This is a genomic window from Flavobacterium soyae (genome assembly GCF_045348165.1).
In the GTDB taxonomy this organism is placed as follows: domain Bacteria; phylum Bacteroidota; class Bacteroidia; order Flavobacteriales; family Flavobacteriaceae; genus Flavobacterium; species Flavobacterium soyae.
Genome location: NZ_CP150845.1, coordinates 1 through 57671 on the forward strand (window position 1 = coordinate 1; position 57671 = coordinate 57671).

Sequence of the window (57671 nt, forward strand, 5' to 3'; positions counted from 1 at the left end):
ATGACTAAAACTGCTCAATCGGTATGGGAAAACTGTTTGTCTTTTATAAAGGACAATATTCAAGATCAAGCATACAAAACTTGGTTTGAACCAATCAAATCAGTTGAGCTAACCGACAACGCGTTATATATTCAAGTACCAAGTAAATTTTTCTACGAATGGCTCGAAGAGCATTACGTAAAATTATTGAAAGTTGCGCTTACCAAAGAACTGGGAAAAAACGCAAAGTTACTCTATAAAATTAAAATGGAGAACACTTATGGAAATAAACAGCCGTTTACCGAGCAGCTGCCAAGTTCTAACAGAGTTCCTATGAAACCGCAGGAAGTTGACGCTCCGTTTAAAAATTTAAATCCTGAACTTAAGAATCCGTTTGTAATTCCCGGTATCAGAAATTTAAAAATTGAATCTCAGTTAAATCCTAATTACAGCTTTGATAATTTCCTTGAAGGAGACTCAAACCGTTTAGCACGGTCTGCAGGTATGGCGGTTGCCAATAAGCCTGGAGGAACTTCATTTAATCCGTTATTGATTTTTGGAGGAGTTGGATTAGGAAAAACACACTTAGCGCATGCTATTGGGGTTGAAGTAAAAGACAAATATCCTGAAAAAACGGTTTTATATATTTCTGCCGAAATTTTCACACAACAATATATTGATTCGGTTAAAAAGAACAATCGTAACGATTTCATTCACTTTTACCAATTAATCGATGTTTTGATTATTGATGATGTTCAGTTTTTATCTGGAAAATCAGGAACTCAGGACGTATTTTTCCACATTTTCAACTATTTGCACCAAAACGGAAAACAGGTAATTTTAACTTCTGACAAAGCTCCTGTAGATATGCAGGATATTGAGCAGCGTTTGTTATCTCGTTTTAAATGGGGATTGTCTGCAGAATTGCACCAGCCTGATTATGAAACCCGTATCTCGATCTTAAAAAACATTTTATATCGTGATGGTGTTGATATGCCGGAAGATATTTTAGAATATGTAGCACGGAATATCAAATCTAACGTAAGAGAACTAGAAGGTGCCATTATTTCATTAATCGCCCAGTCTTCTTTCAACAAAAAAGAAGTTACGATTGAATTGGCGAAAAGCGTAGTTGAAAAATTTGTTAAAAACGTAAAAAGAGAAATCTCTATCGATTATATCCAAAAAATTGTGTCTGATTATTTTCAGCTGGATATTGAAACACTTCAATCTAAAACTAGAAAAAGACACGTTGTTCAGGCTAGACAATTGGCTATGTTTTTTGCAAAGAAATTCACGAAAGCTTCTTTGGCAAACATTGGTTCACAGATTGGAGACCGGGATCACGCTACCGTTTTACATGCTTGTAAAACTGTTGATAATTTAGTTTCTACAGACAAACAATTCAAGAAATTTGTCGAAGACATCAACAAAAAACTAACGCTATAAACGCGAATCATGCCAGTAAAAGTTTTAATGGTTTGTTTAGGAAATATCTGCAGATCTCCTTTAGCAGAAGGAATTTTAGCATCAAAATTACCTAAAGATAAATTTATTGTTGATTCTGCCGGAACAGGATCATGGCATATTGGTCACGCTCCAGACAAACGTTCGATTGCTGTTGCTCAAAAAAACGGTTTATGCATTGACGGTCAAAAAGGAAGACAATTTAAAACTTCAGATTTTGACGAATTCGATTATATCTACGTTATGGACAGCTCTAATTTGCGTGACGTTCTTCATCTTGCTAAAACTCCTGAACATAAAAACAAAGTTCGTCTTATTTTAAACGAATTATTTCCAGACGAAAATGTAGATGTTCCCGATCCTTATTACGGAGCAGTTAACGGATTTGATAATGTATATCAAATGCTGGATGAAGTCTCTGAAATTATTGCCCAAAAACTTATCGAAAAACATTCATAATTAAATTTGTATTTCAATTGCTGTTTATAGAATTGAAATACATTTTTGTTTTAATTTATAAAATATCACAAAATGAAACTTCTCGGAAAACTATACTTAATTCCAACCACAATGGGCGAAAGCGATCCGATGGATGTTTTACCACAAACCGTAAGAAGAGCAATAGAACTTATCGACCACTATATTGTTGAGAATGACAAAACAGCCAGAAAATCTATAAAAGCAGTTTATCCTGAAAAAAAACAATCAGAATTGGTACTTTTTACACTAAATAAAAGAACAGAACCAAGCGAACATTTAGATTTTATAAAGCCTTTATTAGAAGGAAAAAACATGGGATTAATGAGCGAAGCCGGATGTCCGGGCGTTGCTGACCCCGGCGCTGTGATTGTAAAACTGGCACATGAAAAAGGAATTCAGGTTGTACCTTTAGTTGGTCCTTCTTCTATCCTATTAGCTATGATGGCTTCTGGAATGAATGGTCAGAGTTTTACTTTCAACGGTTATTTACCAATTGATAAAGACGAGAAAAAATCGGCATTGAGGCATTTTGAGAAATTATCTCACGATAAAAATCAATCGCAGATTTTTATTGAAACACCTTACAGAAACAATAAATTAGTTGAAGATATTCTGCAAATTGTAAATCCTTCAACACATTTATGTATTGCAACTGATATTACGCTGCCAACAGAATTCATTAAAACAATGAAAATTTCGGATTGGAAAAAATTAAAAGTAGATTTACATAATCGACCGACGATTTTTATTATTCATAAAATGTAAACTAACTTTAAAACCATCATAATGAAAAAGTTTCTAATCCTGATTTTGATTTGTTACGTTCAAAATACGTTTTCACAATATAAAGAACCAATAATCAAAGTAGATCCTGATGCAGTAATTAATAAATCTGAAGAAATTCCTACCGTAGATACTACACCTGAATTTCCTGGAGGACCGGAAGCTTTACACAATGATTTTCTTAAGAAAAATTATAAGATGCCTAACGTAAGCAACTTAAAAGGTAAAGTTTATGTTACTTTCATGGTTGAGAAAGATGGAACATTAAGTAACATAAAAGTTTTGAGAGATATTGGATATGGTACTGGAGAAGAAGCTATAAGAATTCTTAAATTGTCTCCAAAATGGATTCCAGCAAAGAAAGATGGCAAACCTGTAAGATGGCAATATTCATTTCCTATAAATGTAACAGGCAATGAACCACCAAGCGCAGCCAAATTGAATAACTTTCCTCAAAATAGTTCAGTTATTCCTGTTATTGAAGAAGAAAATCAAGTTTACAACACCGCAGGTATAGAAGTAAGACCTGAATTCCCAGGAGGAGAAGAAGCTTTAAATAAATACTTAAAAGACAATTATAAAAATCCACAAAAAGATCTAAAAGGAAAGGTTTATGCCACTTTTATTATCGAAAAAGATGGGTCTTTAAGTGATATAAAAATTTTAAGAGACCTTGGATATGGAACGGGTACAGAAGCTATTAGAGTGTTAAAAAAATCTCCGAAATGGACACCTGGAAAACAAAATGATAAGGTTGTTAGAGTTTTATACTCTATACCAATAATTGTAAATTAATATCGTCTGCTTTCTCACACAAGTTTTCCCCTAATCAAACTTCAACATGAGTAAACTCCCAAACGTAACTACAAGCATTTTTACGGTAATGTCAAAAATGGCAGTCGAATATAATGCAATAAATCTTTCTCAAGGATTTCCAAATTTTCCTGTTGATGAACGATTGACTGATATTGTTGCAAGATTAGCAAAGGAAAATGTACATCAATATACACCGATGGCAGGTTATCCGCCATTGATGAATAAAATTGCGAAGTTAATTCAGGAATCTTATAGTAGAACAATCAATCCTGATTTAGAACTTTTGGTTACAGCGGGCGCAACGCAAGGGATTTTTACTACTATTTTAGCTTTGGTAAAAGAAAACGACGAAGTAATTATTCTCGATCCAAGTTATGATTCTTATGAATCTCCTGTTTTACTTTGCAAAGCAAAACCTGTTCGTGTAGCTTTAAATGACGATTATACGCCAAATTGGGAGACAATCGAAAAAGCTTGTTCGGAGAAAAGCCGAATGATTATCATCAATAATCCGCATAATCCAACTGGAAAAATATTAAATGAAACCGATTTTCTTCAATTAGAAAAAATACTTTCAAAATATCCAGACTTATTAGTTTTATCTGATGAAGTTTATGAATACATTACTTTTGAAGAAAAACATATTTCGGCACATACCAAAAACTTTCTTTTAGATCGCTGCATTATGGTTTCCTCTTTCGGAAAATCATTTCATATTACAGGCTGGAAAATTGGTTACACAATTGCTCCCGAATATTTAATGAAGGAAATCAAAAAAGTACATCAGTTTTTGGTTTTCAGCGTAAACAGTATTTCACAATTTGCGATCAGCGAATATTTAGATGTTGTTGATGTAAATTTACTTGGAAAATTCTATCAGGAAAAAAGAGATTATTTTCAAAAACTGCTTCAAAACAGTCGATTTGAATTGAAACCTTGCGAAGGAACTTATTTTCAGGTTGCTTCTTACGCCAGTATTTCAGATGAAGATGATGTAACATTCTGCAAAAATCTAATCATCAATCACGGAGTTGCTGCAATTCCTATTTCAACTTTTTACTCCGATCATAAAGATCAAAAATTAATACGTTTTTGCTTCGCTAAAGACGATTTTACTTTAGAATCTGCCGCAAAAAAACTATGTGATATATAAAGTTTATCAAAATTTTATAACAATATTATGCGCGCATCCTATTTTTTTAATTAATATTGTAAAAAAAGAAAAGTATGAGCTATACAGATAAAATGTTACGTGACGACGCTTTAAAAGGAAAAGTCATTGTAGTTACAGGCGGCGGAAGCGGTCTAGGAAAAGCAATGACTAAATATTTTCTTGAATTAGGCGCACAAGTTGCGATAACTTCAAGAGATTTAGAAAAGCTGAAAACCACTGCAGCAGAACTTGAAAGTGAAACTGGCGGAAAATGTTTACCGCTTCAATGTGACGTTCGTCATTATGAAGAAGTAGAAAATATGCTTCAGGAAACTTTAAAAGTTTTTGGAAAAGTAGATGTTCTTTTGAACAATGCAGCCGGAAATTTTATTTCTCCAACTGAACGTTTATCTGCAAATGCATTTGATACTGTTATAGATATCGTACTTAAAGGTTCAAAAAACTGTACGCTTGCCTTTGGAAAACACTGGATTGATACCAAGCAAACATCGGCAACGATTTTAAATATTGTAACAACTTATGCCTGGACAGGTTCTGCTTATGTGGTGCCAAGTGCGACTGCAAAAGCTGGAGTTTTAGCCATGACAAGAAGTCTTGCTGTAGAATGGGCAAAATACGGAATTCGTTCTAATGCGATTGCTCCGGGACCATTCCCTACTAAAGGTGCATGGGACAGATTATTGCCGGGAGATCTTTCAGAAAAGTTCGACATGGCAAAAAAAGTGCCTTTGAAACGTGTTGGAGATCATCAGGAATTAGCCAATTTAGCAGCTTATTTAGTGTCTGATTTCTCTGCTTATGTAAATGGTGATGTCATTACGATTGACGGCGGTGAATGGTTAAAAGGTGCCGGACAATTCAATTTATTAGAAGCAATTCCCGAAGAACTTTGGGATCAGCTTGAAATGATGATTAAAGCAAAGAAGAACAAATAATTACAAGTGCTTACTAAATTCAGAATATTTTATTAAAACTATACTGATTGCACCAAATCCCGAAGGTTTACTTTCGGGATTTTTTTTATGTTTTTCACCAAATAAGTAACAATCTTTTAACCATATAAGTAATATAAGTTCAGTTAAGTATTGTTTTACTTAAATATTTTGCTGCTTAAATTTACTTACATTACTTATATGGTTAAATTACATAATATGTTTAGCAATTCAGTTAAATTATTATTTTTGCCAAACAAATATCAAACAAAAATTTTATGCTCATTATTGGACTTGCAGGAGGAACAGGAAGTGGAAAAACAACGGTAGTACATCAAATCATGAACGAATTACCAGACACTGAAGTGGGTGTAATTTCTCAGGATTCGTACTATAAACAAACCGATAATTTATCATTTGACGAAAGAGCATTAATTAATTTTGATCATCCGCGTGCAATCGATTTTGAATTATTGGTAAGACATCTCAAAGCTTTAAAAGCGGGAGAAACTATCGATCAGCCAGTTTATTCTTTTATTCAGCATAACAGAACTGACGATACGGTTTCAACACATCCAAGAAAAGTAATGATTGTTGAAGGCATTTTAATTTTGACAAATCCGGAATTACGTGAACTTTTTGATATCAAAATTTTCGTTCATGCAGATTCAGATGAAAGATTAATTCGTCGTTTAAAAAGAGATATTTCAGAACGCGGACGTGATATCGACGAGGTTTTAAACCGTTATCAAAACACGTTAAAACCTATGCATGAGCAATTTATCGAACCATCAAAAGCATTTGCAGATATTATTATCCCAAATGATAAATACAATACTGTAGCAATTGATGTAGTTCGCGCTGTAATTAATCAGAGAATTTCATAATTTTTATCGTAAATTTAAACCATAATAATTAGGAGCTGATTCCCGCTATACGTTTCAATCTTTTGTGCCGAACCCCGGCACAAAAGGATTTTCACTACTATCGGGGCTAAAAAGACCAATCGAATTCAAAAGAAATAATAGGTTTATAAAAAAATGAAAATAAAAAATCCATATAAAGACAAAAAGTGGTTCAAATATCTAGGCAATAAATATGTCTGGGTTTTGCTGTTTTTTGTAATCTGGATGTTATTTTTAGACAACTACTCCTATTTTGATCATCGCTTTTTAGACGGACAGATCAATGAATTACAGGACAATAAAAAATATTATCAGGAAGAAATAAAAAAAGATCAGGAACAGATCAAACAACTTAAAAATCCTGAACAAATAGAAAAATATGCTCGCGAAAAGTACTTTATGAAAAAAGACAGCGAAGATATTTACATCATCCAGTTTGAAGGAGATACCATTCAAGATAAAGAATAAACACAAAAAACACTAAATGGCCACTAACCTATTCGACGATTTTAATCCGATTTCATCCAAACAATGGAAACAAAAAATTCAGTTTGAATTAGATGGAGCCGATTATAACCAAACCGTAATTTGGAATTCTCCAGAAGATATTCAGGTAAAACCTTTTTATCACAGCGACGAATTTACCAAAAGTGCTGCTGTTCATACTCAGGCATCAGAGTTTAAAATCTGTCAAAACATATTTGTTCACGACGTTGAAAAATCTATCAACAGAGCCATAAATACGATTGAAAGAGGTGCCGAAAGTTTACGTTTTACGATTCAAAACGAAAATACCGACATTCAAAAATTATTAGAAAATCTTCCTTTAGAAAATAGAACCATTTATTTTCATTTGAATTTTCTCTCAATCGATTTCGTAAAAAAACTGGACGCTATTGCTGCACAAAAAAATGCAGCTTTTTATTGCAATCTTGATCCAATTGGACAATTAGCCCGCGACGGAAACTGGTTTACAACATCGGATAAAAATAATTTTGAAACACTTGAAAAAATTTCAAACCAAACTAATCTGCCATTTCTAAGTGTAGATTTGGGTTTGTATCAAAATTCAGGAGCAAATATCACACAGCAAATTGCCTACAGTTTAGCGCATGCCAATGAATATTTAAACCGTTTTCCAACTTCAACAAAACCTATTGTTTTTGAAATAGCTGTTGGAACTAATTACTTTTTTGAAATTGCAAAACTCCGTGCCTTGCGAATGCTTTTCAAATTAATTGCTGCAGAATACAATCCTGAAATAGACTGTCATTTTTTAGTTACTCCAACCAAACGGAATAAAACCATTTACGATTATAATGTCAATATGCTTCGTACCACAACCGAATGTATGTCGGCAATTTTAGGCGGAGCCGATGCTGTTGCTAATTTACCTTATGATGCTTTATATCATAAAGACAATGAGTTTGGTGATCGAATTGCCCGAAATCAGCTTTTAGTTTTAAAACATGAAAGTTATTTTGACAAAGTCGATAATCCAGCCGACGGAAGTTATTATATTGAAAGTTTAACGATGCAATTGGCAGAAAAGAGTTTAAACTTATTTAAAGATATTGAAGCTGACGGAGGTTTCCTGAAACTTTTGAACGACGGAACGATCAAAAAGAAAATTCAGGAAAGTGCCACTAAAGAACAGGAATTATTCGATTCTAAAAAAGAAGTTTTATTAGGAACCAATAAATATCCTAACAAAGAAGACAGAATGAAACATGATTTAGAATTGTTTCCTTTTGTAAAAATAAAACCTAGAAAAACATTAATTACACCAATTATAGAAAAAAGATTAGCTGAGAAATTGGAACAAGAACGTTTAGAATCTGAAGAAAAATAATGAAAACACTTAAAATTATTACAAGAATTATTTTGGTGATTTTAATTTTATTATCTCTTTTTATGTGGCTAATCATAGGTGCATCAAGTCATAATATAAAAACAGAAATGAGAGTTCTGCCATTAATTTTTGCTTTAGTATTTGCAATTTTTCTTTATTTAACTAAGTATATAAAACGAAAAGAAAATTAAGACCATAAAAGAAATTGAAAGCGAATTGAACCTATTCTAAGAAATAATTTTAAAATTGAGAAAAGACCTTAAACATATAAAGTTAGAAGTTAAAAGTCATGAGTTAAATGAACAAACTCATAACTCAAAACCCATAACTCATAACTTCACCACAGCCGAAGGAATTGAACTTAAAAAAAGCTATTCTGAAAAAGATATAGAGGATTTAGAGTTTCTGGATTTCGGAGCTGGTTTTACACCCAATTTACGCGGACCTTACGCTACGATGTACGTTCGTCGTCCGTGGACGATTCGCCAGTATGCCGGATTTTCGACAGCAGAAGAAAGTAATGCTTTTTACAGACGAAATCTTGCTGCAGGTCAAAAAGGGCTTTCAATAGCTTTTGATTTACCAACACATCGCGGTTACGACTCAGATCATGAAAGAGTTGTTGGAGATGTAGGGAAAGCTGGAGTTGCAATCGATTCTGTCGAAGATATGAAAGTATTATTCGATCAGATTCCGCTTGATGAAATGTCGGTATCCATGACTATGAACGGTGCCGTTTTGCCAATTATGGCATTTTATATTGTGGCTGCCGAAGAACAAGGTGTTGAATTGAACAAGCTTTCGGGAACTATTCAAAATGATATTTTGAAGGAATTCATGGTGCGCAATACTTATATTTATCCGCCAACGCCTTCAATGAAAATTATTGCCGATATATTTGAATTTACAAGCAAAAAAATGCCAAAATTCAATTCTATCTCAATTTCAGGATATCATATGCAGGAAGCCGGAGCAACTGCTGATATTGAATTAGCTTATACTTTAGCAGATGGTTTAGAATATATTCGAACTGGATTATCGACTGGAATGACTATTGATGAATTTGCTCCACGCCTATCTTTCTTTTGGGCAATTGGAATGAATCATTTTATGGAAATTGCAAAAATGAGAGCCGGCCGAATGATTTGGGCAAAACTATTACAGCAGTTTAACCCGAAAAGCGATAAATCATTAGCATTAAGAACGCATTGCCAAACCAGCGGATGGAGTTTAACAGAACAAGATCCTTTTAACAATGTAGCCAGAACTTGTATTGAAGCTACGGCAGCAGCCTTTGGCGGAACACAGTCTTTGCATACCAACGCACTCGATGAAGCTATTGCTTTGCCAACTGACTTTTCGGCGAGAATTGCACGAAATACACAGATTTATTTACAGGAAGAAACGAAAATTACCAAAACCGTTGACCCTTGGGGCGGAAGTTATTACGTAGAATCTTTAACGAATGAGATTTTAGAAAGTACCTGGAAATTAATTGAAGAGGTTGAAGAATTGGGCGGAATGACTAAAGCAATTGAAGCCGGAATCCCAAAACTTCGAATTGAAGAAGCGGCTGCAAGAAAGCAAGCGAGAATTGACAGCGGACAAGACATTATTGTTGGTGTCAATAAATTTAGATTAGAAAAAGAAGATCCGCTGCATATTTTAGATGTTGACAACCAAATGGTTCGTAAACAGCAAATAGAGCAGCTTGAAAATATTAAAGCAAAAAGAGATACTGAAAAAGTAAATCAATCACTGGAAAAATTAATTCATTGTGCTAAAACCGGAGAAGGAAACTTATTAGAAATGGCTGTTGAAGCTGCCAGAAACAGAGCAACTTTAGGCGAAATAAGTGATGCCCTTGAAACTATTTTCGGAAGATTTAAAGCGCAAATTAAATCATTTAGCGGTGTGTATAGTGCAGCAATAAAAAACGACGAGAATTTTGAAAAAGCAAAACAATTAGCAGATGCTTTTGCAAAACAAGAAGGAAGGCGCCCAAGGATTATGATTGCCAAAATGGGACAAGACGGTCATGATCGCGGTGCAAAAGTAGTGGCAACCGGTTATGCGGATGTGGGTTTTGATGTGGATATAGGTCCGTTATTTCAAACTCCGGCCGAAGCGGCAAAACAAGCTGTAGAAAATGATGTTCATATTTTAGGTGTTTCATCACTTGCTGCGGGTCATAAAACATTGGTTCCGCAAGTTATCGAAGAGCTTAAAAAACATGATCGTGAAGATATTATGGTAATTGTTGGCGGTGTAATTCCTGCTCAGGACTATCAATTTTTATTTGATGCAGGCGCAGCAGCTGTATTTGGGCCAGGAACTAAAATAAGTGAAGCGGCTATTAAAATTTTAGAAATCTTAATTGACTAAGAATATTCAAAAAAAATCCCGAATTAACATTCGGGATTTTTTTTGTTTTTAATCGTTTATTGTCGCATTACTGTCTGCTTCAATAAAAGAAAGATCATAGCCGGCAAAATCTCGCATATAACTTTTTAAAGAAGTTCCGAAAGCATCTCTAAAATGCCTGTTTCCCCCATGTTTAAAAAAGTTTTTTACTGATCCTGCACCTCCTAGATGTGCAGCTGCTAAAATACCAGATTCTGTAATTTCGACACCATTAATCACTTTTCCTTCGTACTTTTCAATTTCATTACGTAAAATCCATTTGTTTTTGGATAATAACGCGACAAAAGCTTTTTCCTGTAATGCCGGATCTGTTAAGAAGTCTTTTTCATTTCTGACTCCAATGGCGCGTAATGCTTTTGAACCAAATTGATATTTTCCCATGTAACCCAGTGAATTTACCATTCGGTATTTTCCCTGTGATTCTTTGAAAGCTACTGCTTCTTTAAAACCGATAAGATGATTTCCAGTATATGGGACGTTTAGATTTACTTTAGGATAATCATCCTTTTCTAAAGATGGAAAAATATATTCTGATCCATCTGTTTTTTCTGTTAGAAACCACGGTTTGGTTTCGATACTAAAGGGTTTAAAACCCAAACTTAAAAATGTAATAATAACGATTAAACTCGCATAAAAATACCACTTCTTTATCATAAATTGTTTTTCTTCAAAACGCTGTCACCTTTTTGAAATTTCTACGGTGCAAAGGTAATGAAAAACAAAAAAATCTGATATTCAGCAGTTTAACAGAAATTAAAAATAGAGTGCATGTGCTTTAAAGCCTTTATTGGCGGAGTATTCGAGAGTTGGTGCCGGAATTTTTATCGTGTTAAAAACAGAAAAAATAGTTTTCAAAAAATGCGATTTTGTGTCAATTTTAGCTAAATTCACGTCAAATGAAAGAAAAAACTGACGATATCTTTCAGGGTTTTCGACCGAAATTGGAATATCATCCTGAACATTTCCGGAAATCATTCCTTCTGCACCATATCCAAAAGCAACATTCAGCCACTTTGGAATTTTGCTCTCTTTTGCAAAAGAATGAAGATTGACAGAAAGCCAATAAGTTTGTCCGTTATAATCTTTTAAAATCTGCTCATTTAATGATTTCCCTAAAAGATTCGGGCGCATACTTGCATATTGCGTTGTATGAAATGAAAATTTTGGAATGATACGCTGTTCTTTCCACAATAATTCTTGGGAAACATACAAACCTGTTCCGGTAGCGTTAGCAATAATATCGCCCGGAGAAGCTCCCCATTGTGATGAATACCCGTCTAAAACTTCAACTGCAGTTAAAAAGGCAAAGCCTAAACCTGCCCCATAAATCAATTGTTTTTTTTGATCCGCACCGCTCCAGTTTAGCATTTCAGCACCAAATCTTCCTAAATGATAAGCAGAATACATATGCCCCACTTTATCCATTTGGAGCCATTCGCTGTTATCATTTATAAAATGAAACTTTGATCTTGGATAATCGGCATACCAAATTTGATTTAAACCCAATAAAGTAGCCGAGGCCAAAGCGGTTTCTGTTACAATTACAGTAGTTTGCCTTTTCTTATTTAAAGTATCTGATGGAGCTAAAAAGCTTTCAACCTTATTTTGAGAAAAAGATTGAAAGCTTAGTATAAGTAAAACCGGTAAAAAAAGGTATTCTTTTAAATTCAAAACTATCTTGTTACGCCTTGACTAGCAATCCAGTCTGAATATTTTTTTGCATTTTTTGTGTGCTCTGCATAATTTGAAGCAAATTCATGGTAACCAAAACGATCAACGCTTGCACAAAAATAAATGTAATCGTTTTTCTCCGGATTTAAAACTGCTTCAAGAGCTGTAATATCTGCCATAGCAATTGGTCCCGGAGGAAGGCCGATATTAACGTAAGTATTGTATGGAGATTTCATAATCAAATCATTATAAAAAACTCGTTTTATAACCTGATCAAAATTATTGTCTCTTAATTTTAAGGCATAAATTACAGTTGGATCAGCCTGCAATGGCATTTCTAAACGAAGACGGTTTAAATAAACTCCTGCAATACGAGGTCTTTCGTCTTTTTTAACTGATTCTTTGTGAACGATTGACGCTAATATAGAAACCTGAACTGGTGTTAAACCTTGTTTTTTTGCTTCTTCAATTCTTTCCGGAGTCCAGAATTTATGGTATTCCTTGATCATTTTATCGCGGAATTTTTCTGCAGATGTATTCCAATATACTTCGTATGTATTTGGAATAAACATAGCAAAAACATTTTCTTCGTTAAATCCGTTTGCAGCTAAAAATTCAGGATCTTTAAAAGCTTTCATTAATGATATACTATCCGCTTCAATTTCTGACCCAACTCTTCCTGCAAAATTCTCCAGGCGTTCCTGATTGTTAAAAGCTAATTTAACGGGAACATTTGAACGCATTGCACGAACTAAGTCAATGTTATTCATGTCTTTTTTCAAAAGAAAACGTCCTGATTTTACATTTTCAGGATAACTTCTTTTGCTGGCAACCAGTTCAAAATTGTCAAAGTTTTTGATATATGGTTCTAATATTTTTTTTACATCAGTATAATTTGCTCCGGTTGGAACGTAAACGTAAACTTCTTTTTCTTCAAATTTTGTATTGGCACTAAAAATTTGGCTGATTAAAATAAAACCGTAAATCAGTAAAACAGAAATTACGGCTACGGCAGCTAGTGTGATTATTTTTTTTAATTTCAAAGCTATTAGTTTAAATGTTTTTATTGATTAACTGAAAGATTGCTTCATCTTGATAGTGGTTATTTAGCAAAATCCAGTCTTTTTTAATTCCTATTTTCTCAAAACCAAATTTAGTAAAAAGAGCTATACTTGCTTCATTATTTACACTAATATTTGCATAAAGCTGATGCAGATTTAAATTAAAAAAAGAGTATTTTATTAAAAGTTCTAGTGCCTCAGAACCAATATTTTGTCCTCTGTTTTCCTTCTTCTGAATAACAATACCTATTCCCGCTCTGTTATTTCTTGGATCAAATTCAAATAAATCGATCAATCCAATCGCCGGAAAATCTTCGTCCTGACAAATTGCTAAGCGTAATTGTTTGGCTTCATAAATATCCTGTTGTGCATTTTCAAGATATTGACGAATTAAAAACCGGCTATAAGGTGTATTGGTATTACTGACTTCCCAAATGCTTTGATCATTTTCCATCGAATGCACAAACCCTAAGTCTTCAGGTTCTAGTGCACGCAGATAAATGGTTTCGCCTTTGAGTGTGATCATTTTAGATTGCAGATTTTAGATTGTTGATTTTAGATTGCTGATTGTCAATTTTTGGATTTGGAATTTGTGTTTTTTAAATTTGGAATTTTAAATTTCTATAGTTCCTTTAAAAACAAATTTTGCAGGTCCGGTTAGGAAAACATTTGTAAAATGATCTCCTAATTTATCGAAAGAAACCACCAATTTTCCTCCTTCAACATTTAAATTAATTGAAGTTTTATCTGTTTGTCCAATTGCATTCATAGCGATTGCAACTGCTGTTGCTCCGGTTCCGCAAGCTAAAGTTTCGTCTTCAACTCCTCTTTCATAAGTGCGGAGAGAGAAAGTACCATCATCTACTTTTTTTACAAAATTAACGTTGCTTCCTTTTTCTCCGTATAAATCTCCGTAACGAATAGCAGCTCCGTTTTCTTTTACATTATAATGTTCTAAATCATCAACAATCTGTACGTGATGCGGAGATCCGGTATTTAAAAAAGTATAAGAGTCGTTTTTTTGCACTTTATCAACATCAATCATTTGAAGCGAAACAATTGCATCATTTCCTACTGATGCATGATGTAAACCATCTGTCGCAATAAAAGTAGTTTTATCATCAATAACTCCTAACTGATTTGCAAAAGCCACCAGACAGCGGCCGCCATTGCCGCACATTGAACTTTGGTTTCCGTCTGAATTATAGTAAACCATTCTAAAATCAGTTTCAGAATCATTTTCTAACAAAATTAAGCCGTCAGCTCCAATCCCGAAACGTCTGTCGCACAAGCGTTCAATCAACTTTACATCTTCTTTTGGGAAGAAATTAGATCTGTTATCGATCATTACAAAATCGTTGCCTGTACCTTGATATTTATAAAATTCTACTTGCATTTTTTATTCATTAAGAAATACAAAAGTACAAAGAAAGAACGAAGATTAATTAATGAAATGTTAATCAATGTTAAAGAGAGTTAAACCATTTTCTCAAATAATTTTTTGGTATAATTTTACGTTAGATATCTTAAAACAAATACCTATATAACTTAAAAACATAAATTGTAATATGAAAAGATTTTCAACCTTATTTTTAGTTTCACTACTAAGCGGTGCTACTACGCTTGGTGCTTACAAGTTATTATTTGACGGCAGTGATTCTTTTTTTGGAAAAGGAAACTCTGTTGTTACCCTTGCTCCTAATTCATACGGAAGAACCGTTGGATTACCCAGTGAAGCAGTTGATTTTACAGAAGCTGCAGATAAAACAATTCACACGGTTGTTCACGTAAAAAATGTTTCGAGAAGAACGGTAAGTAATCCTATGATGGAATTTTTCTACGGTTATGGCGGGCAGCAGCAGCAAGAACAAGTAGGAACCGGATCTGGTGTTATTATTTCTGAAGATGGGTATATCGTGACAAATAATCATGTTATTAAAGATGCTTCTGAAATTGAAATTACTTTGAACAATAAAAAATCGTACAAAGCAAAATTAATTGGTACAGATTCTAAAATGGACATTGCCTTATTAAAAATAAGTGCTGATGAAAAATTACCATATACTGCTTTTGCAAACTCTGATTCTGTAAAAATTGGAGAATGGGTTTTGGCAGTTGGTAATCCGTATAATTTAACTTCAACAGTTACTGCCGGAATTGTTTCGGCGAAAGCCAGAAATTTAGACCAAAGCGGAATTCAATCTTTTATTCAAACTGATGCTGCTGTAAATCCGGGAAATTCTGGCGGTGCATTAGTAAATACAAGAGGCGAATTAATTGGTATTAATACTATGATTTCGTCTATGACAGGATCGTATGTTGGATATTCTTTTGCTGTTCCATCAAATATTGCTCGAAAAATTATTGAGGATATTATGGAATATGGAAATGTTCAAAGAGGAATTCTGGGTGTTGAAGGCGGCGAATTAAACAGCACGGCTTCAAAAGAGTTAGGAATTACTGAAACGCAAGGTTTCTACATTAATAAAGTATCTAAAAATTCTGGTGCCGAAAAAGCGGGTCTTACAAAAGGTGATATTATTGTAAAACTAGACGAGCAAAACATTGCTACTTTTGCTGATCTTTCAGGTTACATCAACACAAAACGCCCAAATGACGTTGTAAAAGTAACTTATATTAAAGATGGAAAAACTAAAACTGTTCCGGTTACTTTAAGCAAAAATGAGTTTTTTAGCACTGAATTTAAAGGAATTGAATTAGAAAATATCGATGCTGCTGATAAAAAGAGATTCAAAATTGATTATGGTGTAAAAATCAAAAACATCACCAATGAGAATTTAATGCAGTATCAAAATGAATTGCAGGGAAATATTATTTTGAGCATCGATAACGTAAAAGCAACAAACGTTGAAACTGTTTCTAAACTTTTAAATAAAAAAGACGAAGGACAAAGTGTTCGCATTGAAATGATCAATAAAAACGGAGAGATATTTAGAATTATTATTTAGTCTCAGTTTACATTCACAGTATTCAGTTCTTTAAAACTGTAAACTGAGACTGCGACTGAAAACTTTAAAAAAAGCCATCTTAAGAAAATTAAGGTGGCTTTTTTTGTTTTGAAAAATAAATGCAAAAATAGTTTACGAAATCGATTGAAATAGATACTTTTGCGCAAAATTATAAAATAAGTGAGCGTTTTATTATTTCAATTTAATCAATTATGAGCAAAAATTCTTTGTACCAAAAAGAGGTATCATTACAAGTCGACCGAAGAAGAGCTGGTGTCGAATTAATTAAAGTGATAAGTGATTTATGGTATGACAAATCCATAGAAATGGTTTTATTTAAAAATCAATTACTGGATAAAAATGTCAGCGATATTATCAATCTTCATCAATATGCGGGTGAATTTGTGGGTAAACCTATCACCATTTTCGATTCTGTAGAAATCGCAAAAGTTGTTTTGTCTTTAGATCTTCCGCCTGCTAAAATAGATCTTGGAAAATTAACTTACGAGTATCATTTAGAAGATGAGAAATATCCGGACGCAAGATATTTTGTGATCGAAAAATTGAAAAAATCAAAAACTTCACAAGAAATTCAGCCCAAAGATGTTGTTCTTTATGGTTTTGGAAGAATCGGACGCTTATTGGCCAGAGAATTAATGTCTAAAACCGGAAAAGGAAATCAATTGCGTTTAAGAGCGATTGTGACCCGAGATAAAAATGACGCTGTAACTTTAGAGAAACGTGCTTCTTTATTACGCTATGATTCTATCCACGGAGATTTTCAAGGTTCTGTAATTGCAGATGCTAAAAACAATGCGCTAATAATTAACGGAACTACGGTTCATATTATTTCTGCAAATTCTCCAGAAGAGATTGATTATACCGAATATGAAATTAATGATGCATTAGTAATTGATAATACAGGTGCATTTACAACCGAAGAAGCTTTAAAAAGACATTTAACTTCAAATGGGGTTAATAAAGTTTTATTGACTGCTCCGGGAAAAGGTGTGCCGAATATTGTGCATGGAGTTAACCATAATGACTATAATCCAGATGAGAATAATATTTTCTCTGCAGCATCTTGCACAACAAATGCTATTACGCCTGTTTTAAAAGTTATTGAAGACACTTTAGGAGTTGTAAAAGGGCATTTAGAAACTATTCATTCTTATACCAACGATCAAAATTTGGTTGATAACATGCATAGAAAATACCGTCGCGGAAGAGCTGCTGCTTTAAACATGGTAATTACAGAAACTGGTGCAGGAAATGCTGTTTCAAAAGCTTTACCATCTTTAGAAGGAAAATTAACTTCAAACGCTATTCGAGTTCCTGTTCCTAATGGTTCATTAGTGGTTTTAAATTTAGAAGTTAAAAAAGCAACATCGATTACAGCAATCAATAAAATCATGAAAAAATGTGCTCTTGAAGGAGAACTGGTAGAGCAAATTAAATATTCACTGAATAATGAATTAGTTTCATCTGATATTGTGGGAACTTCGGCTCCATCAATTTATGACAGCAATGCAACTATTGTTTCAAAGGATGGAAAAAACATTGTACTCTATATTTGGTACGATAATGAATACGGTTATAGTCATCAGGTTATTCGTCTTGCAAAATATATTGCCAAGGTAAGACGTTATACTTATTATTAATTCAATCTAACTACTTACTTAAACCATCAAGTTTACTTGGTGGTTTTTGTTTTCTTATTAAATAGGTAAAACAGTTGTGCTCTTTACTTCTGATATCACAAATACAGTATTTATAAGTGAAACTTCAGGTAAAACAGATAATTTCTTTTGATGAAAATGATGGTAGCTTTCCATATCAGGAATTATAATTTTAAGCATATAATCGAAGTTTCCTGAAACATAATTGCACTCTACAACCTCGGGTAAATTTAAAATTGACTGATTAAATCCTTCAGAAGTATCATAAGTCTGCTTAGTAAGCGTAACCTGACAGTAAACTGTTAAATTATTTCCAAGTTTTTTCTTGTCTAAAATTGTAACGTATTTTTCTATAATCCCATCTTTTTCAAGACGTTTCACCCGGTCGTGAACCGGAGTTAAGGACAAATTTATTTTGTTTGCGATATCTTTTAAGGTATAGTGTGCATCTTCCTGTAAAAGACGTAGTATTTTTTTGTCAATTTCATCTAAAGCCATAACGAAAACGTTTTATTAGAGTAGTGTTTCTTAGTTTTTTTTTCTTTTTGAAGAATAAATTAAGGGGCAAAACAGAATAATTTTCTGTAAAAGTAAAAAATAAAATAATATTTTCTTATTTATTAATCAGTAAACCATAATTTATTCTCTCTCTGTAGCTTTGTAAAACAAATTCAATAAAAAACAAAAAAATATATCAAATGATAATAGGTGTTCCAAAAGAGATAAAAAACAATGAGAACAGAGTTGCTTTAACTCCTGCTGGTGTTTCTGAAATGAAAAAACATGGACATACAGTTTATGTGCAAGCTACTGCTGGTTTAGGAAGCGGCTTTGCTGATGAAGAATATGCGCAAGCTGGTGCTGTAGTTTTACCAACTATTGAGGAAGTTTATGCAATTGCAGAAATGATTATTAAAGTAAAAGAACCAATTGCATCTGAATACCCATTAATTAAAAAAGATCAATTGTTATTTACCTATTTTCACTTTGCATCATCTGAACCATTAACTCACGCAATGCTTGAAAAAGGTGCAGTTTGTTTAGCTTATGAAACTGTTGAAAAAACAGACCGCAGTTTACCATTATTAGTTCCAATGTCTGAAGTTGCAGGTCGTATGGCTATTCAACAAGGAGCAAAATATCTTGAAAAACCATTAAAAGGAAGAGGAATTCTTTTAGGTGGTGTTCCAGGTGTTCCGCCAGCAAAAGTATTAGTTTTAGGTGGAGGAATTGTTGGAACTCAAGCTGCAAAAATGGCTGCTGGTTTAGGAGCACAGGTTACTATTATGGATTTAAGTTTGCCACGTTTACGTCAATTAGATGACATCATGCCAGCAAATGTAAATACAGAAATGTCTAATCATTATAATATTACTAGAGCAATTAAAGATGCTGACTTAATTGTTGGAGCAGTTTTAATACCAGGAGCAAAAGCACCTCACTTAATTACACGTGATATGCTTAAATTAATGCGTCCGGGAACTGTTGTTGTTGACGTTGCAGTTGACCAAGGTGGATGTATCGAAACTTGTACACCAACAACTCACGAAAACCCAACTTTTATTATTGACGATATCGTACACTATTGTGTTGCTAATATGCCAGGAGCTGTTCCTTACACATCTACTTTAGCTTTGACTAATGCTACTTTGCCTTATGCAGTACAATTAGCAAACAAAGGATGGGAAAAAGCTTGTGCAGAAAACGAAGAATTGAAAAAAGGTTTAAATATTGCTAATGGAAAAATCCTTTACAAAGGAGTTGCTGAAGCATGGAACCTTCCTTTTAATGAAGAATTAGTATTGGCAAACGCATAGTGCCAATATTAAATAAGTGCTTACTAAGCAATAAAGTAAAAAGGCTTTTCGTAATGCACTGCCCCCAAAAAGTTAGACGCTATTTGGGGGCATTTTTATGGAAAGAAAAGTCAAGCACAGTTATGAATTCAAACTTGAATGTGTAGAATTAGTAGTTGTTAAACATTATTCATTTGCATTAGTATCTAACGAGAAAGGAACCAGCAAATCTAATATACGCAAATGGGTCAGTTTTTACAGGGAATATGGAAGGGCAGGTTTATTATTACGAAAAAATCGGGTTTATCCGATTGATTTTAAATTAAAGGTTTTAAAGTCAATTTATAGGGATTCGTTATCTTTAAGAGAAGCTCGTTTACGATTTAACATTCCTTCGGATTCAATTATCATTAAATGGAAAAAAGATTTTGCTAATTTTGGTTTAGAAGGATTAAAACTAAAACCAAAAGGGAGGCCAAAATCTATGAGTGATTCTAAAGATAAAAAAAGTAAATCCAAAAAACCTTTAACCAGGGAAGAAGAACTTCTGTTAGAGAATGAAGCATTACGCTGTGAAATTGATTTTCTAAAAAAGTTACAAGCCTTAATTCAAGCCGAAGAAAAAGCCAAAAATCGCAAGTCATAATGGAATTAAGGCATCGCTATGATTTAAAATTACTTTTAAATTGTAGTAATGTGGCGCGCAGCAGTTTTTATTATTATCAAAAACAGAGTAAAACAGCTGATAAATACAAAAAAGTAAAAGAACTTATAAAATCAATTTATTATAAGCATAAGGGACGTTACGGATACAGGAGGATCACTAGTGAGTTAAACCTTCAAGGGATAATCATCAATCATAAAACAGTTTTAAGACTAATGAAATCGTTGGGATTAAAAAGTCTTATCAGAGTTAAAAAATATAAATCCTATAAAGGAGAACAAGGCAGGATTGCCCCAAATATTCTGAGCAGAAACTTTAAAGCATCAGTACCTAATCAAAAATGGGCAACCGATATAACTGAATTTAACGTCTCAGGAAAAAAATTATATTTATCACCAATAATTGATTTGTTTAATGGAGAAATAATTAGCTATGAACTGGCTGAAAGACCCGTATTTAACCAAGTAGCTGTGATGCTTGAAAAAGCATTTAAGAAAATACCCAATAATACTAATTTAACGCTGCACTCTGATCAAGGATGGCAGTATCAAATGAAACAGTACCAATACTTATTAAAAGAAAAAGGAATTAAACAAAGTATGTCCAGAAAAGGAAATTGTCTTGACAATGCCATTATTGAAAACTTCTTTGGAACATTAAAATCAGAGCTGTTTTATCTTAAAAAATACAGTTCCATTGGTCAATTAAAACAGGAGATTATTGAGTATATTAATTATTATAATAATGACAGAATAAAACTTAATCTAAAAGCAATGAGCCCGATACAATATCGAGCTCATTATTATAAAACTTAATTATAAATTTGTCTAAACTTTTGGGTGCAGTCTATAATGAAAAGCCTTTTTTTATGCCATAAAAAAACCTGTCTTGCAAGACAGGTTTTTATTTTTTATACTTTATTTCTTTTCATCTAAAACTTCCTGCAATACTTTTGCTTCAGTTCCATTAGGGAAAGTAACTTTAATTTTTTGTGCGATAGTTGGTGCGATTTCAGTAATTGCTTTTTTATCGTAAGATTCTCCTTTTTTGATATGCCATCCATAAAAAATGGCTGGTACATGAGTATCATAACCGTATATTGTACCATGTGAAGTTCCGGTAGTCGCATATTCGATATCTCCTGGTTTGTCAACAATTACAAGATCTCCATTTTGAGTTACGTCATAACCTTTTGCTACAAAATTCAGAGAATAATCGTTTCCGGCATTAGCTAAAATTTCTTCTTCTGTATACACCTTTTTAACTTGTGGCTGAGAAATTAAAAAATCTTTAAAAGCTTGTTTAACTTTTGCCAATTCTAAACCTTTATCTTTTATGATTTGTTTATTGAAGAAAACATTGAAATTTGAATAGTTTTGCACTAAATCAACTCCAAAAGTTTTAGTTGAAAAATCCTGCATGCTTTTCTTTACATCTTTTGAAGGATAATTATCTACATTGTATTTACGATCCTTTAAATAAATTACGTTTTCAGCACCTGCATGATCTGCAGTTAAGAAAAGCAGATAATTTCCTTTCCCAACTGTTTTATCTAAATAAGCTAAAAAGTCAGCTATTGTTTGATCTAATCTTAAATAAGTATCCTGAAGCTCCATTGATCTTGGCCCAAGTAAATGACCAACATAATCTGTAGAAGAAAAACTAACCGTTAAGAAATCCGTAGTATTATTTCTTCCAAGATTTTCTTTTTCGATCGCTCTTTTAGCAAAATCAGCAAGTAAATCGTTTCCATAAGGAGTTGAACGAATTACTCCAGCATCATTTTTCTCATACATTGATTTTAAATCATATGGAAAAACCGGAGCAGCACTTCCATATAATTTACCTTCATAAGGATTATTATCAGGAAGACTTTCATTATATACAGAAGCCGGCTTATATAAATCCCAGCCTTTATTAATATATTTTAAGTAGTTTTTTTCGTTGTTGAATTCTGATACCCATTCTGGTAATTTTTCACCATAAAAAGTACTAGAAATAAACGATCCCGTTTTGCTGTACCAAAAAGCCCAATTTGCAAAATGTCCAGCCGGTAAAATTGCACCACGGTCTTTAAGACTCATTCCGATAACTTTTCCATTAAAATTGGTAGCCATACGAACTTCATCAGTAATTGTAGTAGCTTGAAGATTTTTAGGAGACATTGCACCTTCTTCTACAGTTCCGTCTCCAACAGTTTTTACTCCAGCATCATCTGTACAATACATTTCTTTACCAAGAGTTCTGCTGAACCATTCGTTACCAACAATTCCGTGTGTAGCAGGTGTTGTACCAGTATATATAGAAGCGTGTCCCGGTGCAGTGTAAGTTGGCATATAGTTATAATGCATATTCTGGAAAACAAATCCATCATTCATTAATCTTTTAAAACCATTTGGGGAAAAATCATCTGAAAATCGATATAAATATTCCATTTTCATTTGATCGACTACTATACCTACGACTAATTTGGGACGTTGTTGCGCACTTAAATTTGTGATAACAAAAAGTGTCAACAGTAAAATACTTTTCTTCATGTTTACTAAATAATTTAAACACAAAAATACTCATTCAAATTTAAAACTTCTAAAGTATGAATGATGAAGAACAAACAATTGACTATAATTTAACAGTTTAGTCTTGCAATCTAAGTTGCTATTAGCAAACATCTGTAAAACAAAAAATCCTCATCAAATGAATGATGAGGATTCTTCAAAGAAAGGCGACGACATACTCTCCCACAATGATGCAGTACCATCTGCGCAGGCGGGCTTAACTACTCTGTTCGGGATGGGAAGAGGTGAGCCCCGCCGCAATAACCACCTTAAGGTTTTTAGTTGTTGGTTTGTGGTTGTCGGTTGATGGATTTCTCCAACAACTATCAACTCTTGACCATCAACTGCTCTGCGTCGAGCTAATATTTTAACATACTGAGATAAAGAAAAGTAAGTTTTTGTTTAGAAAGTTTCTTCTCCCGACCGTAGTCGGGAGAAAAGGGTGTACATAAGCTTACGGATTATTAGTACTACTCGACTATGACATTACTGCCTTTACATCTATAGCCTATCAACGTGGTCATCTTCCACGATCCTTAAAAGAAATCTCATCTTGTGGTGGGTTTCGCGCTTATATGCTTTCAGCGCTTATCCCTTCCAAACGTAGCTACTCTGCGGTGCCCCTGGCGGGACAACAGATACACTAGAGGTTTGTCCAATTCGGTCCTCTCGTACTAGAATCAGATCCACTCAAATTTCTAACGCCCACAGTAGATAGAGACCGAACTGTCTCACGACGTTCTGAACCCAGCTCGCGTGCCACTTTAATGGGCGAACAGCCCAACCCTTGGGACCTTCTCCAGCCCCAGGATGTGACGAGCCGACATCGAGGTGCCAAACCCCCCCGTCGATATGAGCTCTTGGGGGAGATCAGCCTGTTATCCCCGGCGTACCTTTTATCCTTTGAGCGATGGCCCTTCCATGCGGAACCACCGGATCACTATGCTCTACTTTCGTACCTGATCGACCTGTATGTCTCTCAGTCAAGCTCCCTTATGCCATTGCACTCTACGCACGGTTACCAAGCGTACTGAGGGAACCTTTAGAAGCCTCCGTTACTCTTTTGGAGGCGACCACCCCAGTCAAACTACCCACCAAGCAATGTCCCCCACACTATGGGGTTAGGCCTCAGATAAACAAAGGGTTGTATTTCAACAATGACTCCACAACGCCTGGCGACGCCGCTTCACAGTCTCCAACCTATCCTACACATCATTTATCCAAGGTCAATACTAAGCTATAGTAAAGGTGCACAGGGTCTTTTCGTCCCACTGCGGGTAAACGGCATCTTCACCGTTACTACAATTTCACCGAGCTCATGGCTGAGACAGTGTCCAGATCGTTACACCATTCGTGCAGGTCGGAACTTACCCGACAAGGAATTTCGCTACCTTAGGACCGTTATAGTTACGGCCGCCGTTTACTGGGGCTTCAATTCAATGCTTCTCCGAAGATAACATCTCCTCTTAACCTTCCAGCACCGGGCAGGTGTCAGGCCCTATACTTCATCTTACGATTTTGCAGAGCCCTGTGTTTTTGATAAACAGTCGCCTGGACCTCTTCACTGCGGCCCCGATTGCTCGGGGCGACCTTTCTCCCGAAGTTACAGGTCTATTTTGCCTAATTCCTTAGCCATGAATCTCTCGAGCACCTTAGGATTCTCTCCTCAACTACCTGTGTCGGTTTACGGTACTGGTACTAATTACCTGAAGTTTAGAGGTTTTTCTTGGAAGCCCTTAGGCGCACTATCTCTTTGTCCGAAGACTCCGAGTACTATCGTATTTCACCAGTCTCTGCGGATTTGCCTGCAGAGCCTATAGCTAGGTACTTTAACGAACTATTCCGTCAGTTCGCGGCGCTTTCATCACTCCGTCACCCCATCACAGTAATTAGTAGTACGGGAATATTAACCCGTTAGCCATCGACTGTCCCTTTCGGGTTCGCCTTAGGACCAGACTAACCCACAGCTGATTAGCATAGCTGTGGAAACCTTAGTTTTTCGGTGTGCGGGTTTCTCGCCCGCATTATCGTTACTTATGCCTACATTTTCTTTTCTAACCAGTCCAGCTCTCCTTACGAAAAACCTTCTGCCCTGTTAGAATGCTCCCCTACCACTTACAATTGCTTGTAAATCCATAGCTTCGGTAATATGCTTATGCCCGATTATTATCCATGCTCGTCCGCTCGACTAGTGAGCTGTTACGCACTCTTTAAATGAATGGCTGCTTCCAAGCCAACATCCTAGCTGTCTGGGCAGACAAACCTCGTTCTTTCAACTTAGCATATATTTGGGGACCTTAGCTGATGGTCTGGGTTCTTTCCCTCTCGGACTTGGACCTTAGCACCCAAGCCCTCACTGCTGAGAAACATTATACAGCATTCGGAGTTTGTCAGGAATTGGTAGGCGGTGAAGCCCCCGCATCCAATCAGTAGCTCTACCTCTATATAACTTAATTCAGCGCTGCACCTAAATGCATTTCGGGGAGTACGAGCTATTTCCGAGTTTGATTGGCCTTTCACCCCTACCCACAGGTCATCCGAAGACTTTTCAACGTCAACCGGTTCGGACCTCCACTGTGTGTTACCACAGCTTCATCCTGCCCATGGGTAGATCACACGGTTTCGCGTCTAACACTACTGACTAAAGCGCCCTATTCAGACTCGCTTTCGCTGCGGATCCATGGCTTAACCACTTATCCTTGCCAGCAGCGTTAACTCGTAGGCTCATTATGCAAAAGGCACGCCGTCACCCCACGAAAGGGCTCCGACCGCTTGTAAGCGTATGGTTTCAGGATCTATTTCACTCCGTTATTCACGGTTCTTTTCACCTTTCCCTCACGGTACTGGTTCACTATCGGTCTCTCAGGAGTATTTAGCCTTAGCGGATGGTCCCGCCAAATTCAGACAGGGTTTCACGTGCCCCGCCCTACTCAGGATACCACTATCTATTACATTTATTACCCATACGGGGCTGTCACCCTCTATGGCCCGACTTTCCAGTCAGTTCCGGTTCTGCATGCATAAAATGTCGTGGTCCTACAACCCCATCATTGCCGTAACAACAATGGTTTGGGCTAATCCGCGTTCGCTCGCCACTACTTACGGAATCACTTTTGTTTTCTTCTCCTCCGCCTACTTAGATGTTTCAGTTCAGCGGGTTTGCCCACCTATCGGTGTACTATGTCTTCAACATAGTGGGTTGCCCCATTCGGGTATCTGCGGATCAATCAATGTGTGCTTGTCCCCGCAGCTTTTCGCAGCTTATCACGCCCTTCATCGCCTCTGAGAGCCTAGGCATCCCCCATACGCCCTTATTTTGCTTATTGTACCAATCTTGTTAATTAAAACAAGACCGTTTTTTTTTGTTTTTTGTTATAAATAACAAAAAACGCTTTCTACTTTCTTATTATTTTCTTATCTCAATATGTCAATGAACTTTACGTGCTTCGCGCTTTACGCACTAGGCTTTAAGCTTACAGCCTGCGGCTTATAGCTTTTTGTGGAGAATAACGGAGTCGAACCGTTGACCTCCTGCGTGCAAGGCAGGCGCTCTAGCCAGCTGAGCTAATCCCCCATTTTTCAATCTTAGATTGTAGAATTCAGATTTTAGATTTAAATTCCTATCTAATTTCTTTGGTGAATCCCAGCTTCCAGAATTTCCTTTATTTCTTAAGTTTTCAGTTTTTAATTTGTTGTTTTTATAATTTACAATTCATAATTTATAATTAACAATTCTTAAAAAGTAGTCCCGGGCAGACTCGAACTGCCGACCCCTACATTATCAGTGTAGTACTCTAACCAGCTGAGCTACGAGACTCTGTTTTACTTAAGTTTTCATTATTTTTTTTAAATTAACAGCAAGAGTAATACAATCTCAGACTAAAACCAATAGGTTTCGCATCTTTTTCCCTCAGCGTGCATATAGCTAACACTAAGGCTCTAGAAAGGAGGTGTTCCAGCCGCACCTTCCGGTACGGCTACCTTGTTACGACTTAGCCCTAGTTACCAGTTTTACCCTAGGCAGCTCCTTGCGGTCACCGACTTCAGGCACCCCCAGCTTCCATGGCTTGACGGGCGGTGTGTACAAGGCCCGGGAACGTATTCACCGGATCATGGCTGATATCCGATTACTAGCGATTCCAGCTTCACGGAGTCGAGTTGCAGACTCCGATCCGAACTGTGACCGGCTTTATAGATTCGCTCCTGGTCACCCAGTGGCTGCTCTCTGTACCGGCCATTGTAGCACGTGTGTAGCCCAAGGCGTAAGGGCCGTGATGATTTGACGTCATCCCCACCTTCCTCACAGTTTGCACTGGCAGTCTTGTTAGAGTTCCCGACATGACTCGCTGGCAACTAACAACAGGGGTTGCGCTCGTTATAGGACTTAACCTGACACCTCACGGCACGAGCTGACGACAACCATGCAGCACCTTGTAAATTGTCTTGCGAAAGTTCTGTTTCCAAAACGGTCAATCTACATTTAAGCCTTGGTAAGGTTCCTCGCGTATCATCGAATTAAACCACATGCTCCACCGCTTGTGCGGGCCCCCGTCAATTCCTTTGAGTTTCATTCTTGCGAACGTACTCCCCAGGTGGGATACTTATCACTTTCGCTTAGCCACTGAAGTTGCCCCCAACAGCTAGTATCCATCGTTTACGGCGTGGACTACCAGGGTATCTAATCCTGTTCGCTCCCCACGCTTTCGTCCATCAGCGTCAATCCATTAGTAGTAACCTGCCTTCGCAATTGGTATTCCATGTAATATCTAAGCATTTCACCGCTACACTACATATTCTAGTTACTTCCTAATAATTCAAGTTCAGCAGTATCAATGGCCGTTCCACCGTTGAGCGATGGGCTTTCACCACTGACTTACTAAACCGCCTACGGACCCTTTAAACCCAATGATTCCGGATAACGCTTGGATCCTCCGTATTACCGCGGCTGCTGGCACGGAGTTAGCCGATCCTTATTCTTACGATACCGTCAAGTCCCGACACGTCGGGATGTTTCTTCTCGTACAAAAGCAGTTTACAATCCATAGGACCGTCATCCTGCACGCGGCATGGCTGGATCAGGCTTGCGCCCATTGTCCAATATTCCTCACTGCTGCCTCCCGTAGGAGTCTGGTCCGTGTCTCAGTACCAGTGTGGGGGATCTCCCTCTCAGGACCCCTACCCATCGTTGCCTTGGTAAGCCGTTACCTTACCAACTAGCTAATGGGACGCATGCTCATCTTTCACCGTTGTGACTTTAATAATTAAACCATGCGGCTTGATTATACTATGAGGTATTAATCCAAATTTCTCTGGGCTATCCCTCTGTGAAAGGCAGATTGCATACGCGTTACGCACCCGTGCGCCGGTCTCTATATCCGAAGACATATACCCCTCGACTTGCATGTGTTAAGCCTGCCGCTAGCGTTCATCCTGAGCCAGGATCAAACTCTTCATCGTATATTGTAATATTATATATTCGACGCTTCCTCTAGTGGTTTATTCTAATCTTACCGATTCTATTACTCTTATTCTTTTGTTCCGATCTGCATCGGAACGGCTGTCAATTCAATATGTCTACGAACGTATTTCTTTTTGTTTTCCGCTTGTCTCTCAAAGCGGGTGCAAAACTAAAACTTCTTTTTGTTTCTCGCAAGAAAAATTTAAAAAAAATTGAAACTTTTTTTTCGTTTCCTTTTTCTTAATTTCTCCTCCAGTCTCTCAATGAACTTCCGTGTTTTGCGGGGTGCAAATGTAAAAAGCATTTTCAAATCTCACAAGCTTTTTCTAATCTTTTTTCTGAAAAATTTTTCAGTTTTGATTTTTATTTCTTGCCAGTGTTTCAGGGAACGTCTTTCGCTGTTGCGGGTGCAAAAGTACACAACAATTCCAGTTACGCAAGCCTTTTCTCAAACTATTTTTAATCTTTTTTGCAATTATTTCTTAACTCCCTGATAACACAAGTTTTACAATTCAAACTTTTTTGAAACATTGTCAGGTTTTTCTGCAGTCCTTTGCTTTTTCCTTATTTTATACCCTTTCACCAATACCGTTTTTGAAGAGTTTTTATGTTTTGAGCCTTTTTTGACTGGTTTTGCCACAAAGGCACTAAGTCACAAAGATTGCTTTTTCTTCCGTTTTATTAATCTTGCAGAGACGCAGAGGCGCAAAGTTTCTATTTTTGGGATGTTTTTCTTTTGAAAACTCATGCCCTAGCCCCGATAGAAGTGGAAATCCTTTTATTTTGGGATTCAAAATAAAAGATTGGAGCGGATAGCGGGATTAAGCTCCTTATTAATCTTCAAACTTAAAAGACTTCGACTTCGCTCAGCCGGACAATCAGCATTCAAAACCTAACAATAGTTTCATTCAAGCCAGATAGTCTTTTTACTCTTATATATATTATAGTAGAGTTTTCTACTTATATATGTATACAAATAAACCCCGCAGGTTTTAAAACCCTGTCGGATTATAGAAATAATAGCTACTCTTAGTATTAGTATACCTAGCTTCTTACATAATAAAGTAATCTTCTACATATATATATTGTATGTATTTTTGTAATCACTTATATTTGCATTCACAAAATTATAAACAATGATCAAGATTACTTTACCCGATGGGTCAATTAGAGAGTTCGCTCAAGGCGTAACTCCAATGGAGGTCGCTAAAAACATTAGCGAAGGTTTTGCAAGAAATGTGATTTCTGCATCTTTTAATGGTACAACTATTGAAACCGAGACTCCGCTAACGACCGATGGTAATCTTATATTATATACTTGGAATGATGCTGAAGGTAAAAAAGCTTTCTGGCATTCGACTTCGCACGTAATGGCACAAGCTCTTGAGGAATTGTACCCTGGAATTAAATTAACTCTTGGGCCTGCAATTGCTAATGGATTTTACTATGATGTGGATTTTGAAGACCAAAAGATCTCTGAAGCTGATTTTAAAAAGATCGAAGATCGTGTTCTTGAGATTTCAAGAGGTAAACACGAATTTAAAATGCGTCCGGTTAGTAAGGCTGATGCATTAGAAATGTATAAAGACAATGTTTACAAGACTGAATTGATTTCTAATCTTGAAGACGGTACTATTACTTTTTGCGACCACTCTACTTTTACTGATTTATGTCGTGGTGGACATATTCCGAATACTGGAATCATCAAGGCTATGAAAATTATGAGCGTTGCTGGTGCTTATTGGAGAGGAGATGAAAAAAACAAGCAACTGACTCGTGTTTACGGAACTTCTTTCCCTAAGCAAAAAGATTTAACTGAATATCTTGAACTTCTTGAAGAAGCTAAGCGTCGTGACCACCGTAAATTAGGAAAGGAACTAGAATTGTTTGCTTTCTCTCAGAAAGTAGGCCAGGGTTTACCTTTATGGTTACCTAAAGGTGCTGCACTTAGAGAACGTTTAGAGCAATTTTTAAAGAGAGCTCAAAAGAAAGCAGGTTACGAGCAAGTTGTGAGTCCGCATATTGGACAAAAAGAACTTTATGTAACTTCTGGTCATTATGCTAAATATGGTGCTGATAGTTTTCAGCCGATACATACTCCTGCAGAAGGTGAAGAGTTTTTATTGAAACCTATGAACTGTCCTCACCACTGTGAGATTTACAATGTAAGACCTTGGTCGTATAAAGATTTACCTAAGCGTTATGCTGAATTTGGCACTGTATATAGATATGAGCAGTCTGGGGAATTACATGGTTTAACTCGTGTTAGAGGTTTTACTCAGGATGATGCGCACATTTTCTGTACTCCTGAACAATTGGATGAAGAGTTCAAAAAAGTAATTGACTTAGTATTATATGTATTTGGTTCGTTAGGTTTTGAAAACTTTACTGCTCAAATTTCATTGAGAGATCAAGAGGATAGAGAGAAATATATTGGTACAGATGAAAACTGGGAGAAAGCTGAAAACGCAATTATCAATGCTGCAGCTGACAAAGGTTTGAATACTGTAGTAGAATATGGTGAAGCTGCATTTTACGGACCTAAGCTTGACTTTATGGTTAAGGATGCTTTGGGAAGACAATGGCAGTTAGGAACAATTCAGGTTGATTATAACCTTCCTGAGCGTTTTGATTTAACATACAAAGGTGCTGATAATGAATTACATCGCCCTGTTATGATTCACAGAGCTCCTTTTGGATCTATGGAACGTTTTATAGCAATTTTACTAGAGCATACAGCAGGAAATTTCCCACTTTGGTTAATGCCTGAGCAGGCTATTATATTGTCTTTGAGCGAGAAATACGAAAATTATGCTAAAAAAGTTTTAGATTTGCTAGAAAATCACGAAATTCGCGCCCTAATTGACAACCGAAATGAAACTATCGGTAAGAAAATTAGAGATGCAGAAATGCAAAAAATTCCATTTATGCTTATCGTTGGTGAGGAGGAAGAGAAAAACGGCACTATTTCTATTCGCCGCCACGGCCAAGAAGGAAAAGGTAATATCACAGTTTCTATTGAAGAATTTGCTTCGATTGTAGACGAAGAAATAAAAAAGACATTAAAAGTATTTACAGTTTAACTTAAATTTAGAAAGTCATAGCAATAAAAAGTAACAGAGGTTTTCAACCTCGAGTAGAAAAAAAAGATGCACACAGAATAAATAACAATATTCGTGGTGTACAGGAAGTAAGGTTAGTAGGCGAGAACATCGAACCAGGTGTATTTAAGCTTGCAGAAGCTTTACGTCTAGCAGATCAGTTTGAATTAGACTTGGTTGAAATTTCGCCAAATGCTGAGCCGCCGGTTTGTAAAATCATGGATTACAAGAAATTTGTTTACGAACAAAAGAAACGTGATAAGGCATTAAAAGCTAAATCATCGCAGGTTGTAGTAAAAGAGATTCGTTTTGGTCCTCAAACAGATGAGCATGATTATGAATTTAAAAGAAAGAATGCTGAGAAGTTCTTAAAAGAGGGAGCAAAATTAAAAGCATTTGTTTTCTTTAAAGGACGTTCGATCATCTATAAAGATCAAGGACAGATTTTACTTTTACGTTTGGCAACAGATTTAGAAGAGCATGGTAAAGTTGAAGCTATGCCGGTTCTTGAAGGAAAGAGAATGATTATGTTCATTGCTCCGAAAAAGAAAAAATAATTATTTGCTATAAGCAGTAAGCAGTAAGCTTTAAGCAAAACCATTTGCCTAAAGCTTACTGCCTAAAGCCTAAAGCTTAGAAAATATAAGTAAGTAAGAATAAATTAAAACACTAGGAAAAATGCCTAAAATGAAAACTAAATCTAGCGCTAAGAAACGTTTTAAAGTTACTGGTTCTGGAAAGATTAAAAGAAAGCATGCTTTTAAAAGTCACATCTTGACTAAAAAATCTAAAAAACGTAAATTAGCTTTGACACACTCAGCGCTAGTTCACTCAACAGATATGAAAAGCATCAAACAACAATTAAGAATTATCTAATAATTCTTTAGGTTAAAAAATTATTTATATAACCTTGGAGTATGGCTTTCAAGTTCCTTTGATTCAATTCAGGACGCCTGCTACAAAAACACATTAAAATTATGCCAAGATCGGTAAATTCAGTTGCTAAAAGAGCAAGAAGAAAAAAAATAATGAAGCAAGCCAAAGGTTTCTTTGGTAGACGTAAAAACGTTTGGACAGTTGCTAAGAACGCGGTAGAGAAAGCGATGAGCTACGCTTACCGTGACAGAAAACAGAATAAAAGAAATTTCCGTTCATTATGGATTCAACGTATTAACGCTGGAGCTAGATTAGAAGGAATGTCTTATTCTCAATTCATGGGGAAAGTTAAAGCTAACGGAATCGAATTGAACCGTAAAGTTCTTGCAGATTTAGCTATGAACCACCCAGAAGCTTTCAAAGCAATACTTAATAAAGTAAAATAAACGTTTTATAAACTCAATTTAGATTACTTACTTATCATAAAGAAACCATTCGTTAATTCGGATGGTTTTTTGTTTTTACAACAATCTGCTTTATCTTTAAAATTCTTTTAATCAATCATAAAATGCTTACGCCTCTTCTTGACCACATAGAGAAATTCATAAAACTGGAGCTTTCAGAAATTGATATATTAGAAACATGTCTCAATATTTCTAAAGTAAAAAAGAAGGAGCATTTATTACAGGAAGGCCAAGTCTGCAATAGATTATATTTTATAGTAAAAGGCTGTGCCAGACAATATATCATCAATTCAAAAGGTACAGAACAAACTTTACAGTTCGCTATTGAAAATTGGTGGATTACAGACTACTTAAGTTATCACAATAACACTCCTTCAAGCTTCTACATTCAGACAGTTGAAAACTGTGAAGTGATAGCTGTTGAAAAAGGTACTTTAGAGTCTCTATTAATTGAAATTCCAAAACTGGAAAGATACTTTCGAATCGTTTCTCAAAAATCATTTGGTGCTGCTCAAATGAGAATTAAATTTTTATTTACAATGTCGGCAGAAGAGAGATACCATCATTTTAATAATTTAAACCCGGACTTTGTACAGCGTGTTCCTCAGTACATGCTTGCCTCCTATTTAGATTTTTCTGCTGAATTTATGAGTAAGATCAGGGCTGGAAAAGTATGATTTGAATTTCTTGAAGTAGTTCAAGTTTTTTAAGTTATACATAACTGACCTTTGTATCAAACTTTTAAAACATATAAAAATGAAATCAAGAATTCTTATTCCAGAAGCTGCCCCACAAGCTTATCAAGCATTGATGAGCTTAGAAAAATACATTTCTACTACTTCTCTAACTCCAACTCATAAAGAACTAATTAAAATACGTGCTTCTCAAATTAATGGCTGTGCCTATTGTATTAATATGCACACTGCTGATGCGAGAAAGCATGGCATTTCTGAGCAAAGAATATACTTAACAAGTGCATGGCGTGAAGCTGATGTTTATACTGAGGAAGAAAAAGCTATTTTAGCTTTAACAGAGCAGGTAACTTTAATTAACAACCATGTTACTGACGAAGTTTATCAAAATGCTGCAAACTTATTTGATGAAAAATATTTAGCAGAAATTATTCTTGCCATTATTACAATTAACTCTTGGAACAGACTAGCTATTACAACTGGATTGAGAGCAGTATAATTCTTTTATAAGGATAAATTTTACAACATTTATAAAATCTATAAACCCTCCTGCCAGAGGGTTTCTTTGTATTTACCTGTAAATGAGACTTGGATAAATAGAAATTCAATCATTTTACTAAAACAGGTATTTATACTCTTTCATAGGAATTTAGGTTTTCTATTTTTGGCTTATGATTTCAAAATACACTACGATAACTTCATCTTTTACAGCAGTTTCTTTTGTCTTTTTTGTATCTCTAAAGGAGTATTATAAGCATTCAAAATTTAAAAAAACATAACTAAAAAATATAGTGATTATAAATCTTCATCAGATTTTTTTATATGATTTTTTATAAGTCATGATAAAATACGGAAAACCACATTAAGATCATAAACAAGAGAATTAATTTTGAAAAAAAAACAATAGGCTTCAATTTATTATAAAATAAGATTTGTATGTTCAAAAAGGTTTTAATTGCAGAGGACATCGACAGTATTAGTGTAACGGTTATAAAAGTTCTTGAAGAATTAGAAATTCCGGTAATTCATTATGTAAAATATTATGATGACGGCTTGTTAAAAATCAAAAAAAGCCTTCTTGACAACGACCCGTATGATTTGCTAATTACCGATTTATCCTTTAAAACAGATCATCGCAACACCAATATTTTGAATGGCGAAGAGCTTATTAACTCTGTGAATAAGGTATATCCTCAACTAAAGAAAATTGTATTTTCGACAGAAGATAAATCTTACAGAATAAAAAAACTTTTTAGTGAATTAAAAATCAATGCTTATGTTTCTAAAGGACGAAACAGCATTGAGGAGTTAAAAACTGCCATACAAAAGACTTTTAAAGATGAAGAGAAAATACTTTCATCAGATTTAAGCTTTAGTTTTAATGACAAATCTTTAATTGAAATAGAATCTTATGATATTTCTATTTTGACTCTTATGGCAAGAGGCTATATTTTAGGGAGCATTTCAAATGAATTTAAAGCAAAATCGATAACACCGAACGGAACCAGCAGCATTGAGAAACGAATTAATAAATTAAAAGTATATTTTAAAGCTAATAACAATGTGCATTTAATTGCTATAGCCAAAGATTATGGCTTAATTTAAATTCTATTAAACTTTATGAAAACTAAATATAAATTTGATCTGATATCAAAGATCAACACAGCCAGCAATAAAATTATCATAAAAACGGTACTGCTTTGCCTTTTCTTGTCTATATGTTTTGCTTATGTTTCTGAAAAAACCGGCTGGTTAGAAGTAGACTGGAAGATTATTTTTATACCTGCATTACTCGTTTTACAAATAATAATTATTGGAAAAGCTTTACAAAACAGGTACAAAAAGCTTTAAACATTTTGATTATAAAATATCTAAATGCTTATATTTGATTTTTTTTAAGCCTCATGAAAATCATTATAAATTACGTTCTCTTATTATTCATTTCTTTCCAATCTTTTTCGCAGACTAAGATTATTTCCTGGAATCTGGAAAACTTCGGAAAATCGAAATCACAGCCTGCTTTAAATTTTATAGCTAATACTGTACGGGATTATGACATTGTTGCAGTTCAGGAAGTTGTTGCCGGATATGGCGGTTCGCAGACTGTTGCAAAACTTGCAGCATTGCTAAATGAAAAAGGGGCAAAATGGGATTATACTATTAGTGATCCTACAAGCGGGAACAGTTATAAAAAAGAACGTTATGCTTTTCTTTGGAAAACAAATAAAGCCAAGTTAAAAGGAGAGCCATGGCTTGAAAAAAAGTATCATTTAGAAATTGACCGTGAGCCCTATTTTGCAACTTTCGAAATAAACAAAAAAACACTTACACTAGTCAATTTTCATGCGATCACAAAAAGCAAACAGCCGGAAACTGAAATTAAATATTTTAAGTTTCTGCCTCAGCAATACCCCAATCTCAATTTAGTATTTACCGGAGATTTTAACTGCCCTCAATCGCATACAGTTTTTAATCCATTAAAAAAAATGGGATATGCTTCGATGCTGCAAAAGCAAAAAACTACTTTAAAGCAAAAATGTCAAAGTGACAATTGTCTTGCATCTGAATTTGATAATATATTTTACAATCCAAATAAATTAAAATACGTCAATTCAGGAGTTATTTTATTCTATGAAAAATTTGATTCGTTAAAGGAAGCACGCAAAATATCTGACCATATTCCGATTTGGTTTCAATTCTCTTTAAATTAAAAATTACGTTTTAAGCTTTTTCTTTTTGGCCGCAGGAAACAAAACATTGTTTAGAATTAAGCGATATCCGGGAGAATTTGGATGTAAATCTAAAACTGTTGGCGGATCTCCAACCTGATGTTGAAAATCTTCAGGATCATGGCCTCCAAAAAAAGTAAACATTCCTTTTCCTTTTTCACCATGAATATATCTTGCTTCACCGTTAAGCTCGCAAGTACCCATTACTAATACATTCGATTTTACTAATGTTTCATTAAAAGAGGTCGTTTGTCCCATAAATCCTTTTACCAATTGTGTATGATTTTGACATAACATACTTGGAATTGGATCCCATTTTGCAGAAAATTCCATTAATGTAAAATAGTCTTTTTCCATTGGAACTCTTCTTTTTGCAGTCATATCAATATCTGAGAATTCATAAACTTCTGGTCTTCGCTCTAAAACAAAATCTTTGAATGCGAAAGAATTACCATAATTTAATTTTGATTGATAATTAGATTCACTTGGATCTCCGTCAAACATGGTTTCGCAAATATCAACTCCGTCTGCAGCAAGTGCAATATCAAAACTATCAGTCGCAGAACACATGGCAAACATAAACCCTCCGCCAATGACAAAATCCCTGATTTTTTTTGCTACTGCACCTTTTTCCTGAGAAACTTTAGAATAACCGAGTTTCGAAGCTAAAACTTCAGCATCTTTTTTCTGTTCGATATACCAGGGTGTATTTTTATAAGCGGCATAAAATTTTCCATATTGTCCGGTAAAGTCTTCATGATGTAAATGCAGCCAATCATATAATAATAATTGATCATTTAAAACTTCTTCGTCATATATTGGAGTAAATGGAATTTCAGCATAAGTCAAGACCAATGTTACAGCATCATCCCAAGGCTGTTTTCCTTTTGGAGTATAAACTGCAATTTTTGGTGCTTTTTCAAGAATAACTGATTCCATATTTTGTGACGGGCTCGAGATATCATTTAAAATTGAGGCTTCTTCACTATCTGAAAGTATCTCAAAGCTAACTCCCCGAATTTTACATTCTTTACGAATTTCATCAGCATCCGGCAATAAAAATGAGCCTCCACGATAATTAAGCAACCAGCTTGCCTTATAATCTCTGCTTAAACACCAATAGGTGATACCATAAGCTTTTAGGTGATTTTGCTGCGTTGTTTCATCCATCGGAAGTAAAATAAACGAGGCTTTTGCATTAATGGAAAGCAATAAAATGAAAATATAAACTAAACTTTTTTTCATCAAAAAATATTTTAAGTAAAGATATAAAGGATGCTTATAAAAATACAATAGAGGAGCCGTTTTATAGTGCCATAAAACTGTTAATTAACAAGAAAATAAAAGGTTCGAAGATTGAAATTTTGTAAAAAACAGGTAAAAACACCTAAACTATGACAGCTTTTTCTACCTAAATTTGGAATCTTAAAATCGATCAAACTAATCGATTAAAAATCAACCCAATGAATTATAACCAAAACAATCAACCAAAGGATTTTAGTATAATGCAAAAAATAGGCCTTTGTGTGCTCATTTTTACAATAATCGTTTATTATGTTTTATCGATTCAATTTTTAACAAGCTAAGTTTACAATGTCAAAACTGCAATTTCATTTTGAATAGCATAAACTACCAAACCGGCAATATTTCGTGATTCAGTTTTTAGCAGTAAATTATTTCGATGTCCTTCTACAGTTCGCGGACTTAAAAAAAGATGTTCTGCTATTTCTGTAGTTGTTTTTTGCTGGCAGATAAGCTGAAGAATTTCAATTTCGCGCGGAGAAAGAAAACTTGTTTCAAGACTGCCTTTTGAGTTCTTTGAAGATACTATGGTTTCCTGAATCGTTTTTAATACATTTTCGTTGTAAAAAAATCCTTTTCTGTTGACTTCATTAATCGTTTTGATCAGATCTTTTGGGGTTGTATTTTTAATGAGGTATGCAACTGCTCCTACCTGAATCATATTTGCAATAAATGATTTCGAATCATAACTGGTTAGAGCTATAATTTTAATGTCAGGAAAAGATTTTCGGATAATTTTGGTTGCTTCGACACCATTTAAAACCGGCATTTTCAAATCCATGATAATAATATCCGGCTTGACATCATTATTTTGTAATTTGTTAACCAGCTCTTCACCGTTTGAAGCTTCAAAAATAATTTCAATATTGTCTTCTCTTTGCAATAAAAAAGCTATTCCTTTTCGAAACAATACTTCGTCATCGACTAAGGCGATTTTAATTACGGCATTCATTTTGTCTGTTTTTGGTCATTTGGTTTCCCGAAATTACAAAATATGAATTAATAATAGCTACAGAACCTTATTTTATTGATGCTAAAGCGTAATTATTTACTAAAATTTATATTAAAAGGTAAAAATTACAGCAATACCTTTATCTATTTCTGAATCTATTTTTATAGTTCCGTTTAAAAAGGAAACCCTGCTGTCAATATTTTTCATTCCAAGCCCTTTTTGATTCTCAATTTTTTTGCTGTCAAAACCAATTCCGTTATCTTCATAATAGCAGGTATTTATTCCATTATTGTTTTTAAACGCAATCCAAATTTCTGTTGCTTTACCATGACGGAGCGAATTATTCATTAATTCCTGCAAAATTCTAAAAATATGTAATTGACGATCAATATCATCATCAAAATCAAGTTCATTTTTATAATAGGTTTTAACCGATTTACTGGTTTCAAATTCTTCACATAACTCTTCAACACCGGCATTTAATCCAAATTTTTCAAAAACCGGCGGTAATAAATTATGAGCAATTTTTCTGGAATTTTCTAAGGCTTTTGCAGTCAAACTAATAATATTTTCAGTAATCTCGTTAGTTTCTTCTGCTGTTAAATTAGGTGCAGAAAGTAAATGAGTATTTAAGGAAACAATGTTAAGTTTTGAGCTTATATCATCATGCAAATCTTGTGCAATACGCTTACGTTCTTCTTCCTGCGTCACTATAATTGCATGAAGCTGTTCTTTTTGATACTGCAGCACCAGGTCTTTTTTCTCAAGTTCTTTTTGAATTATTTTTTTTCTGGAGAAATAGAAAAATATGATTAATACTACGGCTACAATTATAAAGAAAAGTGAAATGTATAATATAATTGCGACAAGTTCTTTTTCTGGGATTGAATGGGGATTCATATCAAAATTTCTATATTAAATATTTAGAATTTAAGTCACCTGACCTTTTACGTAAAAACTTTTCATCCATTCATATAGAATCAATAAGTGGTAAATTATAAATAAAAATGCGTTTAGCTTCCATGAAAGATATTTTACATTTTCACTTAGAGTTAATGTCAGATTTCCAACCAAATACAAAATTGTAGAACCTAACATAAAAAGAATAACTGCAATTGTAACATAATAATATGTTCTATTTTCTGTAAGCATATTATAAAAATGCAATAACGCAAAAACCACTATCATGAGAGAAGTAATAGTAATCTCAAATAAATTAAATTTAAAAAATAGTTCCGGGTAAATGTAAAACTGAATTCCTAAAATTAATAGGGTAAAAAGAAGCCCTATCTTTACCAATAGCTTTTGTATCTTCAATTTTAAAATAGAATAATAGAATAAGCCCAAAAAAAGCATTTGACCTATAACGAATATATTTACAACAACTAAATTACTCATATGCAGGGAATAAATCAATTCCATTGAAAATTGCATTACAAATGAAAAAGCTAAGTAGGAAACAAAAAAAACATTAGCTTTTTCCTTACGGAAAAAGCTAGATGTATATAGTATTAGATTTATTAATAAAATCAAATAACCTGAATAAATTAAAAAATCATCCACTTTAAATATTTTATTTTAAATTAATATGGAGGACTAGGACGTGTACCATCATACACAACATCTTCAGTTTCATCTGCTGCTTTGTTTTGTAGTGATGGTGAATGTCCGTAAACATCTACATATTTACCCGTTTCCTTGTCGTATTTTGCACCTACAAAAAGCAAAGTCTTTTCTTTTTGATCATTGATACCAAGATAAGCACGAACTGCATCTGTTTCTAGCGCAAGTACTTTTTCTAAACTTTCGCGTGGTATTAAAAAAGATTTTACTTTGTTTTCACGGGTTTCGATCGTGGTATCATCCACGTATCTTTTTTCCCATACTTCAGCAGTTGCCAACGGAATTTGAATAGGCCCTGGAAAGGTTTCTTCGCTCATAGTTTTTAATTTAATTAGTTAATAATTATAAATTTGTTTTATGGTTTTGCTAATCTACCGAATTAATTTTTTATAAGAAATATTATTTTGTGAAATTATGGGTTATAAAATTTAGTTTTTAAAACAAAAAAATCTTTACAAGCAGTCAGCTCATAAAGATTTTTCTATTTTAAAATTTCATTCTAATTAAAACGGAACATCACTGTCATCGTCGTCATCATTTAAATTGCTTCCAAAAGCTTCATTTGCAGAAGGAAGGTTTTTAGTAATGAACGGATTATCGTCATGGTTCATTTTTGAAGGCAGATCATCATATCCTCCGCTGAAATCTTCAAGGTTATCAAACTTACCTAAATGTCCTAAGAATTTTAAACGAATATTTTCAAGTCCACCGTTACGGTGTTTGGCTATAATAAATTCAGCCTGACCTGCTGTTGGTGATTGTTCATCATCATCCCATTCTTCAATTTTATAATATTCCGGACGATAAATAAATGATACAATATCGGCATCCTGCTCAATCGCTCCAGATTCACGAAGATCCGATAGCAGCGGGCGTTTACTTGAGCCACGGGTTTCAACGGCACGCGATAACTGAGATAATGCAATAACCGGAACGTTTAGCTCTTTTGCCAATGCTTTTAAGTTTCGCGAAATTGTAGAGATTTCCTGCTCACGATTCCCTCCTCCTTTACCATTTCCTCCCGCAGTCATTAACTGCAAATAATCAATAATGATTAATTTAATGCCGTGCTGCGAAGCTAAACGACGACATTTTGCACGTAAATCAAAAATCGAAAGTGAAGGTGTATCATCAATAAATAATGGGGCTTTTTCTAAATCTTTAACTTTAGTACTCAGCTGTTCCCATTCGTGTTTTTCTAATTTTCCTGTTCTTAGTTTTTCTGAAGACAATCCTGTTTCAGAAGAAATAAGCCTCGTAATCAACTGAACCGAAGCCATCTCAAGCGAGAAAACTGCTACTGCATGCCCAAACTGGATAGCCACATTTCGCGCCATCGAAAGTACGAATGCTGTTTTACCCATACCCGGACGAGCTGCAATAATAATTAAATCCGAAGGCTGCCAACCGGAAGTTACCTGATCTAGTTTTTCAAAACCAGTTGCAATACCACTCAAACCCTCTTTACCGGCAATTTCTTCAATACGTTTCTTTGCTTGTAAAACTAAACTTTGGGCAGTTTCAGAACTACGTTTAATATTTCCCTGCGTTACTTCGTATAATTTTGATTCGGCTTTGTCTAGTAAATCAAATACGTCTGTAGTTTCATCATACGATTCTTCGATAATTTCAGAAGAAATTCTAATCAAACTTCTTTGTATAAATTTTTGAAGAATAATACGCGAGTGAAATTCGATGTGTGCAGAAGAAGCAATTTTCTGCGTAAGCTGAATTAAATAAAAATCTCCTCCTGCTAATTCTAATTTTCCATTTTTCTTTAACTGAGTCGAAACCGTCAGCAAATCTATTGGCTGTGTTTCGGTAAAAAGCTGTAAGATCGCTTCAAAAATATGTTTATGCGCGTCTTTGTAAAAAGCATCGGGCTGTAAAATATCAATTACGTCATCTACCCCTTTTTTATCAATCATCATCGCACCAAGCACAGCCTCCTCCAGATCAAGAACCTGCGGAGGAAGTTTTCCTTTTTCGAGATTAATAATAGTGGTTTTATCTACCTTTACAGGATTTACATTCTTGAAATTTTCCATATAGCGAAAGTAACAAAATTTAAAAAAAAATTGTTATCTAGTTATAACTATTAAATGTTTATAAATATTTTCCTTTTGTTGATAACCAAAAAAAAATCCGAAACCGCAGGGCTTCGGATTTTTAATCATATTAGATGAATTTACTCTTTATACTCGCCCATATTACTGTATTTGTCCATTCTTTGGGCAATTAACTCGGCTGTTGATAAGTCTTTCAATTCGTTATATCCTTTGGTAATGTATTCTGCCACTGTTTTAAAAGTAGTTTCGCGGTCGTAGTGCGCTCCGCCAAGTGGTTCAGGAATTACATCATCAACTAATTTTTGTTTTTTCATGTCAGATGAAGTCAATTTTAAAGCATCGGCAGCACGTTCTTTGTACTCCCAGCTTTTCCATAAAATTGAAGAACATGATTCTGGAGAAATTACAGAATACCATGTATTCTCTAACATATAAACTTTGTCTCCAACGCCTATTCCTAGAGCTCCTCCAGAAGCTCCTTCACCTACAATAATGGTAATGATTGGCACTTGCAGACGAACCATTTCGAAAATATTTCTTGCAATAGCTTCTCCTTGTCCTCTTTCTTCGGCTTCAAGTCCTGGATATGCACCTGGAGTATCTACCAAAGTTAAAACCGGAATTCCGAATTTCTCTGCCATTTTCATCAAACGCAAAGCTTTGCGATATCCTTCTGGATTTGCCATACCAAAATTACGGTATTGACGTGTTTTTGTATTAAAACCTTTTTGCTGCCCAATAATCATAAACGATTGCCCGTTTACTTTACCAAGACCGCCAACCATTGCTTTATCATCTTTAAAACCTCTGTCTCCATGAAGTTCTAAGAAAGTATCACCACAGATTGCTCTGATATAATCTAAAGTATAAGGTCTGTTTGGATGTCTTGACAATTGTACACGCTGCCAAGCCGTAAGGTTTTTGTATATATCTTTTTTAGTTTGTTCTAATTTCTTGTTGATTTCTTTACAAGTTGGCGTAACATCAACATCAGATTCTTTTCCAATTATAACACACTTTTCTAACTGTTCTTCAAGTTCTTTTATTGGAAGCTCAAAATCTAAATATTCCATGGATTTTTGAATTTTGTTTTTAAATCGAACCGCAAATATAAAAATATTATACTATTCGTGTGATTATTTCGTATTTAAAATGTAAAATTGTAATTTAAAGATAAGGCAAATACTACACTTTTTCTTTGTTCTTATAGTGTTTAAAAACACCATTTAAAATAACTGTAATAACAATTATTACTGCCCCGATATAAAATTCGACACTCATTTTTTCTTTTCCCTCCAGAATAAAATAAGCCAAAAGAATACCGTATACCGGCTCTAAATTAGTGGTTAACATTACGGTATAGGGAGTTAAACGCTGCATTACTTTTACAGAAGCAGTAAAGGCATAGGCCGTACAAACAGAAGCCAAAACCAATAGCAAAATCCAGTTATTGAATGACATTACAAAAAAGTCTGCATTAAATTTTCCTATCACTAAAAAATAAATAGAGATAAAGAATACCCCGGCGCCAAATTCGTAAAATGTAATAACTGAAGGTTCATGATCTGAGATTAATTTTCCATTCATCAGAGTAAATAAAACTCCTAGAATTATTGAAATTAATGCATAATAAACCCCTGTAAGATATTTAATTTCAACCTGTAATATCAATCCCAATCCGGCAATGATAATTAATCCGAAGAAAACTTCATACCATAAAATCTTTCTTCCGTAAAAAAGCGGCTCGAGTAAAGAAGCAAAAAAAGCTCCAAGCGAAAAAATCGACAATGTTATAGAAACATTTGATACGTGAATGGCTTTAAAAAAGAAAATCCAATGCAGTGCAATTAATAATCCAACGAAAATTAATTTAGCAAAAGATTGTGCAGAAATAGCAAAAGACTGCTTTTTGTAAATAATGAATCCTCCCAGAAAAACTCCGGCAATCAACATTCTAAACCAGACTAAGTTTTCGGCATCAATGGTGATTAAAGCCCCAAGAATAGCTGTAAAACCCCAAATAAAAACAATTAAATGAAGATTTAAATAACTTTTTAAATTATCGTTTCGCATTACGTAATAAATAAACTGCCAGAATTCCGAAAACAATATTCGGGAACCAAACAGCTAATAAGGGTGAAAAGGTAGATTTTTCGGCAAGAGTACCAAATATTTTATCAAAGAATACAAATGAAAACGCAATCGCGATGCCAATTGCCAAGTTCATTCCCATACCGCCGCGACGTTTCATTGAAGAAACTGATACTGCAATAATGGTCAGGATAAACGCTGAAACCGGTATACTGTATTTTTTATAAAGAACTACTAAATAGGTATTGATATTTCCTGAACCTCTTTTTCTTTCTTTTTCGATAAAATCAATTAATTTGCCTAAAGTTAATGTTTCTGCTATATAAACTACAGGTGTCAAATCAGCAAGTTCAAACTTAAATTTTACATTTTTTTCAGGAGCTTTTTCGATTACATCGTTCAAATCACCAAGTGTCCTTTTTGTATAATCATACAAAATATAAGTTTTTAATTTCGGTTCCCATTTTATACGGCTTGCAGTAATTTTATACGTTAGTTTATCTTTTTCAAAATGTTCTAACGTAAAATTAAATGCCGTTTTAGATTCTTCATTAAAGCTATTTACAAAAATAAAATCATGGTCATTTATCTGCCTGTAAACATTGGTATTTTCACCCCGCATGAGTTCCTTTCCGTTTCCTTTTAAATAGGTGTATCTAAAATTATTATACCCCTCACTTGCGGCAGGAACAATAAAAAACCCCATCAGCAAAACGAAAATCGAAACAATTGTTGCACCAATAATATAAGGACGCAGGAAACGCGTAAATGAAATTCCAGAACTCAAAATCGCAATAATCTCGGTATTATTTGCCAGTTTTGAAGTGAACCAAATAACTGATAAAAACAGAAATATCGGGAATAAAGAGTTTATAAAATAAATTGTAAAGTTGTAATAATAGAATGCAATATCCATAAACGGAATCTTGTTTTCGAGCATCTTATTTACTTTTTCAGAAACGTCAATTACGATTCCAATTGGTGCAAACAAAAGCAGCATCACAGAAAAAGTTCCGAGATATCTTTTTAAGATGTATTTATCTATTATTGACAACATATAAATTTTGTTTATTTTGTTTATTTTGTTTCAGGTTTCAAGTTTCAAGTTCCATAAAGAACGTGAAACCTGAAACTTGAAACTCTTTTTTTAAAGTCTTTGACTCATATTTTTAACCATCATTTCTTTCCATGTTCTAAAATCGCCTGCTAAAATATGTTTTCTAGCTTCACGAACCAACCACATATAGAAACCAAGATTATGAATTGTAGCAATTTGTTTTCCTAAATATTCATTAGCAGCAAATAAGTGGCGCAAATACGCTTTTGTGTATTCTGTATCTACAAAAGTATGTCCCATTTCGTCAATTGGAGAAAAATCAGCTTCCCACTTTTTGTTCTTTATATTGATTGTTCCGTTTGCTGTAAACAACATACCGTTTCTTGCATTACGTGTTGGCATAACACAGTCAAACATATCAATTCCTAACGCGATATTTTCTAATATATTTATAGGAGTTCCTACTCCCATTAAATAACGAGGTTTATCCTCCGGAAGAATTTCGCAGACAACTTCAGTCATTGCATACATTTCTTCTGCAGGTTCTCCTACTGATAATCCGCCAATTGCATTTCCCTGCTGACCGGCATTTGCAATATATTCAGCCGACTGACGACGCAAATCTTTATATGTACTTCCCTGAACAATTGGGAAAAAAGTCTGTTCGTAACCGTATTTGTAAGGAACTTTATCTAAATGGTTAATACAACGATCCAGCCAGCGGTGCGTCATGTGCATTGATCTCTGTGCATATCTGTAATCGCAGGGATAAGGTGTACATTCATCAAAAGCCATAATAATATCGGCTCCAATGGTACGTTGAATTTCCATTACATTTTCTGGAGTAAAAAAGTGATAAGAACCGTCGATATGCGATTTAAACTTCACTCCTTCTTCTTTAATTTTTCTGTTTGAAGAAAGAGAATAAACCTGATATCCTCCTGAATCTGTCAAAATATTACGATCCCAATTCATGAATTTATGCAATCCTCCTGCTTTTTCAAGAATTTCTGTCTGCGGACGCAAATATAAATGGTACGTATTTCCAAGAATAATATCCGGATTAATATCGTCTTTTAATTCACGCTGATGTACACCTTTAACAGAAGCCACCGTTCCAACAGGCATAAAAATAGGCGTTTCGATTACGCCGTGATCAGTAGTTATACTTCCCGCTCTTGCTTTTGACTGCGGATCTTTTTGTAATAAATCAAACTTCATGTGTTTCTTTTTTCTCCCGATTGTTCGGGTCGGCAAAGATAAACTAATTTCAGGGAAATTTAATTAGATAATTTGTCAATTAGAAAATTAGATAATGATTTCTATCAACTTGAAAAACCCGGAAGTGCAATAAAATGAAACAAAGAAAACCTGAAACCTGAAACTAAAATTCGTTTGTATGTAAAACTTACAACAATCACATTATTAAAGTATAACACCTCAACTAAACTCATTTCATAATTTTAATAGTAATAAAAATATAGAAATCATGATAAATTCAGAAAATAAAAACACCACAGGCGAAGATCAGATTAAAAGAAATCTGGAAGATTTAAATTATCCTGCAAATGAAGACATTTACAATCAGGAAGATAAATTAGAAGACATTGACCCGGAAGATATTTCCAACGAAAGAACCATCAACCAAAATAATTATAAATGGAAACAAAACAACGATAAATTTGGAGATGATCTTGATGTTCCAGGTTCTGAACTCAATGACGAACAAGAAGAAATCGGCGCTGAAGATGAAGAAAATAACCTCTATAGTGAAGGCGACAACAACTAAATAAGTGTAAAAAACACACTTTAAGCCCAAAAAAGGGCTTTTTTTTATTTAAATTTTCATAATAAAACGGCAAGATTATGGCATCTTATCAAAGAAATCCAAAACATTTAGGCCTTTTATTCAGGATCAATAAAAAAAGCGGCAGAATTTAACAATTGTTCTAAACTAAAGCAAAAAATCATTTGTCTCCCCGCAAAATAACGATTACTTTTGCTTCAGTTTAACTTTTACATACAAAATGAAGCCTAACACACAACAATTAAGCGATTTAACGATCCAAGTAAGAAGAGATATTCTTAGAATGGTACATGCTGTAAACTCTGGCCACCCTGGCGGATCACTAGGTTGTACTGAATTTTTGGTAACACTGTATCAAAATATTATGGACCGCAAAGAAGGTTTTGATATGAACGGAATTGGAGAAGATATCTTCTTCCTTTCAAATGGCCATATTTCTCCGGTATTTTACAGCGTTTTAGCACGCAGCGGTTATTTCCCTATTTCAGAACTAGCAACTTTCAGATTATTAAACTCTCGTTTACAAGGACACCCTACAACTCATGAAGGCTTGCCTGGAGTTCGTATTGCTTCTGGATCATTAGGACAAGGTTTATCTGTTGCTCTTGGTGCTGCACAGGCTAAAAAATTAAATGGCGATAATCATTTAGTTTTTACTTTACATGGGGATGGTGAATTACAAGAAGGTCAAAACTGGGAAGCTATTATGTATGCTTCTGCAAAAAAAGTAGACAACCTTATTGCAACTATCGATGTTAACGGAAAACAAATTGACGGAACTACAGATGAAGTTCTTCCAATGGGAAGCCTTCGCGCTAAATTTGAAGCTTTTGACTGGGATGTTATAGAAATTGCAGAAGGTAACAATATCGATGCAATCCTTGCTGGTTTAACCGATGCTAAATCAAGAACAGGAAAAGGAAAACCAGTTTGTATTTTGTTACATACAGAAATGGGTAATGGGGTTGACTTTATGATGCATACACATGCTTGGCATGGTAAAGCACCAAACGATGACCAATTAAAAAATGCTTTAGCTCAAAACTATTCTGCAGATCAAATCGACTATTAAAAAAAGCCATAAGCTTTAAGCAGTAAGCTTTATGCCTATTGCCTACAGCCTATTGCGCACAGCAAAAAGACAAAAATGAAAAAATACGAAAATACAGGAAGCAAAGATACTCGTTCTGGTTTTGGAGCGGGAATGACTGAACTAGGTCAAAAAAACGAAAACGTCGTGGCATTGTGTGCCGATTTAATCGGTTCATTAAAATTTGATGATTTCAAGAAAAATCACCCAGAGCGTTTTTTCCAAATCGGAATCGCAGAAGCAAACATGATTGGTATTGCTGCTGGTTTAACAATTGGAGGAAAAATTCCTTTTACAGGAACTTTTGCTAACTTCTCAACAGGAAGGGTTTACGATCAAATTCGTCAATCTGTAGCTTATTCAGATAAAAACGTAAAAATTTGCGCTTCTCACGCTGGTTTAACATTAGGAGAAGACGGTGCAACTCACCAAATTTTAGAAGATATCGGATTAATGAAAATGTTACCGGGAATGACTGTAATCAATACTTGCGATTACAACCAAACCAAAGCTGCAACTATAGCCTTGGCAGATCATCACGGACCTGCGTATTTACGTTTCGGTCGTCCGGTAGTACCTAACTTTACTCCTGCTGATGAGCCATTCATAATTGGAAAAGCAATTTTATTAAACGAAGGAACTGATGTAACTATTGTTGCTACAGGACATTTAGTTTGGGAAGCTCTTATTGCTGCTGAAACTCTTGAAGCAAAAGGAATTTCTGCTGAAGTAATCAATATTCACACTATCAAACCTCTTGACGAAGAAGCTATTCTTAAATCGATAGCTAAAACAAAATGCGTTGTAACTGCAGAAGAACACAATATTCTTGGAGGTCTTGGAGAAAGCGTTTCAAGAGTATTAGCTTTGCACCATCCGGCTCCACAAGAATTTGTAGCTGTAAACGATAGTTTTGGTGAATCTGGTACTCCAGAGCAATTAATGAACAAATACAAATTAAACAATCAGGCAATTGTTGAAGCTGTAGAAAGAGTAATTAAAAGAAAATAATTTTTAGTTTTCTTACTTTATAAAAACAAAAAACCTCGAAATTACTTTCGAGGTTTTTTTATATCTTATATTTTATTATTATTTCTTTTGATAAGGATAATTTTTATCCAAATGAATCCTTAATCTTCCTGCAGCTTTATAATCGTCATCTACAAAACTTCTTGGATTATCAATTGATTCAGGTTGTCCTTCAGTTTTAAGGGGGCCCGTTGGTCTTCTAGGAATTCCTCTTGGTTCCGTTTCATCTGTATTTGGTGTATCTGGGTTATCTGCAACAGGGTCCCAAGGATAATAGGTACTTACACCATTAAACACCCCATTTACCCAGCCAATATGCTCTGCAGGTTTTGTAATTTCATAATAGGTAGAGAAACCATCTCCATCATCATCAGTATCTACATAATCAGGGATACCATCTTTGTCTGTATCATCGGCCACCATGCTTGCTGGCGGAGTTGGATATCTTGAAGTATCTCTAAAATCATAAATATACCCATCTCCATTTATATCTTCTTTGTAATCGAAAACACCATCAAAATCATGATCTAGTCTTTGAAGGCTGAACAATTTAAAACTAAATACTAAAGGAGAATAAGCCGGAATATTATCTGTACCACCTCCATAGTAACCCAATCCAGAAGGCAAAAACATTACTCCTGCACCAAAATCTGTATAAGTTATCGTACCATCAGCTGCCGGGGCACCAGGCTTACCTGTTTTAAACTGAGGGAAAATTTCGCCCCAGCCGTCTATTACAGCCTGAGAAGCATACATATATAATTCAAAACTTCTTCCTAAACCATAAGAAGAATCAAATACAGTCCCGTTTAATAGGCTTCCTGTATATGAAGCATAAATTCTATCTGTATTTAAAGGAGACTCTCCTGTACCTTTATTTAAGGATAAATAATATACTTTATAAGTAACATCGTGATTGTAAACATCTCTTGACTGCAAAGGGTATACAGTTTGATCCCAAATAGAAGTCTGCGTTCCTCCTGCCGGAATTTTTTCAATTGTAATATCAAAATTAGCCGTAACTTCTTTTATATAATTAGTCTTTAAATATTTAACAATAGAATCATTATCAGCTGCATATTGTACCTTATAATCCCTCAATGGAACTGGTTCCGGATCGTCATCACCTTTATTACAAGAAACTATAGCAACACCTGCAAGTAATAAAATAAAATAATATTTAAATTTATTCATTATTGTTAATTTTTTAGGTGCGCAAGATACAATATTGATTTATTTTTGTAAAGAATTTAACTTGGATTTTAGAAAAATTATGAGAATAGATAAATACTTATGGTGCGTGCGTTATTATAAAACCAGAAACATGGTAACTGAGGCTTGCAAAAAGAACCAGGTTACAGTAAATGGCCAAGTTGCAAAACCCTCTAAAGAAGTTTTTCCTACTGACCGGATTACTTTTAGAAAAGACCAAATTACACAAATTATAACCGTACTCGATATTCCGGAAAATCGTGTGGGAGCTAAACTGGTAGATATTTACCGCAAGAACGAAACACCTGCAGAAGCTTATGAACATTTAGAGTTATTAAAACTATCTAAAGAACATTATCGTAAAACCGGAACTGGAAGACCAACTAAAAAAGACAGACGAGATATTGAAGATTATGGAAATGATTTTATTGATGAGGAAGAAGATGAAAATTAAAATTCCAATAAAAAAATTCCAAATTCCAAAAACTTTATAAAAACACAAAAATTCAAATTCCAAAAACTCTAAAATCTAGCAAAACCCTAACATTGGAATTTGGAATTTTAAAAATTTGGAATTTAAATTAGTTATATTAGCAAAAAAATAAATCATGAGCAAAAACATCATCTTAACCAATCAGGAAATCGAACACAAAATAAAACGTATCGCTTATCAAATTTATGAGACGTTTGTTGATGAAGAAGAAGTTGTAATTGCCGGAATTGCTTCCAGCGGTTCTGTTTTTGCTCAAAAAATCGCCACTGTATTAAGCGATATATCTACTCTAAAAATTTCTCTTTGTGAAGTAAGGGTTGACAAACAAAATCCGCAGCTGCCTATTCAGACTTCTTTATCTGCAGAAGAATATTCAAATAAAGGTTTAGTTTTAGTTGATGATGTTTTAAATTCAGGAACTACATTGATCTACGCAGTTCGTCATTTTCTGGACGTTCCGCTTAAGAAATTCAAAACTGCAGTGCTTGTAGACCGAAATCACAAAAAGTACCCTGTAAAAGCAGATTTTAAGGGAATCTCTTTATCAACGTCTTTATTAGAACACGTTCAGGTTGTTTTTGATGAAAACGGAGGCAATTACGCTTTTCTAAGCTAAGATTTCTAAAATACCATCAACCGTTTCATCGACCGTTTTATTATCCACCACAACCTTGTGCTGTGCATGATTGTAATAAAAGCTTCTGTCGAATAAATGTTTTGCGATAAATTCTTTCATTTCATCTTCATTCATATCTGCAATTAAAGGTCGTTTACTTTTATTGTAAACCAATCTATTATATAAAGTCTCGATTGAAGCTTTTAAATATATAGATGTAATATCCTCCCTTTGCAACAATAAATGATTATTAGCATAACATGGAGTCCCTCCTCCTAAACCTATAATACTATCTTCTGAAGATTGAAGTAATTCAAGAAATATTTCGTGTTCTAATTTCCTAAAATAGATTTCACCATGCTTCTCGAAAATCTCTTTTATAGATAAATTTGTTTTTTTTTCGATACAATTATCTAAATCGAGAAAGGGAATATTTGTAATTTTTGATAAGTTTTGAGCAATTGTTGACTTTCCGCAGCCCATATATCCTAATAAGATGATTTTTTTCATTTTAATAAAACCCTATAAACTAAGGGATTGTAAATTTTGGTTAAAAAAAGACAAATTTATAATAAAATTGCTTGCAAATTATAAAATAAACTCCTTATATTTGCACCCGCATTCAAGAAACGAATATGACTCGATAGCTCAGTCGGTAGAGCACATCACTTTTAATGATGGGGTCCTGGGTTCGAGCCCCAGTCGGGTCACAAAATTTGTGATTAACAAAATAAGTTTCTTGAAAGCAATGACTCGATAGCTCAGTCGGTAGAGCACATCACTTTTAATGATGGGGTCCTGGGTTCGAGCCCCAGTCGGGTCACAAAAGGTCGAGTATTAATTTACTTGACCTTTTTTGCATTTAGGCCATGTGGAGAAACGGTAGACTCGCCATCTTGAGGGGGTGGTGCCTGTAAGGGCGTGAGGGTTCAAATCCCTCCATGGTCACTTTCCATTTTTCATGCCCATCTAACATATCCAGATGGATTCAAAAAATGAAATACTCGCTGTATACCAATTTAAAAAAGGATGTACCGAATTATATTTTGGCACATCCTTTTTATGTATTACTTCTTTATAGAAACAATTCCTAACCTATGTTGATTATTTACTGCTGTCAAGAAGCAAATCCTGATAGAATGTAATATTACGCACATTGACAGGATCCCAGCCTCCGTTTGAAATGCGGTGCAATTCGATATAATAAATACCTTCTTCCAAATAAACATCTCCCAATTGCTTAATTTGATAGTTTGAAAAATTATTATTAGTTGTAGTAAACGGATATTCGATAGTTGAAATACCATTTATAACCAATTGAAATTTGCCTGAATAACCCGCCAATTCACTTTGCCAGTGGTAAATGCCGGCCACATTCACTTTCACTCTCCATGCGGCATAAGCATCTGGATTTGTCCATCCTCCAATATTATAATTAGGACCATGCTCTATCATGATGCTGCTTCCGTGCAGTATAGCATTTTTGGCAGGAAGAACAAGACTTCTATCTTCATTTTGATTTACAATAGGAGTTTTATCAACTGCCGGATGAATCGAAATTTGACGCACATTAACAGGATCCCATCCTCCATTAGAAATACGATGCAGTTCAATCTCATAAACGCCAATAGGTAAATTAACTGTCCCAATGGATAAATCCTGATAATTATCAAAACCACTTGTTGTAATTTTAAACGGATAAGGACCTTGATCTACTCCGTTTATTTTTAGCACAAACTGTCCTGAATAGCCTGATACAACTGCATCCAGAAAAAAGTCTCCGGGTTTCTTAACTTCAACATGCCATGTAGCAAATTTAGTATCATCTGTCCATCCTCCTAAATTATAGAGAGGTCCATTTTCAATACTTAATCCCGCTGCAGTAGCATCGATTGCATACAAATTAAGTGTGCCATCATTGAATTGTTTAACAAAGTTGATAAGTATATCTACGATTTCTGACATTTCTAAAACAATAGTTGTACTAACACCATCTAATGGATTTGCAGGAACTGAAATAATATATCCCGAAGCAATGTTGTTAACATTTATATCTAATGCTTTTTGGTCAGTATCAGCAAGGAAATATGCTTTAACAACACTTCCATCATGTAAATCAGGAACAGCTAATTTTCCATCCTTAGGCCAATTCTCTGTAAATACATGCAGATAAAGGTATTGTATTCCGTCTATAATTTTACGGGTAGCCCGCCCCCAAGATAATTGTTTTGTATACGGGCTGGGCTGGGCTTTTTCTATAGCCGTTTTATTTACTGCCATCCAAACTGCAAACCCTTCGAGTCTGTTTATGGCTTCTTGTGGAAATGTCCCATCTCCTTCAGGGCCTATATTGAGCAAAAAGTTACCTCCCTTACTTACAATATCTATCAATTTTTGAATTAAATCTGTTTCGGTTTTCCAGCGCGGATCGTAAGCATCATACCCCCAATTATCATTCATGGTCATACAGGTTTCCCAATCTGATCCGTCTCCGTTTGGCGGCATGTTTGGAATATTTTGTTCCGGAGTTTTATAGTCTCCCGTCAAGCCATCTTCCATTCGGTCATTAAATATCAAACGATCTGATCCGGGAATATTTTTAATAGCCTTCATCATTCGGTAACGGAATTCTGGTGTACTGCCTCCTCCCATGTCCCACCATATCAAGTCAATATCATAATCATTAATCATGGTGTGAATATGAGGAATTACAATTGTATCTGTATATTTGGATTGATCCTCGTAAGAAGCCTCATGGTTTGCTGTAGTATTCTGAGGAATCCAGCCCATTCCTCCAGGATTCATCCAATCCAGACATTGTGAATAGTAAAATCCAATTTTTAAACCTGCTGCATGAGCCATAGTTACAAGGTTTTTTAAAATATCGGCTGAAATATTGGTATCATCCTGAATATTATATCCAATATTATGTGTATGCATTAAGGCAAAACCTTCGTGATGTTTGGCGGTAATAACAATATATTTCATACCTGCGTCTTTAGCCATTCTCACCCAATCTGCAGGATTGAAATTTTGAGCTGTAAAATTTTGCTGCCAGCGTGATTTATATTCAACTCTGGGAATCTGAGCTGCAAACATAATCCATTCTGCATATTGCCCCTGTTTGTAAGGCTCTCCTGTAGCTGGGTCAATTTTAATAGTTCCATCCGGATTGATCCATTCAGGACGATAACTTGAATAGTAATCCTGCATCCAGTATTCAGGCCCTACATACGGACCTGATTTCATTAGTGTTGGCCCTGTATAATGTCCTGCCAGCCCAGAGTATGCCCCCCAATGCAAAAACAGCCCAAAACCCGCTTCACGCCACCAGGCCATTCGTTCGTCTTTATGCAGTTTTGTCTCTAGAGTAGCTGCATAAATATTATTACTCATCTTAGTAAAAAGATCTTGGTTGTCATTACGGCCCTTCACCGAGAAATAGTAAATATCAAATGAATTCAAATCATGAATAGTTATCGAATTAGTGATAACATTTCGATAAAAAATACCATCTTTATATACATCATATGAAGTCACATCAGGAAGCGCATCCCATGATATAGAAATAGAATTCGTCTCTACATCAATTACTTTAAGTTCTTTAGGATTGTTGTTATAGAAAGGGTTCATATCAATTTCGGTATCGCTAAAAGTCAGCTCATCAATATAAACAACATCACCAACGGCACGTTTATCGGTATAATCGGGTTGAATACTAAAACCAGAGATATCCTTTACCTTATGCGATAATAAATCAAACACCGCTACTCCCCATTCGTCCACTTTATTTAATGGACTTTGAGACAAAAATTCACTCGAAAGACTAAGTCTGATCTGAGAATTCGGATTATTGCGATAATATCTCATGTACAAATACTTATACTCAGAGAGAGGTTCATTTAGTGTACAGAAAAATCCAGCCCACTTATAGCTATTGTTAAGACGTTTAAGTTTTAGAACTTTATTACTTTGGTTAGAACCCGTTTTATCAGGATTATCTACCACCGTAATCTCCATGTCTGCCGGTGGGTTTATATTTATTTTATCAGTAAAATTGATCTGTCCGTTTTCAAAATTATCAATTACAAGCGGCTCCCTAATTATTGGACGTGGATAGTAGTCTGGTTTAAAGTTAAGCTTGCCTAATACTGTCTGAATTTCTGGAGCAGACATAAAATAATCCCAAAGTAAACCTGAGCGATAATTTTCGATCATACAAATAATCGGTCCCTGATCGATAGCCAAATAACTGCTATCTACCCAATTGGCAGTTTCATTAAAAGAGTCAACAAATCCCGCTTTTTCATTCCATATTTTCGGTCCCAGCTTCTCATAAAAATATCTCAAGGCCGCTAATGACTCTTTAGGCGTATATGGCATTGACGAGATAGCTGCAGTTGGAGCGATCACACCTTTATCATTTCCGGGTGAATGGGCACCATAACTAGTATCTCCATCAGAAGCAGTCAATCCCCAGGCTTTGTTCTCTCCATATCCGGTATATTCCAGCGGATTTTGCTCACAATATGCCCTGTTTATTAAGGTATGGGCTACATTTTGCTGAAAATAATTTACATCATTATAAGTATCCCTTAAATTTTTTGGATTGAATCCTAAAAAAGAATAATGAGCAAAGAACAAAGGTCCGCCTTTTGCATTTCCTCCGCCAATAGGAAGAGTAATATCATAAAAAATTTGATTTTTATTTTTATAACTACCTCCTGATGACCAGCCGCTTTGCCACAAACTAGGATCTATAGCATGAGTAGGCGAAGCAATTGCCAGCAGATACGTAATCATACACTCGTTCCAGCCAATAATTGGCAATTGAATTACGTTCTGTAATTCATTGTTACAATGCCAGTACAGCTTATTCGTTCCAAATGTAAAGTAATTCCAGTCAACATTGTTCCAAAGTACATTGATCTTAACAACCAAATCTTGTTCTGCCAAAATAGGCTGGTTAAAATACTGGCGTGCCGTAATCAAGCCCTGCATTAAAAATGATGTTTCAACCAAATCAGCTCCATTGTCATTTGCACTAAACGGAATAGTTTTACCTGTATTTCCATTGATCCAATGAGCAAAAGCTCCTTTATAATTAGTAGCTGAACTAGTTAAGAAATTAACAATCTTCTCTATACGCTGACGTCCTTGTTCTCTTGTAATAAATCCTCTCTCGATGCCTACTAAAATTGCCATTACCCCAAATCCAGAACCGCCTGTAGTAACCGCATCTCCAGGTGTGCCTGAAACAGGAATGCGCTCGAATGCCATTCCCGAACTCGATGCATAATCCCAGAAATATTTAAAAGTATATCGCTGCGTTATAGTAAGCAGCTCTTCATCTGTAAGTGTTTGTAAGGTTGATTTTTCCATAACATTGATTGGTTAAAGGGTAAGTAATATTAAAAAAACTGTATGCTATTTGTTGTTGTTTTTAAAATTTAGGCTTTTGGAAGTATAATTTAACGTGGCAAAAAGATGTTTCACAACTTATTTGTTCTCACAATTTTATACCTAATATTTAAAGGATTTTATTGAATAATGTATTTCAACATTATTACCATTTTGGAAAGTTTATGGCGTTTTTGTTATAGCAGGTATATTAATAATGGTAATTTCTAATTCTCAGTAAAAAACAAACAAGTGGCATTTAAATCCGATTGTTACTCACTAAAAATCAACACATTAAAAAACAAAAAACGAATATATCAATTATTATTGAATAATACAATACGAAAGAATAATATTACATTAATTTATTTAGATTCTTTTTAAAACCTTTGATAAATTATCC

Annotated in this window: 49 protein-coding genes, 5 tRNA genes and 3 rRNA genes; 32 read left to right on the plus strand and 25 right to left on the minus strand. The window is 34.7% G+C overall.

The genetic code is table 11. The annotated features are described in order from the left end of the window. The 11 genes from dnaA to scpA all read left to right on the plus strand — a co-directional run bounded on the left by dnaA (window position 1) and on the right by scpA (window position 10773). Window positions 1-1428, plus strand: coding sequence for a chromosomal replication initiator protein DnaA (dnaA, locus tag AABD74_RS00005; protein WP_011921525.1), 1428 nt, complete (start codon window positions 1-3; stop codon window positions 1426-1428). A gap of 9 nt (window positions 1429-1437) precedes the next feature. Beyond that, entirely contained in the window at window positions 1438-1905 is a 468-nt protein-coding gene (locus AABD74_RS00010) for a low molecular weight protein-tyrosine-phosphatase (RefSeq protein WP_232678748.1), read from the plus strand. Between the two features lie 72 nt (window positions 1906-1977). Continuing rightward, complete coding sequence (locus tag AABD74_RS00015; RefSeq protein ID WP_180859732.1) at window positions 1978-2691, plus strand: SAM-dependent methyltransferase; 714 nt, start codon at window positions 1978-1980, stop codon at window positions 2689-2691. A gap of 21 nt (window positions 2692-2712) precedes the next feature. After that, window positions 2713-3504 carry an energy transducer TonB gene (locus AABD74_RS00020; protein ID WP_406844324.1) on the plus strand — a complete coding sequence of 264 codons (792 nt, stop codon included), beginning with the start codon at window positions 2713-2715 and terminating at the stop codon, window positions 3502-3504. Between the two features lie 46 nt (window positions 3505-3550). Further along, window positions 3551-4678 (plus strand): methionine aminotransferase, encoded by a 1128-nt coding sequence (locus AABD74_RS00025; RefSeq protein WP_406844325.1) that lies wholly within the window; start codon window positions 3551-3553, stop codon window positions 4676-4678. A 74-nt stretch (window positions 4679-4752) separates the two neighbouring features. Next, a complete protein-coding gene (locus tag AABD74_RS00030; RefSeq protein WP_053474060.1) occupies window positions 4753-5634 on the plus strand; it encodes an SDR family oxidoreductase in 882 nt (293 codons plus the stop codon). Window positions 5635-5909: 275 nt separating this feature from the next. Further along, window positions 5910-6518, plus strand: a complete 609-nt coding sequence (gene udk, locus AABD74_RS00035) for a uridine kinase (RefSeq protein ID WP_056201596.1) — start codon at window positions 5910-5912, stop codon at window positions 6516-6518. Window positions 6519-6671: 153 nt separating this feature from the next. Continuing rightward, window positions 6672-7004, plus strand: a complete 333-nt coding sequence (locus AABD74_RS00040) for a septum formation initiator family protein (RefSeq protein ID WP_053474062.1) — start codon at window positions 6672-6674, stop codon at window positions 7002-7004. A gap of 16 nt (window positions 7005-7020) precedes the next feature. Beyond that, a complete protein-coding gene (locus AABD74_RS00045; RefSeq protein ID WP_406844326.1) occupies window positions 7021-8388 on the plus strand; it encodes a methylmalonyl-CoA mutase subunit beta in 1368 nt (455 codons plus the stop codon). Continuing rightward, window positions 8388-8579 (plus strand): hypothetical protein, encoded by a 192-nt coding sequence (locus AABD74_RS00050; RefSeq protein WP_309839692.1) that lies wholly within the window; start codon window positions 8388-8390, stop codon window positions 8577-8579. Before AABD74_RS00045 ends, AABD74_RS00050 begins: the two co-directional genes overlap by 1 nt. 55 nt (window positions 8580-8634) lie before the next feature. Further along, complete coding sequence (gene scpA, locus AABD74_RS00055) at window positions 8635-10773, plus strand: methylmalonyl-CoA mutase (RefSeq protein WP_406844327.1); 2139 nt, start codon at window positions 8635-8637, stop codon at window positions 10771-10773. A 48-nt stretch (window positions 10774-10821) separates the two neighbouring features. Here scpA and AABD74_RS00060 read toward each other — a convergent pair whose 3' ends face one another. The 5 genes from AABD74_RS00060 to dapF form a co-directional block, all read right to left on the minus strand. After that, complete coding sequence (locus AABD74_RS00060) at window positions 10822-11466, minus strand: peptidoglycan-binding protein LysM (protein WP_232678731.1); 645 nt, start codon at window positions 11464-11466, stop codon at window positions 10822-10824. Between the two features lie 99 nt (window positions 11467-11565). After that, the gene (locus tag AABD74_RS00065) at window positions 11566-12483 is read right to left on the minus strand and encodes a DUF2279 domain-containing protein (protein WP_406844328.1); all 918 of its coding nucleotides are present in this window, start codon (window positions 12481-12483) and stop codon (window positions 11566-11568) included. A 2-nt stretch (window positions 12484-12485) separates the two neighbouring features. After that, window positions 12486-13526 carry an endolytic transglycosylase MltG gene (gene mltG / locus AABD74_RS00070; protein ID WP_406844329.1) on the minus strand — a complete coding sequence of 347 codons (1041 nt, stop codon included), beginning with the start codon at window positions 13524-13526 and terminating at the stop codon, window positions 12486-12488. Window positions 13527-13536: 10 nt separating this feature from the next. After that, the gene (locus AABD74_RS00075; RefSeq protein ID WP_406844330.1) at window positions 13537-14070 is read right to left on the minus strand and encodes a GNAT family N-acetyltransferase; all 534 of its coding nucleotides are present in this window, start codon (window positions 14068-14070) and stop codon (window positions 13537-13539) included. 87 nt (window positions 14071-14157) lie between these two features. Beyond that, on the minus strand, window positions 14158-14940 hold the full coding sequence (gene dapF, locus AABD74_RS00080; protein WP_406844331.1) for a diaminopimelate epimerase: 783 nt from the start codon (window positions 14938-14940) through the stop codon (window positions 14158-14160). Between the two features lie 172 nt (window positions 14941-15112). On the opposite strand from dapF, the gene AABD74_RS00085 reads away from it, so the two are divergent. Both AABD74_RS00085 and AABD74_RS00090 read left to right on the plus strand, forming a co-directional pair. Further along, entirely contained in the window at window positions 15113-16513 is a 1401-nt protein-coding gene (locus AABD74_RS00085; protein ID WP_232678721.1) for a trypsin-like peptidase domain-containing protein, read from the plus strand. Between the two features lie 212 nt (window positions 16514-16725). Then, entirely contained in the window at window positions 16726-18174 is a 1449-nt protein-coding gene (locus AABD74_RS00090; RefSeq protein ID WP_406844332.1) for a glyceraldehyde-3-phosphate dehydrogenase, read from the plus strand. A gap of 57 nt (window positions 18175-18231) precedes the next feature. Here the strand turns inward: AABD74_RS00090 and AABD74_RS00095 are convergent, their stop codons facing one another. Next, window positions 18232-18690, minus strand: coding sequence for an Lrp/AsnC family transcriptional regulator (locus tag AABD74_RS00095; protein WP_053474073.1), 459 nt, complete (start codon window positions 18688-18690; stop codon window positions 18232-18234). 200 nt (window positions 18691-18890) lie between these two features. Between AABD74_RS00095 and ald the strand changes: the two genes are divergently transcribed. Both ald and AABD74_RS00105 read left to right on the plus strand, forming a co-directional pair. Beyond that, window positions 18891-20009 (plus strand): alanine dehydrogenase, encoded by a 1119-nt coding sequence (ald, locus tag AABD74_RS00100; RefSeq protein ID WP_053474074.1) that lies wholly within the window; start codon window positions 18891-18893, stop codon window positions 20007-20009. Between the two features lie 97 nt (window positions 20010-20106). After that, window positions 20107-21467 (plus strand): IS3 family transposase gene (locus AABD74_RS00105; RefSeq protein ID WP_406843840.1). Its coding sequence is split into 2 segments (ribosomal slippage): window positions 20107-20590 and window positions 20590-21467, totalling 1362 coding nucleotides; the frame shifts between segments, so codons are not numbered across the junction. 102 nt (window positions 21468-21569) lie between these two features. Here AABD74_RS00105 and pafA read toward each other — a convergent pair. The 6 genes from pafA to AABD74_RS00135 all read right to left on the minus strand — a co-directional run bounded on the left by pafA (window position 21570) and on the right by AABD74_RS00135 (window position 28664). Continuing rightward, window positions 21570-23189: an alkaline phosphatase PafA gene (gene pafA, locus AABD74_RS00110; protein ID WP_406844333.1), complete on the minus strand. Its 1620-nt coding sequence runs from the start codon at window positions 23187-23189 to the stop codon at window positions 21570-21572. A gap of 180 nt (window positions 23190-23369) precedes the next feature. After that, a 5S ribosomal RNA gene (gene rrf / locus AABD74_RS00115) occupies window positions 23370-23479 on the minus strand. 172 nt (window positions 23480-23651) lie between these two features. Next, window positions 23652-26533, minus strand: a 23S ribosomal RNA gene (locus AABD74_RS00120). A 174-nt stretch (window positions 26534-26707) separates the two neighbouring features. Further along, a tRNA-Ala gene (locus AABD74_RS00125) sits at window positions 26708-26781 on the minus strand. Window positions 26782-26950: 169 nt separating this feature from the next. Continuing rightward, window positions 26951-27024 (minus strand) — tRNA-Ile (locus tag AABD74_RS00130). A gap of 126 nt (window positions 27025-27150) precedes the next feature. Then, window positions 27151-28664 (minus strand): 16S ribosomal RNA (locus AABD74_RS00135). Together the 16S, 23S and 5S rRNA genes with 2 tRNA genes alongside form the textbook arrangement of a ribosomal RNA operon. Window positions 28665-29801: 1137 nt before the next feature. Between AABD74_RS00135 and thrS the strand changes: the two genes are divergently transcribed. The 9 genes from thrS (at window position 29802) to AABD74_RS00180 (ending at window position 36509) form a co-directional block, all read left to right on the plus strand. Continuing rightward, window positions 29802-31748 (plus strand): threonine--tRNA ligase, encoded by a 1947-nt coding sequence (gene thrS / locus AABD74_RS00140; RefSeq protein ID WP_232683152.1) that lies wholly within the window; start codon window positions 29802-29804, stop codon window positions 31746-31748. Window positions 31749-31771: 23 nt separating this feature from the next. Continuing rightward, complete coding sequence (gene infC / locus AABD74_RS00145; protein ID WP_073489566.1) at window positions 31772-32323, plus strand: translation initiation factor IF-3; 552 nt, start codon at window positions 31772-31774, stop codon at window positions 32321-32323. A 121-nt stretch (window positions 32324-32444) separates the two neighbouring features. Then, window positions 32445-32642, plus strand: coding sequence for a 50S ribosomal protein L35 (rpmI, locus tag AABD74_RS00150; RefSeq protein ID WP_007810722.1), 198 nt, complete (start codon window positions 32445-32447; stop codon window positions 32640-32642). Window positions 32643-32743: 101 nt separating this feature from the next. Further along, window positions 32744-33088, plus strand: a complete 345-nt coding sequence (gene rplT, locus AABD74_RS00155; RefSeq protein ID WP_008464948.1) for a 50S ribosomal protein L20 — start codon at window positions 32744-32746, stop codon at window positions 33086-33088. Between the two features lie 122 nt (window positions 33089-33210). After that, window positions 33211-33783, plus strand: a complete 573-nt coding sequence (locus AABD74_RS00160) for a Crp/Fnr family transcriptional regulator (RefSeq protein WP_232683153.1) — start codon at window positions 33211-33213, stop codon at window positions 33781-33783. Window positions 33784-33862: 79 nt separating this feature from the next. Then, window positions 33863-34297 carry a carboxymuconolactone decarboxylase family protein gene (locus tag AABD74_RS00165; protein WP_056201556.1) on the plus strand — a complete coding sequence of 145 codons (435 nt, stop codon included), beginning with the start codon at window positions 33863-33865 and terminating at the stop codon, window positions 34295-34297. A gap of 437 nt (window positions 34298-34734) precedes the next feature. Further along, window positions 34735-35403 (plus strand): response regulator, encoded by a 669-nt coding sequence (locus AABD74_RS00170; protein WP_406844334.1) that lies wholly within the window; start codon window positions 34735-34737, stop codon window positions 35401-35403. A gap of 15 nt (window positions 35404-35418) precedes the next feature. Beyond that, on the plus strand, window positions 35419-35649 hold the full coding sequence (locus AABD74_RS00175; RefSeq protein ID WP_369010204.1) for a hypothetical protein: 231 nt from the start codon (window positions 35419-35421) through the stop codon (window positions 35647-35649). 53 nt (window positions 35650-35702) lie between these two features. After that, window positions 35703-36509, plus strand: coding sequence for an endonuclease/exonuclease/phosphatase family protein (locus AABD74_RS00180; RefSeq protein ID WP_232683155.1), 807 nt, complete (start codon window positions 35703-35705; stop codon window positions 36507-36509). Between the two features lie 3 nt (window positions 36510-36512). Here AABD74_RS00180 and AABD74_RS00185 read toward each other — a convergent pair whose 3' ends face one another. The 10 genes from AABD74_RS00185 to tgt all read right to left on the minus strand — a co-directional run bounded on the left by AABD74_RS00185 (window position 36513) and on the right by tgt (window position 46842). Then, the gene (locus AABD74_RS00185) at window positions 36513-37772 is read right to left on the minus strand and encodes an asparagine synthetase B (protein ID WP_406844335.1); all 1260 of its coding nucleotides are present in this window, start codon (window positions 37770-37772) and stop codon (window positions 36513-36515) included. A 343-nt stretch (window positions 37773-38115) separates the two neighbouring features. Continuing rightward, window positions 38116-38781: a response regulator transcription factor gene (locus AABD74_RS00190; RefSeq protein WP_232683158.1), complete on the minus strand. Its 666-nt coding sequence runs from the start codon at window positions 38779-38781 to the stop codon at window positions 38116-38118. 111 nt (window positions 38782-38892) lie between these two features. Next, complete coding sequence (locus AABD74_RS00195; protein ID WP_406844336.1) at window positions 38893-39681, minus strand: sensor histidine kinase; 789 nt, start codon at window positions 39679-39681, stop codon at window positions 38893-38895. 30 nt (window positions 39682-39711) lie between these two features. Beyond that, window positions 39712-39933 carry a hypothetical protein gene (locus AABD74_RS00200; RefSeq protein ID WP_232683160.1) on the minus strand — a complete coding sequence of 74 codons (222 nt, stop codon included), beginning with the start codon at window positions 39931-39933 and terminating at the stop codon, window positions 39712-39714. A 431-nt stretch (window positions 39934-40364) separates the two neighbouring features. Beyond that, entirely contained in the window at window positions 40365-40721 is a 357-nt protein-coding gene (locus tag AABD74_RS00205; protein WP_406844337.1) for a hypothetical protein, read from the minus strand. A gap of 186 nt (window positions 40722-40907) precedes the next feature. Beyond that, a complete protein-coding gene (dnaB, locus tag AABD74_RS00210; protein ID WP_056201522.1) occupies window positions 40908-42452 on the minus strand; it encodes a replicative DNA helicase in 1545 nt (514 codons plus the stop codon). Window positions 42453-42592: 140 nt separating this feature from the next. Continuing rightward, a complete protein-coding gene (locus tag AABD74_RS00215) occupies window positions 42593-43546 on the minus strand; it encodes an acetyl-CoA carboxylase carboxyltransferase subunit alpha (RefSeq protein WP_232683162.1) in 954 nt (317 codons plus the stop codon). A gap of 112 nt (window positions 43547-43658) precedes the next feature. Next, window positions 43659-44546 (minus strand): DMT family transporter, encoded by an 888-nt coding sequence (locus AABD74_RS00220; protein WP_406844338.1) that lies wholly within the window; start codon window positions 44544-44546, stop codon window positions 43659-43661. Continuing rightward, window positions 44533-45621: an LptF/LptG family permease gene (locus tag AABD74_RS00225; RefSeq protein ID WP_232683164.1), complete on the minus strand. Its 1089-nt coding sequence runs from the start codon at window positions 45619-45621 to the stop codon at window positions 44533-44535. Before AABD74_RS00225 ends, AABD74_RS00220 begins: the two co-directional genes overlap by 14 nt. Before the next feature lie 90 nt (window positions 45622-45711). After that, window positions 45712-46842 carry a tRNA guanosine(34) transglycosylase Tgt gene (tgt, locus tag AABD74_RS00230; protein WP_406844339.1) on the minus strand — a complete coding sequence of 377 codons (1131 nt, stop codon included), beginning with the start codon at window positions 46840-46842 and terminating at the stop codon, window positions 45712-45714. Window positions 46843-47110: 268 nt separating this feature from the next. On the opposite strand from tgt, the gene AABD74_RS00235 reads away from it, so the two are divergent. The 3 genes from AABD74_RS00235 (at window position 47111) to AABD74_RS00245 (ending at window position 49529) form a co-directional block, all read left to right on the plus strand. Beyond that, complete coding sequence (locus tag AABD74_RS00235) at window positions 47111-47410, plus strand: hypothetical protein (protein WP_406844340.1); 300 nt, start codon at window positions 47111-47113, stop codon at window positions 47408-47410. A 238-nt stretch (window positions 47411-47648) separates the two neighbouring features. Beyond that, complete coding sequence (locus tag AABD74_RS00240; protein ID WP_232683166.1) at window positions 47649-48500, plus strand: transketolase; 852 nt, start codon at window positions 47649-47651, stop codon at window positions 48498-48500. Window positions 48501-48575: 75 nt separating this feature from the next. After that, window positions 48576-49529 carry a transketolase family protein gene (locus AABD74_RS00245; protein WP_232683167.1) on the plus strand — a complete coding sequence of 318 codons (954 nt, stop codon included), beginning with the start codon at window positions 48576-48578 and terminating at the stop codon, window positions 49527-49529. A gap of 78 nt (window positions 49530-49607) precedes the next feature. Here AABD74_RS00245 and AABD74_RS00250 read toward each other — a convergent pair whose 3' ends face one another. Next, a complete protein-coding gene (locus AABD74_RS00250; RefSeq protein ID WP_232683168.1) occupies window positions 49608-50741 on the minus strand; it encodes an FKBP-type peptidyl-prolyl cis-trans isomerase in 1134 nt (377 codons plus the stop codon). Between the two features lie 79 nt (window positions 50742-50820). Here AABD74_RS00250 and AABD74_RS00255 point away from each other — a divergent pair, with 79 nt between their 5' ends. Continuing rightward, window positions 50821-51213, plus strand: a complete 393-nt coding sequence (locus AABD74_RS00255; protein ID WP_406844341.1) for an RNA-binding S4 domain-containing protein — start codon at window positions 50821-50823, stop codon at window positions 51211-51213. A gap of 154 nt (window positions 51214-51367) precedes the next feature. Beyond that, window positions 51368-51868 carry a phosphoribosyltransferase domain-containing protein gene (locus AABD74_RS00260; protein WP_406844342.1) on the plus strand — a complete coding sequence of 167 codons (501 nt, stop codon included), beginning with the start codon at window positions 51368-51370 and terminating at the stop codon, window positions 51866-51868. On the opposite strand, the gene AABD74_RS00265 is transcribed toward AABD74_RS00260, so the two are convergent. Continuing rightward, window positions 51860-52378, minus strand: coding sequence for a shikimate kinase (locus AABD74_RS00265; RefSeq protein ID WP_406844343.1), 519 nt, complete (start codon window positions 52376-52378; stop codon window positions 51860-51862). The genes AABD74_RS00260 and AABD74_RS00265 overlap by 9 nt on opposite strands. Before the next feature lie 127 nt (window positions 52379-52505). Here AABD74_RS00265 and AABD74_RS00270 point away from each other — a divergent pair. From AABD74_RS00270 to AABD74_RS00280, 3 genes are all read left to right on the plus strand, one after another. Beyond that, a tRNA-Lys gene (locus tag AABD74_RS00270) sits at window positions 52506-52578 on the plus strand. Window positions 52579-52618: 40 nt separating this feature from the next. Beyond that, window positions 52619-52691: transfer RNA gene (locus AABD74_RS00275), tRNA-Lys, on the plus strand. Window positions 52692-52733: 42 nt separating this feature from the next. Beyond that, window positions 52734-52816: transfer RNA gene (locus tag AABD74_RS00280), tRNA-Leu, on the plus strand. A 156-nt stretch (window positions 52817-52972) separates the two neighbouring features. Here AABD74_RS00280 and AABD74_RS00285 read toward each other — a convergent pair. After that, on the minus strand, window positions 52973-57250 hold the full coding sequence (locus tag AABD74_RS00285) for an alpha-L-fucosidase (protein WP_406844344.1): 4278 nt from the start codon (window positions 57248-57250) through the stop codon (window positions 52973-52975). Between the last annotated feature and the right edge of the window lie 421 nt (window positions 57251-57671).

What these genes read in the sequence shown, in the direction of transcription:
- dnaA (WP_011921525.1), top strand. Translation starts at nt 1, where the DNA reads ATGACTAAAACTGCTCAATCGGTATGGGAAAACTGTTTGTCTTTTATA.
- AABD74_RS00200 (WP_232683160.1), bottom strand. Translation starts at nt 39,933, where the DNA reads ATGCTTACAGAAAATAGAACATATTATTATGTTACAATTGCAGTTATT.
- AABD74_RS00050 (WP_309839692.1), top strand. Translation starts at nt 8,388, where the DNA reads ATGAAAACACTTAAAATTATTACAAGAATTATTTTGGTGATTTTAATT.
- AABD74_RS00215 (WP_232683162.1), bottom strand. Translation starts at nt 43,546, where the DNA reads ATGGAATATTTAGATTTTGAGCTTCCAATAAAAGAACTTGAAGAACAG.
- udk (WP_056201596.1), top strand. Translation starts at nt 5,910, where the DNA reads ATGCTCATTATTGGACTTGCAGGAGGAACAGGAAGTGGAAAAACAACG.
- AABD74_RS00205 (WP_406844337.1), bottom strand. Translation starts at nt 40,721, where the DNA reads ATGAGCGAAGAAACCTTTCCAGGGCCTATTCAAATTCCGTTGGCAACT.
- AABD74_RS00190 (WP_232683158.1), bottom strand. Translation starts at nt 38,781, where the DNA reads ATGAATGCCGTAATTAAAATCGCCTTAGTCGATGACGAAGTATTGTTT.
- AABD74_RS00010 (WP_232678748.1), top strand. Translation starts at nt 1,438, where the DNA reads ATGCCAGTAAAAGTTTTAATGGTTTGTTTAGGAAATATCTGCAGATCT.
- thrS (WP_232683152.1), top strand. Translation starts at nt 29,802, where the DNA reads ATGATCAAGATTACTTTACCCGATGGGTCAATTAGAGAGTTCGCTCAA.
- AABD74_RS00075 (WP_406844330.1), bottom strand. Translation starts at nt 14,070, where the DNA reads ATGATCACACTCAAAGGCGAAACCATTTATCTGCGTGCACTAGAACCT.
- AABD74_RS00030 (WP_053474060.1), top strand. Translation starts at nt 4,753, where the DNA reads ATGAGCTATACAGATAAAATGTTACGTGACGACGCTTTAAAAGGAAAA.
- tgt (WP_406844339.1), bottom strand. Translation starts at nt 46,842, where the DNA reads ATGAAGTTTGATTTATTACAAAAAGATCCGCAGTCAAAAGCAAGAGCG.
- pafA (WP_406844333.1), bottom strand. Translation starts at nt 23,189, where the DNA reads ATGAAGAAAAGTATTTTACTGTTGACACTTTTTGTTATCACAAATTTA.
- AABD74_RS00265 (WP_406844343.1), bottom strand. Translation starts at nt 52,378, where the DNA reads ATGAAAAAAATCATCTTATTAGGATATATGGGCTGCGGAAAGTCAACA.
- AABD74_RS00045 (WP_406844326.1), top strand. Translation starts at nt 7,021, where the DNA reads ATGGCCACTAACCTATTCGACGATTTTAATCCGATTTCATCCAAACAA.
- AABD74_RS00085 (WP_232678721.1), top strand. Translation starts at nt 15,113, where the DNA reads ATGAAAAGATTTTCAACCTTATTTTTAGTTTCACTACTAAGCGGTGCT.
- AABD74_RS00180 (WP_232683155.1), top strand. Translation starts at nt 35,703, where the DNA reads ATGAAAATCATTATAAATTACGTTCTCTTATTATTCATTTCTTTCCAA.
- AABD74_RS00250 (WP_232683168.1), bottom strand. Translation starts at nt 50,741, where the DNA reads ATGAATAAATTTAAATATTATTTTATTTTATTACTTGCAGGTGTTGCT.
- rplT (WP_008464948.1), top strand. Translation starts at nt 32,744, where the DNA reads ATGCCAAGATCGGTAAATTCAGTTGCTAAAAGAGCAAGAAGAAAAAAA.
- AABD74_RS00095 (WP_053474073.1), bottom strand. Translation starts at nt 18,690, where the DNA reads ATGGCTTTAGATGAAATTGACAAAAAAATACTACGTCTTTTACAGGAA.
- AABD74_RS00040 (WP_053474062.1), top strand. Translation starts at nt 6,672, where the DNA reads ATGAAAATAAAAAATCCATATAAAGACAAAAAGTGGTTCAAATATCTA.
- rpmI (WP_007810722.1), top strand. Translation starts at nt 32,445, where the DNA reads ATGCCTAAAATGAAAACTAAATCTAGCGCTAAGAAACGTTTTAAAGTT.
- AABD74_RS00240 (WP_232683166.1), top strand. Translation starts at nt 47,649, where the DNA reads ATGAAGCCTAACACACAACAATTAAGCGATTTAACGATCCAAGTAAGA.
- AABD74_RS00235 (WP_406844340.1), top strand. Translation starts at nt 47,111, where the DNA reads ATGATAAATTCAGAAAATAAAAACACCACAGGCGAAGATCAGATTAAA.
- AABD74_RS00245 (WP_232683167.1), top strand. Translation starts at nt 48,576, where the DNA reads ATGAAAAAATACGAAAATACAGGAAGCAAAGATACTCGTTCTGGTTTT.
- AABD74_RS00170 (WP_406844334.1), top strand. Translation starts at nt 34,735, where the DNA reads ATGTTCAAAAAGGTTTTAATTGCAGAGGACATCGACAGTATTAGTGTA.
- AABD74_RS00195 (WP_406844336.1), bottom strand. Translation starts at nt 39,681, where the DNA reads ATGAATCCCCATTCAATCCCAGAAAAAGAACTTGTCGCAATTATATTA.
- AABD74_RS00260 (WP_406844342.1), top strand. Translation starts at nt 51,368, where the DNA reads ATGAGCAAAAACATCATCTTAACCAATCAGGAAATCGAACACAAAATA.
- AABD74_RS00175 (WP_369010204.1), top strand. Translation starts at nt 35,419, where the DNA reads ATGAAAACTAAATATAAATTTGATCTGATATCAAAGATCAACACAGCC.
- AABD74_RS00015 (WP_180859732.1), top strand. Translation starts at nt 1,978, where the DNA reads ATGAAACTTCTCGGAAAACTATACTTAATTCCAACCACAATGGGCGAA.
- AABD74_RS00090 (WP_406844332.1), top strand. Translation starts at nt 16,726, where the DNA reads ATGAGCAAAAATTCTTTGTACCAAAAAGAGGTATCATTACAAGTCGAC.
- AABD74_RS00020 (WP_406844324.1), top strand. Translation starts at nt 2,713, where the DNA reads ATGAAAAAGTTTCTAATCCTGATTTTGATTTGTTACGTTCAAAATACG.
- ald (WP_053474074.1), top strand. Translation starts at nt 18,891, where the DNA reads ATGATAATAGGTGTTCCAAAAGAGATAAAAAACAATGAGAACAGAGTT.
- dnaB (WP_056201522.1), bottom strand. Translation starts at nt 42,452, where the DNA reads ATGGAAAATTTCAAGAATGTAAATCCTGTAAAGGTAGATAAAACCACT.
- AABD74_RS00225 (WP_232683164.1), bottom strand. Translation starts at nt 45,621, where the DNA reads ATGTTGTCAATAATAGATAAATACATCTTAAAAAGATATCTCGGAACT.
- dapF (WP_406844331.1), bottom strand. Translation starts at nt 14,940, where the DNA reads ATGCAAGTAGAATTTTATAAATATCAAGGTACAGGCAACGATTTTGTA.
- AABD74_RS00185 (WP_406844335.1), bottom strand. Translation starts at nt 37,772, where the DNA reads ATGAAAAAAAGTTTAGTTTATATTTTCATTTTATTGCTTTCCATTAAT.
- AABD74_RS00025 (WP_406844325.1), top strand. Translation starts at nt 3,551, where the DNA reads ATGAGTAAACTCCCAAACGTAACTACAAGCATTTTTACGGTAATGTCA.
- AABD74_RS00060 (WP_232678731.1), bottom strand. Translation starts at nt 11,466, where the DNA reads ATGATAAAGAAGTGGTATTTTTATGCGAGTTTAATCGTTATTATTACA.
- AABD74_RS00285 (WP_406844344.1), bottom strand. Translation starts at nt 57,250, where the DNA reads ATGGAAAAATCAACCTTACAAACACTTACAGATGAAGAGCTGCTTACT.
- AABD74_RS00160 (WP_232683153.1), top strand. Translation starts at nt 33,211, where the DNA reads ATGCTTACGCCTCTTCTTGACCACATAGAGAAATTCATAAAACTGGAG.
- AABD74_RS00220 (WP_406844338.1), bottom strand. Translation starts at nt 44,546, where the DNA reads ATGCGAAACGATAATTTAAAAAGTTATTTAAATCTTCATTTAATTGTT.
- AABD74_RS00255 (WP_406844341.1), top strand. Translation starts at nt 50,821, where the DNA reads ATGAGAATAGATAAATACTTATGGTGCGTGCGTTATTATAAAACCAGA.
- AABD74_RS00165 (WP_056201556.1), top strand. Translation starts at nt 33,863, where the DNA reads ATGAAATCAAGAATTCTTATTCCAGAAGCTGCCCCACAAGCTTATCAA.